Source organism: Pseudomonas gozinkensis (assembly GCF_014863585.1).
Taxonomy (GTDB): Bacteria; Pseudomonadota; Gammaproteobacteria; order Pseudomonadales; family Pseudomonadaceae; genus Aquipseudomonas; species Aquipseudomonas gozinkensis.
In genome coordinates, this window is record NZ_CP062253.1 from 1,344,326 (window position 1) to 1,400,770 (window position 56,445).

The window sequence follows — 56,445 nt, forward strand, 5'->3', positions numbered from 1 at the left end:
TCACCGCCAGCGTCGGTTTCGCCCAGAGCGCCGGTCTGATCCTCGGTGGTTCGATCACTCAGAACAACTTCCTCGGTACCGGTAACCGCGTCAGCGTCGGCCTGACCCGCAGCGAATACCAGAGCCGCTACAACTTCGGCTATGTTGACCCCTACTGGACCGCCGATGGCGTGAGCCTGGGTTACAACGCGTTCTATCGCACCACCGACTACAAAGACCTCGACGTTGACGTAGCGAGCTATGCGGTTGACAGCCTGGGCGCCGGCGTAAACGTGGGCTACCCGATCAGCGAGACTTCGCGTCTGACCTTCGGCCTGTCCGCTCAGCAGGACAAGATCAAGACCGGTCAGTACACCGTTGACGAGATTTTCGACTTCGTTAAGCGTGAAGGCGATAACTACCTGAACTTCAAGGCTTCGGCCGGTTGGTCCGAGTCGACCCTGAACAAGGGTGTGTTGCCAACCCGTGGTCGCTCCCAGAGCCTGACCCTGGAAACCACCATTCCAGGCAGCGACCTGTCGTTCTTCAAGCTCGATTATCGTGGCCAGTTGTTCCAGCCTCTGAGCGAGAACTACACCATGCGCCTGCACACCGAACTGGGTTATGGCGATGGTTATGGTTCGACCGACGGCTTGCCGTTCTATGAAAACTACTATGCTGGTGGTTTCAACTCGGTTCGTGGCTTCAAGGACAGTACCCTCGGTCCGCGCAGTACGCCTAGCCGTGGCGTGGGTGTAACCGGTAACGCCGGTACGCTTGCCGACCCGGATCAGGATCCGCTGCCGTTCGGTGGTAACGTGTTGATCCAGGGTGGTGTCGAGGTGTTGTTCCCGCTGCCATTCGTCAAGGATCAGCGTTCCCTGCGTACTTCGGTATTCTGGGACGTGGGTAACGTATTTGACTCCAAGTGCGAGAAGACTACCAACGCGACTGTCGGTTCGACTTCTGCCACTCAGTGCAACGACATCAGCCTCAGCAACATGGCCAGCTCCGTCGGTGTCGGCGTGACCTGGGTCACCGCACTGGGCCCGCTGAGTTTTGCACTGGCGATGCCGATCAAGAAACCGGATGACGCTGAAACTCAAGTGTTCCAATTCTCCCTCGGCCAGACGTTCTAAGCGTCTGACCCAAGATAACGACAATGGATTTTGTAGGAGTGCATCGTGCGTAAGTTGACTCAATTGGTTCTCCTGGCCTCCGTACTGGTGGCAGGCCCGGCATTTGCCGACATGAAAATCGCCGTTCTGAACTATCAGATGGCTCTGCTGGAATCCGACGCGGCCAAGAAGTACGCCGTGGATGCCGAGAAGAAGTTCGGTCCTCAACTGACCAAACTCAAGACCCTCGAAAGCAGCGCCAAGGGCATTCAGGATCGTCTGATGGCCGGTGGCGACAAGATGCAGCAAGGCGAACGCGAGCGTCTGGAGCTGGAGTTCAAGCAAAAGGCGCGTGACTTCCAGTTCCAGTCCAAGGAGCTGAACGAAGCCAAGGCTGTTGCCGACCGCGAAATGCTCAAGCAACTGAAGCCGAAACTGGATAGCGCAGTGGAAGAAGTCATCAAGAAAGGTGGTTTTGACCTGGTGTTCGAGCGTGGCGCAGTCATTGATGTCAAACCTCAGTACGACATCACGCGCCAGGTTATCGAGCGCATGAATCAGCTGAAGTAACCCATGACCGTGACCATCAAGCTCGGCCAGTTGGCCGAGTTCCTCGGCGCCACCCTGAGTGGCGACCCCGAGAAGCAAATCACTGGGCTAGCCACCTTGCAGGAGGCTGGCCCAGCTCAGTTGAGCTTTCTGGCAAACCCCCAATACCGTAAATACCTGGCAGGCTCGCAAGCCGCAGCCCTGTTGCTCAAGGCTGCCGACGCCGAAGGTTATGCCGGTAATGCGCTGGTGGTGCCGGATCCTTACCTGGCTTACGCACGCATTTCCCATCTGTTCGATCCGAAACCCAAGGCTGTTGCCGGCGTTCATCCGACTGCCGTGATCGCCGAGGATGCCGTGGTCGATCCGAGCGCCAGTATCGGTCCGTTCGTGGTGATCGAAGCCGGTGTGCGAATCGGTGCGGACGTGACGCTCGGTGCGCATTGCGTGGTCGGTGCCCGCAGCGAAATCGGTGAGGGCGGCTGGCTGGCCCCGCGAGTCACGCTGTATCACGATGTGCGGATCGGCAAGCGTGTAGTGATCCAGTCCGGTGCCGTGCTCGGCGGTGAAGGCTTCGGCTTTGCCAACGAGAAGGGCATCTGGCAGAAAATCGCCCAGATCGGTGGCGTGACCATCGGCGACGATGTGGAGATCGGCGTGAATACCGCCATCGACCGCGGTGCGTTGGCCGATACCGTGATCGGCAACGGCGTGAAGCTCGACAACCAGATTCAGATCGCCCACAACGTACAGGTCGGTGATCACACCGCCATGGCAGCGTGCGTGGGGATTTCCGGCAGCACCAAAATCGGCAAGCACTGCATGCTCGCCGGCGGTGTTGGTCTGGTTGGGCACATCGATATTTGCGACAACGTATTCCTGACCGGGATGACCATGGTGACCCACTCGATTACCGAGCCGGGTGCCTATTCTTCCGGCACAGCTATGCAGCCTGCGGCCGAGTGGCGCAAAAGCGCGGCCCGTATTCGTCAGCTCGATGACATCGCGCGACGTTTGAAACAGCTGGAAAAGCGGTCCGGGGAAGTGACCCCCGACGGTAATGCTTCATCTGAAGGCTGATACCATTTCCATATCAAGTGTGCACAGCCTCTGGACTGCCTCCTTGATTTGCTAGAGGAGTGCGCGTCAGTCGCGCTCCCAATCTTTACATAGGCTTCCCCCCGAAATGATGGACATCAACGAGATTCGCGAATACCTGCCTCACCGTTACCCGTTCCTGCTGGTGGACCGGGTAGTGGAGCTGGATACGGAAGGCAAGCGCATTCGCGCCTACAAGAATGTCAGCATCAACGAGCCGTTCTTCAACGGTCACTTCCCAGCGCACCCGATCATGCCGGGCGTACTGATCATCGAAGCCATGGCTCAGGCTGCCGGGATCCTCGGTTTCAAGATGCTTGACGTGAAACCGGCCGACGGCACCCTTTACTACTTCGTCGGTTCCGACAAGCTGCGCTTCCGCCAGCCGGTGCTGCCGGGTGATCAATTGATCCTCGAAGCCAAGTTCATCAGCTGCAAGCGTCAGATCTGGAAGTTCGAATGCCAGGCTTCGGTCGATGGCAAACCGGTCTGCTCGGCTGAAATCATCTGTGCGGAACGCAAGCTATGAGTTTGATTGACCCTCGCGCAATCATCGATCCGTCGGCCGTCCTGGCTGACGGCGTCGAGGTCGGCCCGTGGTCGATCATCGGTGCAGGTGTGGAAATCGGCGAGGGAACGGTCATCGGGCCACACGTGATCCTCAAAGGTCCGACCCGTATCGGCAAGCACAACCGCATCTACCAGTTTTCCTCGGTAGGCGAAGACACGCCGGACCTGAAATACAAGGGCGAAGAAACCCGCCTGGTGATCGGTGACCACAACGTCATCCGCGAAGGCGTGACGATTCACCGTGGCACCGTTCAGGATCGTTCCGAAACGACCCTGGGTGATCACAACCTGATCATGGCCTACGCCCACATCGGACATGACAGCGTCATCGGCAACCACTGCATTCTGGTCAACAACACCGCACTGGCCGGCCATGTGCATGTTGATGACTGGGCAATCCTGTCCGGTTTCACCCTGGTGCATCAGTATTGCCACATCGGCGCCCACAGCTTTTCCGGCATGGGTACGGCTATCGGCAAGGATGTTCCGGCGTTCGTCACGGTGTTCGGCAACCCGGCCGAAGCGCGCAGCATGAACTTCGAGGGCATGCGCCGTCGCGGTTTCAGCGAAGACGCCATTCACGCCCTGCGTCGTGCGTACAAAACGGTGTATCGCCAGGGACTCACCGTCGAGCAGGCGCTGGCCGAACTGGCCGATCCGTCCGCGCAGTTCCCGGAAGTCGCAATGTTCCGTGACTCCATCCAGTCGTCGACCCGCGGCATCACCCGCTGACCATGGCCAATCTGCGTATTGCGCTGGTGGCGGGGGAGGCTTCCGGTGACATTCTGGGCGCCGGTCTCATGCGCGCCCTCAAGGCACAGCATCCTGCGGTGGAGTTCATCGGTGTCGGCGGTCCGCTGATGCAGGCCGAAGGCCTGACGTCCTATTTTCCGATGGAGCGTCTGTCGGTCATGGGGCTGGTGGAAGTCCTGGGGCGGTTGCGTGAACTGCTCAAGCGCCGCAAGGACCTGATCGCCACGCTTATCGCTGAAAAACCGGATGTGTTCATCGGTATCGATGCCCCGGATTTCAACCTCAATATCGAACTCAAGCTGCGTCAGGCCGGAATCAAGACCGTGCACTACGTCAGCCCTTCGGTGTGGGCGTGGCGGCAGAAGCGGGTGCTGAAGATCCGCGAGGGCTGCGATCTGATGCTCACGCTGCTGCCGTTCGAAGCCAGATTCTACGAAGAGAAGGGCGTTCCTGTACGGTTTGTCGGCCATACGCTGGCCGATACCATTCCACTGGAGTCCGATCGCAGCGCTGCGCGTGCAGAGCTTGATCTTCCGGACGGTCCGCTCGTGGCTCTGATGCCCGGCAGCCGGGGCGGCGAAGTCAGTCGTCTGGGTGCGTTGTTCCTCGATACCGCCGAACGCCTGCGTGCCATGCGCCCGGGTGTGCGTTTCGTCATTCCGTGCGCCAACTCCGAGCGTCGCGCCCAGCTTGAAGAACTGCTGGCTGGGCGCGACCTGCCGGTGACCTTGCTTGATGGCAAATCCCACCTGGCCCTGGCGGCGTGCAATGCGGTCTTGATCGCGTCGGGCACGGCAACCCTGGAAGCGCTGTTGTACAAGCGTCCGATGGTTGTGGCTTATCGTCTTGCGCCGCTGACGTTCTGGATTCTCAAGCGCATGGTCAAGAGCCCGTACGTTTCCCTGCCGAACCTGCTGGCCCAGCGCTTGCTGGTGCCGGAATTGTTGCAGGATGATGCGACGGTTGAGGCGCTTGCCCAAACCTTGTCGCCGTTGATCGACGGTGGCGAAGAGCAGACCCGCGGCTTCGACGAGATCCATCGCACCCTGCGCCTGGACGCTTCCAATCAGGCGGCTGACGCCGTTCTGAACCTGATCGGGCAAACACGATGAGCAAGACAAGCATGCAGATGGGCCTGGATTTCACCCTGGTCGCCGAAGTCGAAGAACTGGTGGCCGGCGTCGATGAAGTCGGTCGCGGCCCTTTGTGCGGCGCGGTTGTCACGGCTGCGGTGATCCTCGATCCGAACCGGCCGATCCTCGGTCTCAACGATTCGAAAAAACTGACCGAAGCCAAGCGCGAAAAGCTCTACGACGAAATCTGCGAGAAAGCACTGAGCTGGTGCATCGCTCGTGCTGAAGTCGAAGAAATCGATGAGCTGAACATCCTTCACGCGACCATGCTGGCAATGCAGCGCGCGGTCGCTGGCCTGCACATCCAGCCGAAACTGGCGATGATCGACGGCAACCGCTGCCCTAAATTGCCGATGCGTTCCGAGGCGGTGGTCAAGGGCGACAGCAAGGTTCCAGCCATCGCCGCTGCATCGATTCTGGCCAAGGTCAGCCGCGACCGCGAAATGGCTGCATTCGAATTGATCTACCCGGGTTACGGCATCGGCGGGCACAAAGGCTACCCGACGCCCGTTCATCTGGAAGCGCTGGTGCGCCTCGGGCCGACGCCGATTCACCGGCGTTCATTTGCTCCGGTGCGGCAGGCTTACGAGGCGCTGGAAGGTTTCGCGCCGGTTTAGCGGCGAGGCTGATGTTTTGTTTGGGGCCCGGTACAATCCGGGCCTTGTTGTCTCTATGTAACTGGACAGGATCACTATGCCGGCTTCATTCGTTCATCTACGCCTGCACACTGAATACTCCCTGGTCGACGGGCTGGTGCGGATCAAGCCGCTGGTCAAGGCGCTGACCGGCATGGGCATGCCGGCCGTTGCGGTGACCGACCAGAACAACATGTGTTCGCTGGTCAAATTCTATAAAAACACCATGGGCGCAGGGATCAAGCCGATCTGCGGCGCCGACCTGTGGCTGTCGAACAAGGACCCGGATGGCCCGCTGAGCCGCATCAGCCTGCTGGTCATGAATGCTCAGGGCTATCGCAACCTGACCGAGCTGATTTCTCGTGGCTTCATTGAAGGTCAGCGCAACGGCATGATCATCATCGAGCGCGAATGGGTCGCCGAGGCCAACGAAGGCCTGATCATGTTGTCCGCCGCCAAAGAAGGCGAGATCGGCATGGCCATGATCGGCGGCAATCCCGCCGAAGCCGAAACCCTGACGCGTGAATGGATGGCGGTATTCCCGGATCGTTTCTATCTGGAAATCCAGCGCACCAACCGTCCGAATGACGAAGAACAGTTACACGGCGCCGTGGCCCTGGCCGACAAGCTCGGTGCGCCGCTGGTCGCGACCAACGATGTGCGCTTCATCAAGCAGGAAGACTTCGCCGCCCACGAAACCCGCGTCTGCATCGGTGAGGGCCGCGCCCTCGACGATCCGCGGCGTTCGAAGAACTACAGCGATCAGCAGTACCTCAAAAGCGCCGAGGAAATGGCCGAGCTGTTCAGCGACCTGCCCGATGCAATCGAAAACACGGTCGAGATCGCCAAGCGCTGCAACATCGACGTGAAGCTGGGCAAGCACTTCCTGCCCGACTACCCGATTCCCGATGGCATGACCATCGACGAGTATTTCCGCAAGGTATCGTTCGACGGTCTGGACGATCGCCTCAGCGTGCTGCTGCCCAAGGACACCACCGAGGACTACGAGGCCAAGCGTCAGGTCTACGTCGACCGGCTGAATTTCGAGCTGGATATCATTATCCAGATGGGGTTCCCCGGTTACTTCCTGATCGTGATGGACTTTATCCAGTGGGCCAAGAACAACGGCGTGCCGGTGGGTCCTGGCCGGGGGTCGGGTGCCGGATCGCTGGTGGCCTATGTGCAGAAGATCACCGACCTCGACCCGCTGGAATATGACCTGCTGTTCGAACGTTTCCTTAACCCGGAACGGGTATCGATGCCCGACTTCGACGTCGACTTCTGCATGGACGGTCGCGACCGGGTAATCGATTACGTGGCCGAAAAGTACGGCCGTAACGCGGTGAGCCAGATCATCACCTTCGGTTCCATGGCGGCGAAGGCTGTGGTCCGTGACGTGGCTCGGGCCCAGGGCAAGTCGTTCGGCCTGGCGGATCGCCTCTCGAAGATGATTCCGTTCGAAGTCGGCATGACCCTGGAAAAAGCCTACGAGCAGGAAGAAATCCTGCGCGACTTCATCAAGGTCGATGAAGAAGCGGCGGAAATCTGGGAGATGGCGCGCAAGCTCGAAGGCGTGGTGCGTAACGTCGGTAAACACGCCGGTGGTGTGGTCATCGCGCCGACCAAGCTGACCGACTTCTCGCCGATCTATTGCGACGAGGCCGGCGACGGTCTGGTGACCCAGTTCGACAAGGACGACGTCGAGGCGGCCGGTCTGGTGAAGTTCGACTTCCTCGGCCTGCGGACCCTGACGATCATCGACTGGGCGCTGAAAACGATCAACCGTGATCGCGCCAAAGTCAACGAGCCGCCGCTGGACATCGCGTTCATCCCGCTGGATGACAAACCGACTTATCAACTGCTGCAAAAAGCTGAAACCACCGCGGTGTTCCAGCTTGAATCCCGCGGCATGAAAGAGCTGATCAAAAAGCTCAAGCCCGACTGCCTCGAAGACTTGATCGCACTGGTGGCCCTGTTCCGTCCGGGCCCGTTGCAGTCCGGCATGGTGGATGACTTCATCAACCGCAAGCACGGTCGCGCCGAGCTTGCGTATCCGCATCCGGATTACCAGTACGAAGGTTTGCAGCCGGTGCTGGCGCCGACGTACGGCATCATCCTGTATCAGGAACAGGTGATGCAGATCGCCCAGGTCATGGCCGGTTACACCCTCGGTGGTGCGGACATGCTGCGTCGGGCGATGGGCAAGAAGAAACCCGAGGAAATGGCCAAGCAGCGCGGCGGTTTCATTGAGGGTTGTGCGTCGAACAATATCGACGCGGATCTGGCCGGTAACATTTTCGACCTGGTAGAGAAATTCGCCGGTTACGGCTTCAACAAATCCCACTCCGCCGCCTACGGCCTGGTGTCGTACCAGACTGCCTGGCTGAAAGCCCACTACCCGGCGCCGTTCATGGCCGCGGTACTCTCGGCGGACATGCACAACACCGACAAGGTCGTGACCTTGATCGAGGAAGTGCGCACGATGAAGCTGCGCCTCGACGCGCCGGACGTGAACACTTCGGAGTTCAAGTTCACGGTGAACGACGACGGCCGCATCGTGTACGGGCTGGGCGCGATCAAAGGCGTCGGCGAAGGCCCGGTGGAAGCGATCACCGAGGCGCGTCAGGCCGGCCCGTTCAAGGACCTGTTCGACTTCTGCGCCCGGGTCGACCTCAAGCGCATCAACAAACGCACGCTGGACGGTCTGATTCGCAGCGGCGCTCTGGATCGCCTCGGCCCGTACTTCCACGACGAACAAAAGGCTTATCAGGCCAACATTGACCGCAACCGCGCCGTGCTGCTGGCGGCGATGGAAGAGGCGATCAAGTCGGCCGAGCAGACCGCGCGCACCCGCGACAGCGGCCACGCCGACCTGTTTGGCGGGCTGTTCGTCGAGGAAGACGCGGACGTTTACGCGATCCACCGCAAGGCGAAAGAGCTGACCCTCAAGGAACGACTCAAAGGTGAAAAAGACACCTTGGGCCTGTACCTGACCGGTCACCCGATCGACGAATACGAAGGTGAAATCCGCCGTTTCGCCCGTCAGCGCATCATCGACCTGAAACCGGCCCGGGACACCCAGACGGTGGCGGGGATGATCATCGCTCTGCGGGTGATGAAGAACAAAAAGGGCGACAAGATGGGCTTCATCACCCTCGACGACCGCTCCGGGCGGATCGAGGCGTCGCTGTTCGCCGATGCGTTCCACTCCGCACAATCGCTGCTTCAGACCGATGCGATGGTGGTGGTCGAAGGCGAGGTCAGCAACGATGACTTCTCCGGCGGCCTGCGTCTTCGGGTCAAGCGGGTGATGAGCATGGAAGATGCGCGCACCAACCTGGCCGAGAGCCTGCGCCTGAAGTTGCAGACCCAGGATCTGAAAGGCGATCAGCTACGCTGGTTGGGTGATTTGCTCAAGCGTCATCGCGGGGCGTGCCCGATCACCATGGAATACACCAGTCCCGATGCCAAGACCTTGCTGCAGTTTGGCGAGACCTGGCGGATCGACCCGGCGGATGCCTTGATTCAAGCCCTGCGTGACCAGTTCGGGCGAGACAACGTCTTCCTCCAATACCGTTGACCGGCAGGTGCCAGCAAAGCGCCTGCCCACAACCTGAATTTTTAATCTCGACCTCAGCGCGCCTCTCCCTTAAGGTAGGGCGCGAATAGACAACCGGCCGGCCCAAGCTCATTTGGGACACGACCCAAGACGGACGCCTATGAACCCGAATTTTCTAGATTTCGAACAGCCGATCGCCGACCTGCAAGCCAAGATCGAAGAGTTGCGCTTGGTCGGTAATGACAATTCGCTGAATATCGGCGATGAGATCTCCCGCCTGCAGGACAAGAGCAAGACGCTGACCGAAGACATCTTCGGCAAGCTGACCAGCTGGCAGATCGCACGTCTGGCGCGTCACCCGAAACGTCCTTACACCCTGGACTACATCGACCACATCTTCACCGAGTTCGACGAACTGCACGGTGACCGTCACTTCTCCGACGACGCGGCCATTGTGGGCGGCGTGGCACGTCTGGAAGACCAGCCAGTGATGGTGATCGGTCACCAGAAGGGCCGTGAAGTGCGTGAAAAGGTACGCCGCAACTTCGGCATGCCGCGTCCGGAAGGCTACCGCAAGGCTTGCCGCCTGATGGAAATGGCCGAGCGTTTCAAGATGCCGATCCTGACCTTCATCGACACTCCGGGCGCCTACCCTGGCATCGATGCCGAAGAGCGTAACCAGAGCGAAGCGATTGCCTGGAACCTGCGCGTCATGGCTCGCCTGAAAACCCCGATCATCGCCACCGTGATCGGTGAAGGTGGTTCCGGCGGAGCACTGGCGATCGGCGTGTGCGACCAGTTGAACATGCTGCAGTACTCGACCTACGCGGTGATCTCGCCGGAAGGTTGCGCTTCGATTCTGTGGAAAACCGCAGAAAAAGCGCCGGATGCTGCTGAAGCGATGGGCATCACCGCCGAGCGCCTGAAAGGCTTGGGCATCGTCGACAAGGTGATCGGCGAGCCTCTGGGCGGCGCCCACCGTGATCCGGCCGCTGCCGCTGCCTCGATCCGTGCCGAGCTGAGCTCGCAACTGGCGATGCTGAAGAAGTTCGACAACGAAGCGCTGCTCAAGCGTCGTTACGACCGTCTGATGAGCTACGGTCTCTGATCGAACGCCGTTTTGGCTGACAATGCAAAACACTGTGGGAGCGAGCTTGCTCGCGATAGCGGTAGAACAGGCAACGAATGTGTTGAATGTTAATCCGCCTTCGCGAGCAAGCTCGCTCCCACATTTGGTTTATGCAAAGGTGTAGATATGGGTCAGCCGACGATTGATTTGCCTTCCAGGCTTCTGCGCAATCTCAAGCCCTGGCTCAGTGCTTCCCATTGGCGCATCGCCTTCTCCGGTGGACTCGATTCCACCGTCCTGCTGCACCTTCTGGCACATCTCGCCAAAACCCAATCTGTTCCGGCGCTAAGCGCCATCCATGTCCATCACGGCCTTCAGGCTGCGGCCGACGCATGGCCGGCGCATTGCCAGGCTGTCTGCGATGAACTGTCGGTGCCGTTGCAAGTGGTGCGTGTGCAGGTGCAGCCGGGGGCGAGTCTGGAGCGCGCGGCGCGGGATGCGCGCTATGCGGCGTTCAGTGCGGCGACTCTGGCCAGTGATGTGCTGCTGACCGGTCAGCATCGCGATGATCAGGCTGAAACGCTGTTGTTCCGCCTGCTGCGTGGCGCCGGTGTGCGTGGGCTGTCCGGTATGCCGGTCACGCGAGCGCTGGGGCAGGGCAGTCTGGTTCGGCCGTTGCTCGACGTAACGCGTGCCGAGCTGGAAGCCTATGCGCAGGACCATTGTTTGCATTGGGTCGAGGACCCATCGAATCAGGATCGGCAGTTCTCGCGCAACTATCTGCGCCATCAGGTCATGCCGCTGCTGACCGGCCGCTGGCCTCAGGCACACGCCAGCATGGCCCGCAGCGCGGCGCATCTGCGTGAGGCGCAGGGTTTGCTTGATGAGCTGGCGCAAATCGACCTGGCTCAAGCGAGCTTGCCTGGCGAGTTCGAATGGCCGGGATTGCCATCACTGGTGTTTGCAGCTATTGCGGGGTTATCCGATGCCCGTCAGCGAAACGCGCTCAGTCACTGGCTTGAACCTTTGACCCGACTACCGGATACCGACCATTGGTCGGGTTGGGCGGATCTGCGTGATGCCGGCAACGATGCCTCGCCTGTCTGGCGTCTGGCTGATGGCGAGCTGCATCGAAGCGCCGGTCGCTTGTGGTGGCTCAGCGGGCAATGGTTGCGCGCGCCGGTGGTCAGTGGCGACTGGCATGACCTGTCGTCAGCGCTACGCTTGCCCGATAACGGACGTGTCATGTTCAGCGGTCAGACTCCCGCCGGGCCGCTGCAGATTCGCTATCGGCAGGGCGGCGAGATGATGCATCTGGCGGATCGCGGTCATCGCGATCTCAAGCGTCTGCTCAATGAACGCGCGGTGCCGGGCTTCGTGCGTGGCAGATTGCCGCTGCTGTTTCGTGGTGACGAACTGCTCGCCGTGGCGAACCTGCCGGGGCTCGACGGCAATGCGCTGGAAGGCTGGCGATTGCATTGGCAGCCTTCGGACGAAGATCAAGGTTTGAGATGAAGGGGGCATTCCGGTAGACTACGCTCCCTTCTTGATACAACTTCTGTGGATTCGCCTGAATTGCAGGAGTTGCCGATTACCAAGCAGTCTTTGCTGGGCGATTCCAAAAAATGTGTAGCGAGCAACGTACCGGTGTTTTCACTTCCGGTCTGTCCCAACGCGGCGGTTTTTTTGAAAGGTGCACTGTGATTAATGCAGGTGATCGGGGGCTTCGGCCTTCCTTCGCTTTCCCCGGCGGCTCGGACCGCTTTAACGCAGACTTCTAGGGTTTTTCATGACGCGCTACATATTCGTCACGGGCGGTGTTGTTTCTTCTTTGGGGAAAGGCATTGCATCGGCTTCATTGGCGGCCATCCTGGAGGCGCGGGGGCTTAAGGTCACCATGCTGAAGCTGGATCCGTACATCAACGTCGACCCGGGCACCATGAGCCCGTTCCAGCACGGTGAAGTGTTCGTCACCCACGACGGCGCCGAGACCGACCTGGACCTGGGCCACTACGAGCGGTTCATCCGCACGACCATGACCCAGAACAACAACTTCACCACCGGCCGTGTCTACGAGCACGTGCTGCGCAAAGAGCGCCGTGGTGACTACCTGGGTGCAACCATCCAGGTGATTCCGCACATCACCGACGAAATCAAGCGTCGCATCATCAAAGGTGCCGGCGATGCCGACGTGGCCCTGGTGGAAATCGGCGGCACCGTTGGCGACATCGAGTCGCAACCGTTCCTCGAAGCCATCCGCCAGCTGCGTGTGGAAGTCGGTTCCAAGCGCGCGATGCTGATGCACCTGACCCTGGTTCCGTACATCGCCACCGCGGGCGAGACCAAGACCAAGCCGACCCAGCACTCCGTGAAGGAACTGCGTTCGATCGGCCTGCAGCCAGACGTGCTGATCTGCCGCTCCGACCATCCGGTGGATGTGTCGTCGCGTCGCAAGATCGCGCTGTTCACCAACGTTGAAGAACGTGCGGTGATCTCCCTGGAAGACGTCGACACCATCTACAAGATCCCGGCCGTGCTGCACGCTCAGGGTCTGGACGATTTCGTCGTCGAGCGTTTCGGCCTGCAATGCAATGGCGCCGACCTGTCCGAGTGGGAAAAGGTTGTCGATGCCAAGCTCAATCCAGAGCACGAAGTCACCATCGCGATGGTCGGCAAGTACATGGAACTGCTGGACGCCTACAAGTCGCTGATCGAAGCGATGAGTCACGCCGGCATCACCAACCGCACCAAGGTCAACCTGCGCTACATCGATTCCGAAGACATCGAAAACCAGGGCACCGCGCTGCTGGAAGGCGTCGACGCGATCCTCGTACCGGGCGGCTTCGGTCTGCGTGGCGTGGAAGGCAAGATCACTGCCGTTCAGTACGCTCGCGAAAACAAGGTTCCTTACCTGGGTATCTGCCTGGGCATGCAAGTGGCGGTCATCGAGTTCGCCCGTAACGTGCTGGGCTGGAAAGACGCCAACTCCACCGAGTTCGATCGTGCCAGCGGCCATCCGGTTGTCGGCCTGATCACCGAGTGGGAAGACGCCACCGGTGCAGTCGAAACCCGTACCGAAGCATCCGATCTGGGCGGCACCATGCGTCTCGGCGCTCAGGAATGCCTGCTCGAAGCCGGCTCCAAGGTGCACGACTGCTACGGCAAGGATGTGATTGTCGAGCGTCACCGTCACCGTTACGAAGTGAACAACAACCTGCTGCCGCAGATCATCGAAGCCGGCCTGAAGATTTCCGGTCGTTCTTCCGATGCAGCGCTGGTTGAAGTGGTCGAAGCGCCGGATCATCCATGGTTCGTCGCTTGCCAGTTCCACCCAGAGTTCACCTCGACGCCACGCGATGGCCATCCGCTGTTCAGCGGCTTCGTCAAAGCGGCATTGGCTCAACACCAGAAGAAGGCGTAACCCCGATGGCACAGAAGATCATCCGCGTCGGCGACATCGAGATTGCCAACGACAAACCCATGGTGCTGTTCGGCGGCATGAACGTGCTGGAAAGCCGTGACATGGCCATGCAGGTTTGCGAAGAGTACGTGAAGGTCACCGAAAAACTCGGCATCCCTTACGTGTTCAAGGCCAGCTTCGACAAGGCCAACCGTTCTTCTGTGACCTCCTATCGCGGTCCTGGCCTGGAAGAAGGCATGCGCATCTTCCAGGACATCAAACAAGCCTTCGGCGTGCCGATCATCACCGACGTCCACGAGCCTGACCAGGCCGCGGTCGTCGCCGAGGTCTGCGACATCATCCAGCTGCCGGCCTTCCTGTCGCGCCAGACCGATCTGGTCGTCGCGATGGCCAGGACCAATGCCGTCATCAACATCAAGAAAGCCCAGTTCCTCGCGCCTCAGGAAATGAAACACATCCTGAACAAGTGCGTGGAAGCGGGTAACGATCAATTGATCCTCTGCGAGCGCGGTTCGAGCTTCGGCTACAACAACCTCGTGGTCGACATGCTCGGCTTCGGCATCATGAAGCAGTTCGAGTACCCGGTATTCTTCGACGTGACCCATTCGCTGCAAATGCCTGGCGGTCGTTCCGACTCCGCCGGCGGTCGCCGCGCCCAGGTCACCGACCTGGCCAAGGCTGGCATGAGCCAGTCGCTGGCGGGCCTGTTCCTCGAAGCGCACCCGGATCCGGACAACGCCAAATGCGACGGCCCTTGCGCCTTGCGTCTGGACAAACTGGAGCCATTCCTGGCCCAGCTCAAAGCCCTGGACGAACTGGTGAAGAGTTTTCCGACGGTAGAAACCGCGTAAACCTCAATTCTCCGGTAAAGTACCGCACGATTTGTCGCTCATGCCCTCGGGTATGAGCGTTGTCGTCTGCAAGCTGCCCGCTGCACACCACTTGCCGACGGTCAAAAGATTTCCTCTAGCTGCGTCGTTTTCGTCAACTTTGGAGTGTTTACAACAATGGCAAAAATCGTCGACATCAAAGGTCGTGAAGTTCTCGACTCCCGTGGCAATCCCACCGTGGAAGCGGACGTGCTTCTCGACAACGGCATCATCGGCAGCGCTTGCGCGCCGTCCGGTGCATCCACTGGCTCGCGTGAAGCGCTCGAGCTGCGTGATGGCGACAAGAGCCGTTACCTGGGCAAGGGTGTGCTCAAGGCGGTAGCCAACATCAACGGTCCGATCCGCGATCTGCTGCTGGGCACCGACCCAAGCGACCAGAAAGCCCTGGATCACGCGATGATCAAGCTGGACGGTACCGAAAACAAAGCGACCCTGGGCGCCAACGCCATCCTCGCCGTGTCCCTGGCTGCGGCCAAGGCAGCTGCGCAGGATCAGGACCTGCCGCTGTACGCACACATCGCCAACCTGAACGGCACTCCGGGTGTGTACTCGATGCCGGTTCCGATGATGAACATCATCAACGGTGGCGAACACGCTGACAACAACGTCGACATCCAGGAATTCATGGTTCAGCCGGTTGGCGCCAAGTCTTTCTCGGAAGGTCTGCGCATGGGCACCGAGATTTTCCATCACCTGAAAGCCGTGCTGAAGGCCCGTGGCCTGAGCACTGCCGTTGGTGACGAAGGCGGTTTCGCGCCGAACCTGGCTTCGAACGAAGACGCACTGAAAGTGATCTCCGAAGCAGTCGCCAACGCCGGTTACAAGCTGGGCACCGACGTGACCCTGGCTCTGGACTGCGCAGCCAGCGAATTCTTCGAAGACGGCAAGTACAACCTGTCCGGCGAAGGCCAGGTGTTCACCGCTGAAGGTTTCGCCGACTACCTCAAAGGTCTGACCGAGCGTTACCCGATCATCTCGATCGAAGACGGTCTGGACGAGTCTGACTGGGCTGGCTGGAAGATCCTCACCGACAAGATCGGCGAGAAGACCCAACTGGTAGGCGACGACCTGTTCGTGACCAACACCAAGATCCTGAAAGAAGGCATCGATAAAAAGATCGCCAACTCGATCCTGATCAAGTTCAACCAGATCGGCACCCTGACCGAAACCCTGGAAGCCATCCAGATGGCCAAGGCTGCCGGTTACACCGCGGTGATCTCGCACCGTTCGGGCGAAACCGAAGATTCGACCATTGCCGACCTGGCTGTGGGGACTTCGGCTGGCCAGATCAAGACCGGTTCGCTGTGCCGTTCCGACCGCGTTTCCAAGTACAACCAACTGCTGCGTATCGAAGAGCAGTTGAATGGCAAAGCCAAGTACAACGGTCGCTCCGAGTTCCGCGGCTAAGTTGTAAATGGTAAAAAGACACCGGATTGTGTCGGAAAAGTCGTGACAGCGATGGATTTGCCACTAATCTGATGCCTTATATGCACAAGCCTGGATATTCCAGGCTTCGTGCTATCAGATGCTTCAAAGTTTTGGCGTGGCTGTCTTTTTTCACTGGATACCTGATATTCGATGCGCAGTCCTTACTGGTTGTTTCTCGTTTTGCTCTTGCTGCTGGCCGGTCTGCAGTACCGCCTGTGGGTGGGCAATGGCAGTCTGGCGCAAGTCGCCGAACTGAATCAGCAGATTGCTGATCAACACGCCGAGAACGAAGCCCTGCTGGAGCGCAACCGGGTGATGGACGCTGAAGTCAGCGAGTTGAAGAAAGGCATGGAGACCGTTGAAGAGCGGGCTCGTCACGAACTGGGCATGGTCAAGGACGGCGAAACCCTTTACCAGTTGGCCCAATGATCGATTCCCTGCCGGCCTTCTGGGCCGTGATTCCTGCCGCGGGCGTCGGTGCCCGTATGGCCGCGGACCGTCCCAAGCAATATCTGCAACTGGGCGGGCGCACAATTCTCGAACACAGCCTCGGCTGTTTCCTCGATCACCCGAGCCTCAAAGGCCTGGTGGTCAGTCTTGCCGTTGATGACCCTTATTGGCCGAACCTGGCCAGCGCCAGCGATCCGCGCATTCAACGGGTCGACGGTGGTGCCGAACGCTCCTGCTCGGTGCTCAACGCCTTGTTGCACCTGCATGCGCAAGGTGCCGACGATGAAGATTGGGTGCTGGTACACGATGCGGCACGGCCCAATCTGAGCCGTGACGATCTCGACAAATTGCTCGCTGAACTGGCAACCGATCCGGTCGGCGGCCTGTTGGCCGTGCCGGCGAAGGACACCCTGAAACGGGTCGACAAACACGGTCGGGTGGTGGAAACCGTCGATCGCAGCGTGATCTGGCAAGCCTATACGCCGCAGATGTTCCGCCTGGGTGCGCTGCACCGCGCACTGGCAGACAGTCTGGTGGCGGATGCGGTGATTACCGATGAAGCCTCGGCGATGGAGTGGGCCGGCATGGCGCCGCGTCTGATCGAAGGCCGCGCGGACAATCTGAAAGTCACCCGCCCCGAAGACCTCGAATGGTTGCGCCAGCGCTGGGCCAATCGTCGTTAAATCCGGTACTCCGGCCGTTCGGCCAAACCTTCCTTGAGAAAGTCCACCAGTTTGCGCACCTTCGGCGACAAGTGCCGTTGCTGCGGATACAACGCCCACACCGCCGTATTCGGCGGTTGATGTGCCTCCAAAAGTGAAATCAGCGCGCCGCTATGCAGATGCTCCAGCACGTAGTAGTCCGGCAACTGACACAACCCGACGCCTTGCAATGCGGCATCCAGTACCGCTTGCCCACTGTTGCAGCGCCAGTTTCCCTGCACCCGCTGGGAAAATTCTCGCCCGTTTTGTTCAAGCTGCCAGATGTCCGAACTGCCGATCAGGCAATTGTGCCGGCCCAGTTCCGACAAACTGTGTGGGCGCCCGTACCGTTCGAGGTAGGACGGTGATGCGCAGAGAAACATCCGCCGTGGTGCCAGCCTGGTCGCCACCAACCGCGAATCCTGAAGACGCCCAAGTCGGATCGCCAGGTCCAGGCCTTCATGCACCAGATCGAGTTGGCGGTTGGTCAGTTCGATATCGATGCGCAGTTGCGGGTAATGCCCCATGAATCGGGTCACCAGCGGCACGATGAAGCGTTCGCCATAGGCCACTGCGCAGGTCATGCGCAGCATGCCTTTTGGCTCGCTGGTCAGATCGCCGACCGCGCGCAACGCTTCTTCACGACCATCCTGCAGGCGCTGGCAATGTTGCAGAAAGGTCTGACCAGCCTCGGTCAGGGTGACGCGCCGGGTGCTGCGATACAGCAGTCGTGTCTGCAAACGCTCTTCCAGTCGTACGATTTGTCGACTGACGTGCGAGGAAGATACGCCCAGGCGTTCCGCAGCGGCAGTGAACTGGCTGCATTCGGCCACGGCGACGAACTCGTCAATACCTTCCCAGCGGTTTTCGGACATGGCGATTATCCCTGTATGGCAATAATGTTTTGCTTTTGTCCGGATTATTCATCAGTCAGCGCTGGACTACACTCCCTGTCTGGTTTTTTATTCAATGGATTCACTGGAGAGTCAGCATGATCAAGTCGCGCGCCGCCGTTGCCTTCGAGGCCAAGAAGCCGCTGGAAATCGTAGAAGTCGATGTCGCCATGCCCAAGGCCGGTGAAGTGTTGCTGCGCGTGGTGGCTTCCGGGGTTTGCCACACTGACGCCTATACCTTGTCTGGCGCCGACCCTGAGGGGATTTTTCCGTCGATCCTCGGCCACGAAGGCGGTGCCATCGTTGAAGCGATCGGCGAGGGCGTGACCTCGGTAGCCGTTGGCGATCACGTCATTCCGCTGTACACCCCGGAATGCGGCCAGTGCAAATTCTGCAAGTCGGGCAAGACCAACCTGTGTCAGGCAATTCGCGCCACCCAGGGCAAGGGCCTGATGCCGGACGGGACTTCGCGCTTTTCCTACAAGGGCCAAACGATTTTCCACTACATGGGTACCTCGACCTTCTCCGAGTACACCGTGCTGCCGGAAATTTCCGTGGCCAAGATCTCCAAGGATGCGCCGCTGGAAAAGGTCTGCCTGCTCGGTTGCGGCGTGACCACCGGTATTGGCGCAGTGATCAACACCGCCAAGGTCAAACCGGGTGACACCGTGGCCATCTTCGGTCTGGGCGGCATCGGTCTGTCGGCCGTGATTGGCGCGGTGAAGGCCAAGGCCTCGCGCATCATCGCCATCGACATCAACCCGGCCAAGTTCGAAATCGCCAAACAATTGGGCGCTACCGACTGCGTGAACCCGAAAGACTTCGATCGTCCGATCCAGGAAGTGATCGTCGACATGACCGATGGCGGCGTCGACTTCTCCTTTGAGTGCATCGGCAATGTGCAATTGATGCGCGCAGCCCTCGAGTGCTGCCACAAGGGTTGGGGCGAGTCGGTGATCATCGGCGTGGCCGGTGCCGGCCAGGAAATCGCTACCCGTCCGTTCCAGTTGGTGACCGGTCGCGTCTGGCGCGGTTCGGCGTTCGGTGGTGTGCGTGGCCGCACCGAATTGCCAAGCTATGTCGACATGGCGCAAAGCGGCGAAATCCCGCTGGATACTTTCATCACTCACACCATGGGTCTGGAAGACATCAACAAAGCCTTCGACCTGATGCACGAAGGCAAGAGCATCCGCACCGTCATTCATTTCTGATCAATCGCGATGCCACGGCTGCCAATGTGCAGGCGTGGCTGCGTAGGAGTCCTACATGAGTCTGGAAAACATCTCCTGTCAGAAGAGTTTCGGCGGCTGGCACAAGCGCTATCGCCATCGTTCCGAAGTGCTGGGCTGCGACATGGTGTTCGCCGTGTACCTGCCGCCGCAGGCAGAGCAGGGCGGCAAGTTGCCGGTGCTGTACTGGCTGTCGGGCCTGACCTGCACGGACGAGAACTTCATGCAGAAGGCCGGCGCGATGCGCATGGCGGCCGAACTCGGCCTGATCATCGTGGCGCCGGACTCCAGCCCCCGTGGCCCCGACGTACCGGGTGATCCCGATGGCGCGTGGGATTTCGGCCTCGGCGCCGGGTTCTATCTGAATGCCACGCAAGAACCCTGGTCGCGGCACTATCGGATGCATGATTACGTCGTGCAGGAATTGCCTTCACTGGTTGAGGCGCATTTCCCGGCATCGGACAAGCGCAGCATCAGCGGCCACTCCATGGGCGGTCACGGTGCGCTGGTCTGTGCGTTGCGCAATCCGGGGCGTTATCAGTCGGTGTCAGCGTTTTCGCCGATCAATAATCCGATGGATTGCCCGTGGGGCCAGAAGGCATTCACCCGCTATCTGGGCGAAGACCGGTCGAAGTGGCGCGAGTGGGATGCCTGTGCGCTGATTGCCGAGGCGGACGAAAAGCTGCCGCTGCTGGTCGATCAGGGTGATCGCGACGATTTCCTCGCCACCCAGCTCAAACCCGAAGCCCTGCAACAAGCGGCAAAACAAGCGGGCCACCCGCTGACGTTGCGCCTGCAACCGGGTTACGACCACAGCTATTTCTTCATCGCGAGCTTCATTGACGACCACTTGCAGCATCACGCGCGCGCTCTGAAGGGTTAATGCAGGTAGAATCACGCCCTGACAAAATTCGGGGCGTTTTTTTATGCGTATTGGCCACGGCTATGATGTGCACCGTTTCGCTGAAGGCGATTTCATTACTCTGGGCGGCGTGCGAATCGCACACGGCTTCGGGCTGCTCGCTCACTCCGACGGTGACGTCCTGCTGCATGCCTTGAGCGACGCCTTGCTCGGCGCGGCTGCGCTGGGTGATATCGGCAAGCATTTCCCGGACACCGACCCGCAATTCAAAGGTGCTGACAGCCGAGTGCTGCTGCGTCACGTGGTCAGTCTGATCCACGCCAAAGGCTGGAAGGTCGGCAACGTCGACAACACCATCGTTGCCCAGGCACCGAAGATGGCCCCTCACATCGAATCGATGCGCGCGCTGATTGCCGCGGATCTGCAAGTAGAACTGGATCAAGTGAACGTGAAAGCCACCACCACCGAGAAGCTTGGCTTCGTCGGTCGCGAAGAAGGCATTGCCGTGCATTCCGTTGCCTTGTTGCTGCGCGCATGAACGAACTGCAACTGCTCGGCCCGCGCGCCTATGGCGATGCCCTCGGCACCGCGGTACTGAAAGCCATCGCCGAAGATTTCCAGGTCGATGAAGTCCTCGACATTCCGTTCAGCGGTGACGGCGAGCACCTGTGGATCTGGGTGGAAAAGCGTGGCCTGAACACCGAAGAAGCCGCGCGCCGTATCGCCAAGGCTGCCGGTGTGCCGCTGCGCACGGTCAGTTACGCCGGTCTGAAGGATCGTCAGGCGCTGACTCGCCAGTGGTTCAGCGTGCAACTGCCGGGCAAGGCCGATCCGGATCTGTCGGCGGCGGAAAACGACACGCTGAAAATTCTCAAGACCACCCGCCACAAACGCAAGCTGCAACGCGGTGCGCATTCGGCCAACGGCTTCACGCTGCGCCTGACCCAGTTCAATGGCGACAAGGCCGCCATCGACGAGCGTCTGCAACTGATCGCCAAGCAAGGCATCCCCAATTACTTCGGCGCCCAGCGTTTCGGCCATGACGGCGGCAACGTGGTCGATGCCCGTTCGTGGGCGGCGCGCAAGGCACTGCCGGAGCAACGCAATGTGCGTTCGCGCCTGCTGTCGACCGCGCGCAGTTTTCTGTTCAATCAGGTGCTCGCGGCGCGGGTCTCCGATGGCACCTGGCAGCGCGCCCGGGTTGGCGATTTGCTGGCCTTTACCGACAGCCGCAGCTTTTTCCCGGCCGGTGAGGCCGAGTGCAGCGACCCGCGTCTGGCGATTCTCGACCTGCACCCGACCGGTCCGCAGTGGGGCGAAGGTGACTCGCCGGCGGCCGGGGCTGTCCATGATCTGGAGCAGGGGATTGCCGCACGCGAGGCGGATCTGCGCGATTGGTTGATTAATGCCGGTATGAGCCACGAACGTCGCATCCTGCGGCTGCCCATTGGCGGGTTGACGTGGCATTATCCCGAGCCTGACATTCTGCAACTGGAATTCGTCCTCCCGGCCGGATGCTTCGCCACCGTATTGGTGCGCGAACTCGTTGATCTGGTGCCGGTGGGGCAGACGGACAGCCCATGCGTATTCTGATTTCTAACGACGATGGGGTGACTGCGCCCGGTCTTGCCGCGCTTTATGCTGCGCTGGCGGATTACACCGAGTGCGTGGTTATCGCCCCGGAACAGGACAAGAGCGGTGCCAGCAGTTCGCTGACACTCGACCGTCCGTTGCATCCGCAATACCTGGCCAACGGCTTTATCAGCCTCAATGGCACACCGACCGATTGCGTCCATCTGGGGCTCAACGGTCTGCTCGAGCGCCAGCCGGACATGGTGGTTTCGGGCATCAACCTGGGCGCTAACCTGGGGGATGACGTGCTGTATTCCGGGACGGTGGCAGCCGCCCTCGAGGGCCGCTTTCTCGAGCGTCCGTCGTTTGCCTTCTCGCTGGTTTCGCGACAGGTCGACAACCTGCCCACGGCCGCCTACTTTGCGCGCAAACTGGTCGAAGCCCATGCCGGACTCGATCTGCCACCGCGCACGGTACTGAACGTGAACATTCCCAATCTGCCGATTGATCACATTCGCGGCATTCAACTCACCCGTCTCGGCCATCGTGCCCGTGCAGCGGCGCCGATGAAAGTCGTGGACCCGCGCGGCAAGGCCGGCTACTGGATCGCCGCGGCAGGTGATGCGGAAGATGGCGGGCCGGGCACCGATTTCCATGCGGTGATGCAGGGTTACGTATCCATCACTCCGTTGCAGCTCGATCGCACCTTCAATGATGCCTTCAGAAGTCTCGACGGCTGGCTGGAGGGGCTCAACTGATGGCTCGTGAACAAGACGACAGGCTGCGCAGCGGTATCGGGATGACGTCACAGCGAACCCGTGAGCGCCTGATCCAGCGTCTGTATGAAGAGGGTGTTTCCAACGCCAGCGTGCTGGAAGTGATCCGTCGTACCCCGCGACACCTGTTCGTCGATGAAGCGCTGGCGCACCGTGCCTATGAGGACACCGCGCTGCCGATCGGCAACAACCAGACCATTTCCCAGCCTTATATGGTGGCACGCATGAGCGAGCTGCTGCTGGAGGCCGGTCCGCTGGACAAGGTGCTGGAGATCGGCACGGGTTCCGGTTACCAGACGGCGGTGCTTTCGCAACTGGTCGAGCGCGTGTTCTCGGTGGAGCGTATCAAGGTGCTGCAGGACCGGGCCAAGGAACGTCTGGTCGAGCTCAACCTGCGCAACGTGGTGTTTCGTTGGGGCGATGGCTGGGAGGGCTGGCCGGCGCTTGCGCCGTACAACGGCATTATCGTCACGGCGGTGGCCACCGATGTGCCTCAGGCTTTGCTTGATCAACTCGCACCAGGCGGGCGGATGGTAATCCCGGTCGGCTCGGGTGAAGTGCAGCAATTGATGCTGATCGTGCGCGAAGAAAACGGCTTCTCCCGACACGTTCTGGGGGCGGTGCGTTTCGTGCCATTGCTCAACGGTCCGCTGGCCTGAGCATTTGTTCGAGGTCGCTGAATTCCTGTCGAACGCGCCTGTCTTACAGCGGCAGCGAGTGTTTAAACAGGATGGATCGTCTACAAGCAAACGTGTGCGCCAGGCGATAGCGCTTCTATAAAGGTAAAGCCGGTTGCGCCCGTTATACTTGCGAAGTTTCATGCCGGAATCGGCATTCCACATTTTTCAGCCACCACAAAGGGAGCGGCGGGTGAGTCTCACAGTCATTGCGCAGCGTATGGGTAACACGAGCTTTCAGCGCCTGGTGACTGGCCTTGTCTTGAGCACCTTGCTGGTCGGTTGCTCCAGCACAAAATCGAGCAACGTTCGGGTCGTCGATCGCAACAATGCGGTGGCCCAGCGTCCGGTCGTGACGACCGGGCAGTATGTAGTCCGTCCGGGCGATACTTTGTTTTCCATCGCTTTTCGCTACGGCTGGGACTACAAAGCCCTCGCTGCCCGGAACAATATTCCTACGCCATACACGATACATCCGGGTCAGACGATTCGCTTCGACGGACGTAGCGGTTCAACGTCGACTGCGGTTGTCACCAGCGCCGGTTCTTCGGCGTCTTCGTCCAGTAAAACCACGGTTATCCGGCGCCAGGCGAATGGCACGACGACCACCACAACCACGGGGACCGGCGCAGCTTCCACGGCGGTTGTACCGTCCGTCGCCAACAAGCAACCCCCCGCTCCATTGCCTCCACCGGGCCCGGCCCCGACCGGCTGGGGATGGCCATCTAATGGCATTCTGATTGGAAAATTCTCTTCAAACGGTAGTTTGAATAAAGGAATTGATATCGCCGGAGATTTGGGACAGCCTGTTTTAGCTGCGTCTGATGGGACGGTGGTTTACGCCGGGAGTGGCTTAAGGGGCTACGGCGAATTAGTCATCATCAAACACAGCGAAACCTACGTCAGTGCTTACGGACACAACCGTCGGCTGTTGGTACGGGAGGGGCAGCAGGTCAAGGTCGGACAGACAATTGCCGAAATGGGGTCAACGGGTACAGACCGGGTGAAACTGCATTTTGAGATTCGCCGACAAGGTAAACCTGTAGATCCGCTGCAGTTCCTGCCAAGACGTTGATTTGCAGACCAGCCTGTTCCTTCACGTAGAGGGGACAGGCTCCAGCGTTGCCAAGGATAAAGGCGCCGCTTGAGCTTGGGGTCGAACTCACCAAAGGACTATAACAATGGCTCTCAGTAAAGAAGTGCCGGAGTTTGACATCGACGATGAGGTTCTCCTGATGGAGACCGGCATCGATTCGGATTCGATGTCGAATGATGAAGGGGCTGCTCCACCTTCCGTTCGTGCCAAATCCAAACACTCCGCTTCACTTAAACAACACAAGTACATCGATTACACTCGGGCACTCGACGCCACGCAGCTGTACCTCAACGAAATCGGCTTTTCCCCACTGCTCTCCCCGGAAGAAGAAGTTCATTTTGCGCGCTTGTCGCAAAGTGGCGATCCTGCCGGGCGCAAGCGCATGATTGAAAGTAACCTGCGGCTGGTGGTCAAAATCGCCCGGCGTTACGTCAATCGGGGGCTGTCGCTGCTGGATCTGATCGAAGAGGGCAACCTCGGGCTGATCCGCGCAGTGGAAAAGTTCGATCCCGAGCGCGGCTTCCGCTTCTCGACCTACGCGACCTGGTGGATCCGTCAGACCATCGAGCGCGCGATCATGAATCAGACCCGGACCATCCGGCTGCCGATCCATGTGGTCAAGGAGCTCAACGTGTACCTGCGGGCTGCACGGGAGCTGACGCAAAAGCTCGATCACGAACCTTCACCCGAAGAAATCGCCAACCTGCTGGAAAAACCGGTGGGCGAGGTCAAGCGCATGCTGGGCCTGAACGAGCGGGTTTCTTCGGTCGACGTCTCGCTGGGTCCGGATTCGGATAAAACCCTGCTGGACACCCTGACGGATGACCGTCCGACCGATCCTTGCGAACTGTTGCAGGATGACGATCTGTCGCAGAGCATCGATCAATGGCTCTCGGAACTGACCGACAAGCAACGCGAAGTGGTGGTACGCCGCTTCGGCCTGCGCGGCCACGAGAGCAGCACGCTGGAAGATGTAGGCCTGGAGATCGGCCTGACCCGGGAACGGGTGAGACAGATCCAGGTGGAAGGCCTTAAACGCCTTCGGGAAATTCTCGAGAAGAACGGCCTGTCGAGCGAGTCGCTGTTCCAGTAAGCGTTCTGCATGACCGCCAACAAAAAGCCCCGACTGGTTCGGGGCTTTTTGTTGTCCGGCTCTGGCGAGGGGCCTGGAACCTGACGACCGGTCGTCATTTCCCGGGTTTGTAGTCTCGCGGTGTAAGCCCTGGCTTACTCTTTCGTAAGTGTTCGTTATTTTTACACTGCGGAAGACATCCATTGAGCTATTGAGTAATGTCTAACGTTTTGATTTGTATGAATATTTTTAAATATTAAACGCTTATGACACGAGGTTTTAACGGAACGGACCGGTTGCCCAAATCGGGGAACTCTCTAGTATCTGGGTTGTGTCGACGGATAGACACGCCCTTCAAGGAAGAGGGGGATGGACATCGCAGGACGCGATTCATCAGGACGATGAAAAGGAATACAGGGAATAGGGAAAAAATGTGGGCGGGTCAAACCGCCCCTTTTTTTGCCCGAAGAAAAGCAAAACCCGGAAAAGCAAAAAGGCCCGCGAGGGGCCTTTTCTTCAAACGCGGGACAGATCAGCGTTCGAGGTCTTTGATCTTGCCTTTGACACCATCCCACTCTTCGGCATCCGGCAGCGATTCTTTCTTCTCGGTGATGTTCGGCCAGATTTCGGCCAATTCAACGTTCAGCTGAATGAATTCCTGCATCTCTTCCGGAACTTCGTCCTCGGAGAAAATGGCTACGGCCGGGCATTCCGGTTCGCACAGGGCGCAGTCGATGCACTCATCCGGGTGAATCACCAGGAAGTTCGGGCCTTCGTAAAAGCAGTCCACCGGACAGACTTCTACGCAGTCGGTGTACTTGCACTTGATGCAGTTGTCGGTGACGACGAAGGTCATTTCTAATTTTCTCCTCAGGCGGCGGCAGCGTTGCCCCTTCACGGTTGGGGTCGCCAGGTTCGGGAGCGATGTCTGCCAGCCAGGCTATTAGCCAGCAGCATCCCAAACCGCGCGAGATTCTAACAGCTTGAAGCCGTTTGCGTTATATCCGGTTCTTCAGTGCTTATATCCGGTTCTTCAGCGCATATAGCATTTCGAGTGCCCGGCGCGGGGTCACGTCATCCAGGTCCAGTTTTGCCAGTTCATCGAGCACCGGGTGCGGCAGGCTTGCAAACATGTCGCTCTGTTGCGGGGCCGCCGGTTTGCCTTTGATGGCAGGCTTTGGCGCTTCGTGCGGCAGTGCGGTGTCTTCCAGGCGGCTCAGGTGCTCACGAGCACGGACGATCACCTCACTTGGCACCCCGGCCAGTTGCGCGACCGCAAGGCCATAGCTCTGGCTTGCCGGCCCCGGCAGCACATGGTGCAGGAACACGATGCGTTCGTTGTGCTCGGTTGCGTTGAGATGCACGTTGGCAACCAACGGCTCGGCTTCAGGTAGCACGGTCAGTTCGAAATAGTGCGTCGCAAATAGAGTATAGGCACGCAAATGCGCCAGTCGCTCGGCCGCCGCCCATGCCAGCGACAACCCGTCGAAGGTACTGGTGCCGCGACCGACTTCGTCCATCAGGACCAGGCTGCGTTCAGTGGCGTTGTGCAGGATGTTCGCGGTCTCGCTCATTTCCACCATGAAGGTCGAGCGCCCGCCGGCCAGGTCGTCGCTGGAGCCGATCCGGGTGAAGATCCGGTCCACCAGCGACAGTTCGCAACTGGCCGCCGGCACGAAGCTGCCGATATGCGCCAGCAGCACGATCAGGGCAGTCTGGCGCATATAGGTGGATTTACCGCCCATGTTCGGGCCGGTAATGACCAGCATGCGGGTGTTGTCATCAAGGCTCAGGTCGTTGGCCACGAACGGCGTGGTCAGCACTTGCTCGACCACCGGGTGACGGCCCTGGGTGATACGCATGCACGGTTCGCTGACGAAGGTCGGGCAATTCAGGTCGAGATTCAGTGCACGTTCGGCGAGGTTGCTCAGCACGTCCAGTTCGGCCAGCGCTCCAGCAGTATCCTGCAACGGCGGCAACTGGCTGATCAGATCTTCCAGCAGCGCCTCATAAAGCATCTTCTCGCGAGCCAGAGCGCGGCTCTTGGCCGACAGTGCCTTGTCTTCGAACTCTTTCAGTTCTGGTGTGATGAAGCGCTCTGCACCCTTGAGGGTCTGGCGGCGAATGTAATCTGCCGGCGCCGATTCAGCCTGTTTGCTCGGCAACTCGATGAAGTAGCCATGGATGCGGTTGTAACCGACCTTCAGGTTGGCGAGGCCGGTACGGGCCTTTTCCCGGGCTTCCAGATCGATCAGGAACTGACCGGCGTTCTCGCTCAGTGATTGCAGCTCGTCGAGCTCGCTGTCGTAACCGGTTTTCAGTACGCCGCCGTCGCGGATCACCGCCGGCGGGTTGTCGATGATGGCTTTTTCCAGCAGCGCCGCCAGTTCCGGGTAGGTGCTGGTGGTGGTCGCCAGACGTTGCAGGTGCGGCGCTTCCAGATCGGTCATCGCCACTTGCAGTTCAGGCAGGGCACCGAGCGCATCACGCAGGCGAGCGAGGTCGCGAGGGCGGGCATTGCGCAGGCCGATCCGCGCCAGGATTCGCTCGATGTCGCCGATTTCCTTGAGCTGCGGTTGCAGGTTTTCAAAGCGATAGCGGTCGAGCAGGCAAGTGATCGAGGTCTGGCGAGCCAGCAGCACGGTCAGATCGCGCAGCGGACGGTTGAGCCAGCGGGTCAGCAAGCGGCTGCCCATGGCGGTCTGGCAACGGTCGACAACCGATTGCAGGGTGTTGTCGCGGCCGCCGGCCAGGTTGGTGTCGAGTTCGAGGTTGCGCCGGCTGGCACCGTCCAGCACCACGGTGTCGTCCAGCCGCTCATGACGCAGGCTGCGCAAATGGGGCAGGGCGGTGCGCTGGGTTTCCTTGGCGTACGCCAACAGGCAACCGGCGGCGCCGATGGCCAGGGTCAGGGTTTCGCAGCCGAAGCCTTTCAGGTCTTGGGTGGAGAATTGCTGGCAGAGACTTTTCAGCGCCGAATCACGCTCGAAATCCCACGGTGCACGGCGACGTACCCCACGGCGTTTTTCTGCCGGCAAGTCTTTTGGCCAGTCATCCGGGATCAACAGCTCGACCGGGTTGACCCGCTCCAGCTCCGCCAGCAGGTTTTCCCAGCCCTTGATCTCCAGCACGGTGAAGTTGCCGCTGGTGATGTCCAGCACGGCCAGACCGAACAGACGCTCGTCGCCCAGCACCGCCGCGATCAGGTTGTCGCGACGCTCATCCAGCAACGCCTCATCGCTGACCGTACCCGGAGTGATGATCCGCACCACCTGACGCTCCACCGGGCCCTTGCTGGTGGCCGGGTCGCCGACCTGTTCACAGATCACCACCGACTCGCCGAGCTTGACCAGTTTCGCCAGGTAGCCTTCCGCCGCGTGATACGGAATCCCGCACATCGGAATCGCCTGCCCGGCCGACTGCCCGCGCGCGGTGAGGGTGATGTCCAGCAACTTGGCCGCCTTCTTCGCGTCTTCGTAGAAGATCTCGTAGAAGTCGCCCATGCGGTAGAACATCAGCTGGTCCGGGTGCTGATTCTTCAGGCGCCAGTACTGCTGCATCATCGGAGTGTGGGAGGACAGGTCGGAGACGGCTTTATTCATCGGATTGTCAGGCAACTCGTTCAAAGGTGTGGGGCAAAAGCGTGGCCGTGGCCGGGCTTTTCCGCGATGGGCGCAAGGTTACCATGGGCGGTCTGTGGTACGCAGGCATCGCGGTCGGGTGACATGCATCGGGTATAAAAAGGTCGACTATGCACGATTTATGCAAATCAGCATTTGTCTTCGCGAAAAACTTCAAGCACTATGCGCGTTATGCAAAAACGCAACGTATCTACCGTCTTAAGAGCACTGCTCGATCAGCACGGGATCTCCCCCACGGAGCTCCACCGTCGCACCGGCGTGCCTCAATCCACGCTCTCGCGGATTCTCAGCGGGAAGATCGTCGATCCTTCGGATAAACACATCTCGAAGATCGCCGAGTACTTTGCCGTGAGCACCGATCAGTTGCGCGGGCGCGCGGATGTTGCGCCCACCGCCAACGCCGGACGCGACGAGTTGCATTCCGAACTCAAGGACATAAGCCTGTGGGACGACGACACGCCAGTCGATGACGACGAGGTGTCGGTGCCCTTTCTTCGCGAGGTTGAATTGGCTGCTGGATCGGGAAGATTCGTCATCGAAGAGAGCGAGCGCTCCAGCCTGCGCTTCGGCAAGCGCAGCCTGCGCCATAACGGTGTGCAGTTCGATCAGGCCAAATGCGTGACGGTGCGCGGCAACAGCATGCTGCCGGTGCTGCGCGACGGTGCCACGGTCGGGGTCAATGCCGGCAAGTGCGGTATCGGCGACATCATTGATGGCGACCTTTATGCGATCAACCACAACGGTCAATTGCGAGTGAAGCAGCTCTATCGCCTGCCTACCGGTATCCGTCTGCGCAGCTTCAATCGCGATGAGCATCCGGACGAGGACTACAGCTTCCAGGATATGCAGGAAGAGCAGATCGTCATCCTCGGTCACGTCTTCTGGTGGGGCATGTACGCCCGATAACCCGATCCCTTTCAGATAAAACCCGCTTCGGCGGGTTTTTTTTCGCCTGCACAAAACCCTCGGACCCTTGAATGACGGGGCTTTCATGCATCTGCGCATTTCTTGTGCATAAATAAATGCATTTACGCATTGACTGTATATGCATCCATGCATATTCTTGCCACCAAGCCGCTCGACAAAGCGGCTGGCAACAACAGCTCTTTAGTTCCACAAGAACAGGCAGCGATGAACCGGCCTCAACGGTTCAGAGGGTTGGCAACTGACCCGGGTGTGCAGCGTAAAGCACCAGAAGCAGTTATCCGGCGGGCAGGGACCGCGGTCGGAAAAACAATCTGAATGGACTCGTACCGCGCCAGTAGCGCCGAAAAGTCAGCTTCCTTCACGTACACAGGATTGAAGGAAGGCAAAGGAGTGCATTACTGAAAAGCCCGGCGAGCTGCCGGGCTTTTTGGAATGCCTACCTGACGCAGGCCGCTTCAACGAAGCTTCACGGCATAAACGCAGTCAGGCGGAGAATCAAAAGGATTTGCAGATGTTGAAAGAATGCCGCTGCGGCCATTGCAAACGACTGCTCGCCCGGGTGGGTGAGTACACAGAACTCCAGATCAAATGTTCCCGCTGCGGAACATTGAATCATGTGAGGGCCACGAGCCCCGAGCGATCGCCTTTGAGCGACATGCGTGCTGCACCGTCAGCACAACCGGATCATTTAACTCATAGGTAAAGACAATGAACATTCTGAAAAAATACGTTGCTCCACTGCTCGCTCTTGCACTGCTGGGCAATGGGGGCAGCGCAATCGCCGCAAACCTCCTGGTGAACGGCAGCTTTGAACAATCGACATGCGGTGGTGGCTGCATTCTGGGCACCCCTGCAAAAACCAATGCCATTACGGGCTGGACGACGTTTCTGTCCGGTGCCGAATACTTCAACATGCCCAATGCCATCGGCGGTTCCGTGGCAGCAGATGGCGTGATGATCGTTGACCTGGCCAACTATGTTTACGGCAACGGTGGCGGGATTCAGCAGAACTTCGCGACCACTCCGGGCGCCAGGTACCGTCTGACTTTCAGTGCTGGCAACTCCCGATTCGCCAGCCGCTCCGGTGACGGTGTCATTCAGGTGAAAGTGGCCGGGCAAACCGCGACGTTCAACACACCGACAGCCAAAGGCGTCGCGGTCGAGTGGAACACTGTCACTTACGAGTTCACCGCGATTACCGCGCAGACAACGCTGGCATTTTCCAACGAGCAGAACCCGTACGCCAACTATGCCTTTATCGACAACGTCATTGTTGAGCGCCTGTAACGCTTTGCGCGGAGTCGCTGCGGTTACTACCCGTGTGAAAAGACAGCACCTCTTCGGTGCTGTTTGCTCACGACCCTTTATTTCATCAACGCTCCCGGGAGGCGTGACATGACAAACGAGCAACAAGCGTTGGCGGACATGCCGATCTGGCTGGTCATCCTGCTGGCCGTGGCCGGTGGCGTTTCCGGCGAAATGTGGCGCGCCGACAAGGATGGCGCCCGCGGCTGGCCATTGCTGCGACGCCTGGCCCTGCGCTCCGGTGCCTGCATGATCTGCGGCGTGTCGGCGATCATGCTGCTGTACGCCGCCGGCATGTCGATCTGGGCCGCCGGGGCATTTGGTTGCCTGACGGCCATGGCCGGTGCCGACGTGGCCATCGGTCTTTATGAACGCTGGGCTGCCAAGCGCATCGGCGTCTGCGAAGTTCCCCCGCGCGATCCGCAATAACCCTCACTTTATTGTCTCGCTGCACGTCGTGCGGCGGGACTTCGCGTGGACATCAGAAAAGGAGGTCAAGCATGCCCACACCGATCCAGCAGCCTTCGCAGCTGTTCACCGCGATGGCGACGGCCTTGCGCAACAGCGCCGACCTGAACGTGCAAGTCGGCAATCACGATGACTTCACGGCCCCCGGCGACAAGGCATGGGTGCTGATCGACATCGAACGAAATGCACCGGGAGAGCGCGCCGCCAACGGACGGATCGCTCATGTGCTCACGTTGTCGCTGCAAGTGATTCCGGCGGTTTCCGCTACAGCATTTGCCGCGTGCGATCTCATTGCGGCACTTAAGAATCTAGTCACGGATAACCGCTGGGGCCTGTCCGGTGATCAATGCGATCTGCCGATGAACATCGATGGATTGCCGTCATTGCTCATCCGCGCCGATCAACCGAACAAAGCCTGGACACTGTCGTTCAACCAGACCCTCTATCTGGGCCCGACCCTGCTGGACGATCCGCTCGGCACGCCGAAATTCGCCCGGACCTGGGAGGTCAGCGACATCGACGATCCCGACCAATACACCTCGCTGGAGGCCTGAGCGATGTTCGACGCATTACTGCGTATGCAACTGGGCCCGATCATCGAGCGCCTGGCGGAAATGGAAGCCGAGATCGAAGACTTGCACCGGCGCGCCGAGAGTTATTGCCGCATCGGCATCTGTCAGGAAGTCGATGCCGCCAGTAACACCTGCAGAGTCAGCCACGGTGGATTGCTGACACCCGCCATCAAGTTCTTCAACCCCAGCGCCGGCGCGCAGAGCGAGTCGCGGATCCCGACGGTGGGCGAACAGTGTCTGCTGTTCAACTACGGCAGCGGTGAAAGCGGCGCGCAAAGCGTGGCGTTGTTCGGCCTCAACAGTGACCGGTTTCCGCCGGCCTCCACCGTACCGACGCTGACGCGACGGGTACATCAGGACGGCAGTGAAAGCGGCTACGACGACGCCACACACACCCTGCACTGGCAAAACGGTCCGGCCGCCTTCAGCGGTTCTCGCGAATCGCTCGAACTGAGCATCGGACCGGCGCGACTGGCGATGACCCCGCAGGCGATCAGCCTGCAACTGGGCGCCGTCGGACTGACCATCGACGCCTCGGGCGTGCACTTCAGCGGACCGCTGGTGGATCACCAGGGCCGCGTCATCAGCCCCTGAATCAAGAGCTTCCCATGATCGGAATCGATAGAGACAGCGGGGCCACGGTCGACGACTGGCTGCAATTCGTGCAGCGCGCGACCCGGGCCCTGACCACGCCGCTGGGCACCCGGCAAAAACGGCCCTTGTACGGTTCGCTGATCCCGACGCTGCTGGGGCAGAACCTGGGCGACGACATCCTGTTGCTCGCCCAGAGCCACGCAGCCCAGGCGTTCTACAACCCGCAAAACGGCATCGGCGATTTCCAGCCTGGCGTGATCGTCGCCACTCGACAGGGCGCGGGGTTGTTGCTGCGATTTGCCGGCACCTGGAAAAACCGCCAACAGACTTTCGAGGTCGTGACATGAGCATGTTGATCCCCGGCCAGAACCAGTTGGCCGAACCCTCCTTGATCAAGGTCGATGCGTTCGAGGATCTGCTCGCCGAGTTCAAGACCTTCGTCATCGAGTACGTCGGCGCACGCTCGCCGCAGAGCGCGGAAAAACTCAAGACCAGCCTGGAAAACGAAAGCGAACTGCTGACCCTGGCCCTGGAAGCTTTCTGCGTTCGTCTGCAAACCCACGAACGCAAATACAACGCCCGGATCAAGCAGATGCTGGCGTGGTGGGCCACCGGCAGCAACCTGGATGCGCGGCTGGCGGACATGGGCCTGGAGCGGCAGTTGCTCGATCCGGGCGATCCGGCGGCATTCCCGCCGGTACCGGCGATTTACGAGAGCGACGATGACGCTCGGCTGCGCTATTACCTGGCGCCCCATGCGCCGGCGGCAGGTTCGCGGATGCAGTATCGCCGCGAGGTGTTCACCCTTGGCGAGCGGCCGGCGGTGAAAGTCGAATCCACCGATGCGGGTGTGGTGAACGTCACTTACACCTTCGACCCGGACGGTCTCGCCGCGCAGGTCAAGGACGGTAACGGTCGCCGCACGGCGCCCGGTGAAGTGCAGGTGACTGTGCTTGCCCGCGACGCTGACGGCACACCGTCCGCCGCGCTGCTCGACGGCGTGCGCAAACATTTTGCCCGGCCGGATGTTTGTCCGGAAACCGACAAAGTAACGGTCAAAGGCGCCGAGATTCAGCGCTACAAAATCCGCGTCGTGGCCAGGATCAATTCCGGCCCGGATTCGGGCCTGACCAAGGTCGCCGCCCAGCAACACTTGCAGGCCTACGCCGACAGCTGCCATCGCCTGGAAGGCCGGGTCGATCCGAGCTGGATCGACTACACGCTGCACAGCGCCGGCGCCGTGCAGTTGCAGATTGTTGAACCGCTGACGCCGATCGTGTGCACGGCGTTTCAAGCGCCGTACTGCACGGCGGTTGAAGTCGAGGTACAGACGCTATGACCGATCAGACAGCGCGTCCGACCCTGCTGCCGGCCAACAGTTCGGCGCTGGAACGGGCACTCGACATCGGCTTCGGCGCATTGCTTGATCGCGTCGCGCCGCCGTTTCCCGAACTGATGAACCCGGCTTCGACACCCGTTGCGTTCCTGCCATATCTGGCGGCGGATCGTGGTGTTGCCGAGTGGAGCACCGACGCACCGGAAGCGGAAAAGCGCCTGACCGTCGAACTGGCTTGGCCCACCGCGCGCCAGGCCGGCACTCGCAAGGCGCTGGAGAACGCCGCCAAGGGCTTGCAGCTCAGGCCGGAAATTCGCTCTTGGTACGAACAGACACCGCCCGGCGAGCCTTACAGCTTTTCCGTTCGGGCCTTCAGCGAGCAACCCTACAGCGAAGAAATCGACGCCCGTCTCGACCGACGCCTGGCTGATGCCAAGAGCGAACGGGACGTGCTGTCGGTGTCGGTCGGCCTCAGCGCCTTCGGCAATCACGTCATCGGCGCCGCGACTTTCTGCGGTGAGCTGACCACGGTTTATCCGGTTTTCCTCGAAGGGCTCGAGACATCCGGCGAGGCCTTCATGGCGGCTGCGCTGTACACCGTCGAAACATCCACTATTTATCCTCAGGGGGCCTGAATGGCTGACTATTACACCCTGCTCACCAACGCAGGGATTGCCTACGAAACCGCCTGCAAGGCAGCGGGCACGCCGATCAAGTTGACGCAGATTTCCGTCGGCGATGGTGGTGAGGGCGGGGTCTACAACCCGGCCGCAACCGCTACCGCACTGAAACGCGAAGTCTGGCGCGGTCCGCTCAATGCGCTGTTCCAGGACGAGAAGAATCCGAGCTGGCTGCTCGCCGAAGTCACCATTCCGCCGGACGTCGGCGGCTGGTATGTGCGTGAAGCCGGGCTGTGGACAGACACCGGCATTCTCTACGCCATCGTCAAATACCCGGAGTCGTTCAAGCCGGTACTGGCTAACTCCGGCTCGGGCAAGGAGTTCTACATCCGCTCGATTTTCGAGACCAGCAATGCCTCGCTGGTGACGCTGTTGATCGATGACACGGTGGTCAAGGCCACTCGCGCCTGGGTCATGAGTTACCTCGCCGAAGAACTCGGCAAACTTGATGGCAAGCAATCGGTACGTGTCGCCGCCACCGCCAACGTGGTGTTGAACGGTGCGCAGCAGATCGACGGCGTGGCGGTGATCGCCGGTGACCGCGTGCTGCTGCCGAACCAGACCCTGGCCAAGGACAACGGTCTGTGGATCGTCGCCAACGGTAACTGGATTCGGGCGAACGATGCCAACGTCAGCGCCAAGGTCACACCGGGCCTGACGGTGATGGTGGAAGAGGGCACGCTCAACGGCGATTCGCTGTGGCACCTGACCACCAACGCGCCGATTACCCTCGGCACCACTGCGCTGACATTCAAGATGCTGGCAGGGCGCACCGGGATTGCTGCCGGCACTTACAAGAGTCTGAGCGTCGACGAATACGGCCGCGCGACGGCCGGGTCGAACCCCGACACGTTGTCCGGGTTTGGCATCAAGGATTCGTACACCAAGGCTGAAGTCGAGGCGCTGATTGCCAAGGCCTCGGCATTGCCGGTGGGGTCGATTGTTGCGTTCCCGGTTGACTCGCCACCTCCGGGTTTTCTGGAGCTGGACAACAGCGTCAGGAGCAGCGCGACTTACCCGGACTTGAGCGCCTATCTGGGTGGCAAGTTCAACAAGGGGGATGAGGGCGTCGGGAATTTCCGCTTGCCTGAGGCGCGTGGGGAGTTTTTGCGGGGTTGGGATCATGGGCGCGGCATCGATGGCGGTCGGGTAATCGGCAGTTCTCAGAGTGACACGCTGCAGAACATCTACGGCACCTTCGATGGCTATCTCGATATCACCACCGTAAGTGGCGCATTCACAATGGGCAACATGAGCCGGTCCTCATCGTCGCTCAATCAGAAAGACGCTTACCACAGTGTGATCCTTGATGCTTCAAAGGTGGCTCGAACTTCTGCGGAAACCCGTCCCCGCAACATCGCCGTCATGTGGTGCATCAAGGCCTGGAATGCGCCGATCAATCAGGGAAACATCGACGTAGCCGCACTGGCCAAGGAAGTCGAAAAGCTCAAATCCTCCGTTCCGGTCGGTGCTGTCCTGTCGTTCCCAATGGGCGTCGTGCCTGCCGGTTATCTGGAACTGGATGGCAGCGTACAGAGCATTGCGACCTATCCGGATCTGGCGGCGTATCTCGGCACTACGTTCAACAAGGGAGATGAAGGTGCCGGGAATTTCCGCTTGCCAGAGTCTCGTGGTGAGTTTCTACGCGGCTGGGATCATGGGCGGGGCATCGATATCGGCCGTAGTGTCGGCAGCTATCAGGCAGGTACAAAGACTCAGGGCGATGACGGCACGGCCCCAGCTGTTCAAGGTATCGGCAACTCCAGTTTGATCGATGCCGATCCGGCTCCTGGTTTCAGTGGCGATATTTACTACACCGCTACCGATGTCACCGTGAAGAACTTTACCAACGCGTTCTGGAAAACGGTTCGCCCACGCAACCTCGCCGTGATGTGGTGCATCAAGGCCTGGAATGCACCGGTCAATCAGGGAAGCATTGATGTTGCCGCGTTGGCAGCTGAAACCAGACTGGCTCGACTCAACGGCGCAGAAGTAGGCGCCGCGCGTAATCTGAGAATGTCGCTGCCTGTCGCCGCATCGGTTGCAACGCTGACCGCTGACCAACTGATTGTCGAGCAGCCGGGTGTTGGCCAGTACAAGTTGTCTAACGTCAACTTGTCCATCGACCTGACAACGGTCGGCGCTGGCGGAATGGACATTGGTGCTGCTCCTGCCAGTGGCAGCGTCGGCATCTATGTTATCTACAACCCTGACTCCAAAGTGGCGAAGATGTTGGCCGTCAACGCCACTTCGATTTCAATCCCTGAAGTCTACGGCGGTTCCAATATGCCAGCCGGTTACACAGCAAGTGCGCTGGTCAGTATCTGGCAGACCTATGCGAGTCGACTGATGTTATCTGGTACCCAATATCAGCGGTTGGTATCCATCGGCAAAACGTCGATTCTGTCCAACGGCGTGTCACAGACATGGACACCCCTTTCTCTGGCAGCTGTGGTTCCGAAGAACGCCAAGACAGTTGGCGGATATGTTCACTACATTGCGAATGCTGAAACGGGTGGAGGCGGTTACCTGGGAATCGCGTCCGATGCAACGGGTAGTGGAATGAAGACTATCGGAATTGGTGGAGTAGCCAGGCTGGGGGTTCTGAGCGCATTTTCCGACATGGCAATGACGACGTCCCAGACGATTTACTACACCGTGGATACATCCGTACCGAGTGCAAACAGCATCTTTATCTCGCAATACAGTTTTTAAGGAGTTACCTATGTTGAGAGCTTACTCAAATGTGGGGACGGCCTTTCGTTGTGTCGCCCCGGACTGGCCGCTGGCTGACGGCGAGGTTCTTTTTGACCATGAACCTACCGAAAGCGAACTGGAAGAGGCGTTTGGTCATGCCTACGGCACGTTGATAAAAAGCCGTCGGTTGGCCTCTATTGCCGAAGAGCGATTCCATCGTGAAGGCTCGGGCATCGTGGTCGATGGCGTCGCTGTCGATACTTCCCGAGACAGCCAGTCGCTGATCGCCGGCATGGCTGTCTCAGCGATGCTGGACCCTACCTATCACTGCAGTTACAAGGCTGTAGCCGGTTTTGTCGAGCTGACCTCCGCGCAGATCCTCGGCATTGCAAAGGCTGTTCGTTTTCATGTTCAGGCCTGTTTTGACCGGGAGAGGGCGCTGACTGAAACGGTGAATGCCCAAACCTACACCGATGAAATGCTCAAGGATGGCTGGCCGGATTCCTCGCCAGGCACATCAGACCCAACCCTTCAATAACGCCCCGTACAACGGGGCGTTTTCATATCAACCCACCCAAGAGGGGGGGTTGAAAGTCGTTGTTCATCAAACAAGGAAGAACCTAATGTTTTATTCGAAATCCACTGGCGGTTTTTACGATTCTGCCATTCATACCGAAATGCCCGCCGATGTCGTTGAAATCTCGCGCGAGTACTGGCAGGAACTTCTGAACGGGCAGTCCATCGGCAAAATGATTGTCGCGAATGAAGAAGGCTATCCGATCCTGGTTGACCAGCCGGGGCCGACACCTGAAGAGCTTGAGTACTATGAACTTGTCTGGCGCAACCAGCAGCTTGTAGCCACTGACCGCGTCGTTACCCAGTACCGTGACGAGGTGGAGCGCTGGCCTACTCTGCTGACTCCGGCGCAGTACATCGAGCTGCAAACCTATCGCCGCACGCTGCGTATCTGGCCGGTTGGCGGTGAGTTGCCCCTGAGCGAACACCGGCCGGCAGCGCCGGCGTGGCTCGCCAGCCTGCCTCAATAAAAACGCCCCGCACCGTCGGGGCGTTTTCTTGTCCGCCGATCAGTAATTGAGCCCCTCTCTCAAACCGAGGGGCTTTCCCGTTTATGGAGAAACGAAAAATGGCAACCCGCCAAACCTACACCGTGCTCGTTCCATTCCCCACCGGCGGTGGGCACTGGTCGAGTGTCGGCCAGGAACTCGACCTGCTCGATGTCGAGGCCAGTGCCCTGCACAGCGCCGGTCGACTGGAGCTGAAAACACCTACCACCCAGGCCGTGAAGGCCGCTGCCAAGAAGGCTGACTGACTATGGCTGAGGTTCTGAACTTCGAGCACAACGGCATTACCGTCAATGCCACCGAATCCCCCGAGGCCATGGGTGGCCTGGGCGACAACGTCATCGGTCTGGTCGGCACCGCGCCGAAGGCCGATCCGCTGATTCCGCGCAACGCACCGTTTCGCATCAACAGCTTCACCACCCACGCACTGCTCGATCCGACCGGCTCGGAAGAGGGCACCCTTTACCACGCCGTTTACCAGATCCTCAAAGTGGTCAAGGTGCCGGTGTACGTGGTGATCGTCGAAGCGGGCGCGACCCCGGCCGATACCGTCAACGCGGTAATCGGCGGTGTTGAACCGGCGACCGGCCGCAAACTCGGTCTGGCGGCACTGGGCAGCGTTCCGGAAGACCTGACCATCATCGGCGCGCCGGGCTTCACCGGCACCAAGGCTGTGGCCAGCGAGTTCGCCTCGTTCGGCAAGCGCATCAAGGCCCGTGTGGTGCTGGACGGCAAGGACGCCTCGGTCGCCGACCAGGTGCTGTACAGCCAGGAACTGGGCGGTGCGGATCTCGGTTTCGACCGTTGCCTGGTGGTGCACAACATGCCTGCCGTGTACTCGAAAGCCGCGAAGAAAAACGTGTTCCTCGCGCCATCCAGTCTGGCGATTGCCGCGCTGGCCAAGGTCAAGCAGTGGGAAAGCCCGGGCAACCAGGTGACCTACGCCGAAGACGTGTCGCGGGTCGTCGAGTACAACATCCTCGACACCTCCACCGAAGGCGATCTGCTGAACCGCTACGGCGTCAGCTACTACGCCCGCACCATCCTTGGCGGCTTCTCGCTGCTGGGCAACCGCTCGATCACCGGCAAGTTCATCAGCTACGTCGGTCTGGAAGACGCCATCAGCCGCAAGCTGGTGAAAGCCGGCCAGAAAGCCATGGCGAAGAACCTGACCAAGTCGTTCATGGATCAGGAAGTCAAACGCATCAACGACTGGCTGCAGACCCTGGTCGCCGACGAAACCATTCCCGGCGGCAGCGTGTACCTGCACCCGGAACTCAACAGCGTCGAGAAGTACAAGAACGGCACCTGGTACGTGGTCATCGACTACGGCCGATACGCGCCGAACGAACACATGGTTTATCAACTCAACGCCCGCGATGAAATCATCGAGCAGTTCCTGGAGGACGTTCTCTAATGTTTACCAACCGCGTAAGACAGGCCATCGCGGCCACCCTGCAAGGCCTGCCGTTGTCGGCAACCGTGGAAGAGTTCACCCCGCCGAAGATCGAATTCGATGTGGAAGAGATGCGTGGCGGCCGTTTCATCGTCGAAGAAATGGCCAAGGGCGGCAAAGCGCTCAATGCCAAGTTGACCCTGCAAGGCATGGGCACCGAAGTCATGCTCGCACTGGGTGTGAAGCTGGGCGACGACATCCTGCTGAACGTGCGTGAAGCCGGTCAGGATCAGGATGGCAACACCTGGTTCACCTACCACACCGTAGGCGGCAAGCTGAAATCCCTGGAGGAAACCGCGGTGAAGATGGGTGAAAAACCCAAGACCAACCTGGAACTCTCCTGCCGCACCTACAACCGCCTGGAAAACGGCGTGCCGGTGATCGACATCGACGTGCGCACCCAGAAGTTCGTGCTCAACGGCGTCGACATCCTCGGTGATGCCCGTCGTGCGGTGCTGATGCCGTAAGCCTCGGCCAAAGGCAATCACAAAACCCTGTGGGAGCGAGCTTGCTCGCGAAAGCGATCTGATGTTCAACATTGATGTTGACGGACCCGACGCCTTCGCGAGCAAGCTCGCTCCCACAGAGGATCTAAACGAATCACCAAGGAATTCCTTTCATGTCGTGGATGCCACCCAAGCATGACCTGCTGTCGCCGATCACCGGTGATGACGGCACGCAGATCGAATCGATCCAGCTCAAGCCGCTGTTCTACGCCGCCCAGAAAGAAGCGCTGGAACGCGCCGGCGACGATGAAGACGACCAGTTCTTTGAACTGGCGCTGCTGGCCACCGGCTTGTCGGTCAAGGAACTCGACCAGCTCAAGCGCCCGGACTACGTGACCATCGCGCAGTACGTGCACGAATTCTCGACCCGTCCGGCGTCGTTCTTTCTCGACCAGGTCGAAGACGCGGAACAGTCCGATGATCCCGATCAGGTGCAACTGCTGTTGCCGCTCGCCGTCACCGGCCGCACCGTGACTTCGCTGAGCCTGGAAATGCCGGCGCTGCGGGCCACCAAAGTGATGAAGAAACTGAAAACGGCCAAGGAACGCGCCGAGTTCATCACCGCCCATTGCACCGGCCTGATGATCCCCGATCTGGCCCTGATGAGCGTGCCGGACTGGACGCAATTGCAGGTGCGCATCGACGATTTTTTAAACCAGCCGGCGGCCTTCTTTCAGAACGCGACATCGAAGTAATCCTCGATATCGTGCCGCTCATTTACCCGGTAAGTGAGGCGGAAATTCTGGAGTGGGACGCCGAAAAGGCGTTGCGCCGCTACGACATAGCGATCACTCGCCTTGGCGTGAAACAGGAGTAGAGCGGCATGGCAGAGAGCAAATTTGCGCTCACATACGCCAATGAGAGTGGCAACGCAGCAGCCGGGTTAAAGCTGCCCGATGGCCTTGGCAAACCACTGCAGGACTTGAACCTGACAATGGCGCTGGCGAGCGCGGATATCCGCTTGCTGACCCAGGAGCAGATCAAGCTGCGGGAGCTGCTGGTCAGCCAGCAGTCGTTGTTCAAGGTCGTCACGGCGCCGCCCGCCGCCAATAGTGAGACGAAGTCGAAACTCAAGGCGGAAATCGAGCAGCGTCCGCCACCGAAAAGACTGCAATCAGCCATGGCCAACGAGACGGCGCTGGTTGAATTGAATCAGGTGCTGCACCTGAGCACGAAATCGCTTCAGGCTCTTTCGGAAAAGAACCTGGAAATCGCCAGTGATAAACGGGTTGCCCCCAGCGGGGCTACCGGCGCGGATCTGTTGCAAGTGCAACTCGCCGGGCTGCGGTCCGGCATAAGTGATGGTCTGAAGGGCGAGCAGAAAACCGAGGCGTTACGGGATTTCTCTCGTGATGCTGCCATCAATGCCTCGGCCTTCAAGATCGATGTCAAGGCTGCTGGCGAAATGTTGTCGGGCTGGCGCACCGCTCTGAAGCTTGATCGGGTGCAGAGCCAGGATCTGGCAGACGCGACCAATTACCTTGGCAACAGCGGCTTGAACGTCAAAGCTGCTGACATCGGCTCCGTCGTTCAAAGCGCCGGTGAGGGCGCCAAAGCTGCAGGGATGACACCCGAGCAAGTGGCTGGACTGGCGGCGGCGTTCCTCAACAGCGGCGCTAACAAGACAGATGCCGCAGCGGCGCTGAAGGGATTCACGACGGTTCTGGGCAAGGGAGAGTCGGCGTCACCGGCGCAGCGCTCGGCCTGGGCCGAAATGGGTCTGAACCCCGAGTCGCTGGCGCGTGGGATGAGTGACGATGCACCCCAAACGATCAAGCTGGTTCTGGAGCAGCTCAAGAAACAACCGGAAGAGAAACAGGCTTCGCTGACCAAAACGCTGTTTGGCAACAATGATGCAATCCTTGAGTTGTTGAAGAAGCCTGAGGATGTTCAAACGGCGTTCAAGCTGGTTTCTGACAAGTCCGTGTATGCAACATCCAGACGCGGTGAGGATGCAGGCTCGGCGGCAGAAACCGCTGCGACTTATGGCAATACATCCCAAGGGCGCTGGAATGCGCTGGATGCGAGTCTCAACCGGCTGTCCACGGCAGTCGGCAATGCATTGGCCCCGGTGACAGACGGCATTGCCATCGGGCTTACTGCGGTGGTCAATGGACTGGGCGCAGCGGCCGAAACCTTCCCCTTCGTCACCGCTGCACTGACACTGCTTGGGGTGGCTGCCACGCCGTTCGTGGCGGGCGCGCTGAAAACCGGTGTGTCTGCAGTACTTGATGCGGTCTCCACGAGACTTCTGCGCCTGGCCGCAGCTCGGTTACCGTCCGACATCGGCGATATGATCACCGGTGACGATGACAACGGTGGCGGTCGTAAAAAGAAACGATCGTCTCGCAAGTCGGGTCGGGGCAAACAGGCCAAAGCCTCTGCGAAAAGTGCTCAGCCTAGCAAGCCCGCGGTTCGTCAAAGCCTGGGCAATCGCCTGCGCGGTGCAGCGATGAAGGTCATGCCTTCGATCAAGCGTGCGGCTGCCAGGGTCTTGCCTGCGGTGCGGAGTGCCGGAGCCAAGGTCATGCCTGCGGTGCGGAGCTTCGGAGCCAAGGTCATGCCGATGCTGTCCCGGATGGCACCTTTGGCGGGTAAGGTCGCTGTCCCGTTGATGGTGGCGCACGCCGCTTACACAGGTCTCAAAGGCGTGCGAGAAGGTGATGAGAAAGCGGTGGGAAGCGCAAAGGGTGAGCTGGCGGGGACAGCCATTGGCGCTCTGGTCGGCTCGTTTATTCTTCCGGGTTTCGGTACTGCCATCGGGAGTATCGCGGGTGGATATTTCGGCTCATTGGTGGGAGAAGCACTCGCAGACCCGCCCGCCGACAAACTCGCTGCGCCGGGAGATGTCGCTAAAAACCTGGTCAACGCGCCCACCCAAAGTCAAAACCAGCAAGTCACCTTCTCCCCACTGATCCAGGTCACCTGTCCGGCACCGGATACTGCCGAGCAGATTCGCTCGATCATCGGGCAACAACTGAGCGGACAATTCCACGGCCAGTTCCTGCCGCTGTTGACCAACAACCCGCTCGCCACCCGCCGTGATGCAGCCCTGACCGATGGAGTCGCCCGATGAAACAACAAATGGCACTGGGCAGTTTCATCTTCGGTCTGTCCCGGGATTTTGCGTACAGCACGCTGTCGCGAAAATCCGAGGGTGGCTGGACCGAGTTGCAGATCCTCAACAGCAAACCCAGATCCCATCAGACGGGGCAGAAGCCTGAAACCCTGACCATCTCCGGCACCTCGATGTACGCCGTGGCGATGGATCGGCTCGATGAGCTGCGTGCGCTGCAAGCGTTGAGAGCGCCGCTGCCGTTGATTGACGGTATTGGCCGCAACTGGGGTTTGTGGCGGATCAACAGCATCGACGAAAACCAGAGCGAGGTCATCGATGACGGCACCGCGATGGTGATCAAGTGGGTCATCGGATTGTCGGAGTTCAACAATGCGTAAGGTACGAAGCGTGGCCGGTGATTCGGTGAATCTTTTGCTGTACCGCGAAACCGGTCGCAGCGATGACAGCGCCGAAGAAGCCCTCTGGACACTCAACCCGACCCTGGCCGAGCACGGCCCGATCCTGCCGGCAGGTGTCTGGGTGACACTGCCGGAACTCGATAGCAAACCGGCCGCGATCAGACCGGTTATGGCCTGGGATTAAGGAGGCTGCATGGCACAGGGATTTACGCCGGCGATCGAAATCTACGGCGCCAACAAGGACCTGCTGAACCAGCGGCTGATCAGTTGGGAACACATCGATGCCGCCGGTATGGAGTCCGATCAACTGACGCTGGTGCTCGACCTGGAAGGCCTTGAAGGCTTGCCGACCCTGGGCGGCATCATCGGCCTGCGGGTGGGGTATCTGGAGACCGGGCTGGTCGAAAAGGGCCAGTTCAAGGTCACTCGACTGACACCGACGCTGTTCCCGCTGCGCCTGACGCTGGTCGCGACCGCCGCGCCTTTCAGCGGCAAGGACGAAACCGGATTCAAGGAACGGCGCACGGCCAGTCATGGCCCCACGACGCTGGGCGGGCTGTTTCGCAAACTGGTCGAGTCGCACGGTTTCTCGCCGCGGGTCGATCCCGAACTGGCGCTGATCAGGATCGCTCATGTCGACCAGTCGAACGAAACCGACATGGGTTTCATCACACGACTGGCGAAAAAGTACGACGCGGTGGCCAAACCGTTCAACGACCTCTACGTACTGGCGAAACCGGCGCAGCTCAAAACCCTGTCGGGTCAGGTGATACCGAACGTCAGGCTGTCGGTGACCCACACCAATCGGCCGGGCGATCACGCCTTCATCAGCGCCACGCTGGAAGAGACCGCCCGCACCCAGAATCAGGGTTGCAAAGTCTGCTGTTGGGACGCCAATGCCGGCAAGCAGGTGGAGGTGAAAACCGGCTCGGCACCCTTCAAGGTCATTCGTCAGAAACAGGCCAGTGTGGAAGAAGCCAAAGCCATCGGCGAAGCCGAAGTGCGCAAGATGCTGCGCGAGAAATACACGCTGAAAGTCACCTGTCCGGGTGATCCGCTATTGGTTGCCGAAGGCCTGCTGGTGCTCGATGACACCTGGCCGGACTTCATGCGCGGTCGCTGGTCGATCGAGAAGGTGACTGCCAGCGGCAAGCCCGAAGAAAGCTATCGCTGCCTGATCGAAGCAAACGGCCGGGATCCCGAGGCAAAAGCCAAGGACTGATCCCCCGGTCTCACCGCCACACGCATCACTGTGGCCACTCCCACATCCTGGAACGCTCCCCATGAAGATCTCCCCGATCCTCACGCAGCTGCGTGCGCAATGCCCAAGCCTTGGCGGCCATATCGCGACAGGTGTCGACCTGGCGCTGCTGCAAGGTGACCCGAATCTGCCGATGCCCTCGGCCCATGTTTCACCGCTGGCCGATCTGGCCAGCGCCAGCACCGCCCAGAACTCCGCCAGCCAACCGATCCGCGACCGCTTTGAAATCATCCTGGCACTGGATGCCACGGACGCCACAAAAGCGCTGGATCTGTTGCACGACCTGCGCGCCGAACTGTGGCGTGCGCTGGTGGGATTCAAACCCGCAACCGACTACAGCGCCATCGTTTATGACGGCGGCGAAACGGTCTCGATCAACAGCAGCCGCGCCTTCTACCGGCTGCGCTTTTTTGCCGAGTTCCAGCTGGGCCGCAATCTGCCAAGTCAGCCTGCGGAGAGTTGGCACGAACGCGAACTGGACGGTTTGTCGTCCTTTACCGGGGCCACCGTGCGGGTCGATGCGATCGACCCGGCCGACCCCAATCTCAAACGCCCGGGCCCTGACGGGCGCGTGGAAATGACTTTCTCTGGAGACGTAACCCCATGAGCAACCGCATCACCGTAGTGCCGGCCGCCGGCCGTGCCGTGCCGGACCCGGAAGCAGGCGATCTGCTGCCACTGGAAGGCCGTGAAGTGCTGGACAGCGCCTGGTGGCGCCGGCGTCTGGCCGACGGCGATATCACCCTCAAAACCGCAACAGCTAAACAAAAGGGAGCCAAATAATGGCGATCGGATTCAGCAACATTCCTGCGGACATTCGTGTACCGCTGTTCTATGCCGAAATGGACAACTCGGCCGCCAATAGCGCGTCCTCGTCCATGCGCCGCCTGATCGTGGCGCAGGTCAACGACAACATCGCGCCGAGCGAAGTCGGCAAACTGGTGCTGGTTTCCAGCGTGGCACTGGCCAAGAGCATTGGCGGCCAGGGCTCGATGCTGGCGTCGATGTACGAGACCTTCCGCAAGGCCGACCCGATCGGCGAGATCTGGTGCCTGCCGCTGCACAACGCCACCGGCGCCATCGCCAAAGGCGTGCTGACCCTGACCGGCACCGCGACTCAGGCTGGCATTCTCAACCTGTATGTCGGCGGCGTCCGCGTGCAGGCCACCGTGGTCAACGGTGCCACCGCTGCCCAGGCGGCCACCGCCCTGGCACAGAAAATCAACGCCACCGCCGATCTGCCGGTAAGCGCTGCGGCGGCCGAAGGCGTCGTCACTCTGAACGCCAAATGGACCGGCGAGAGCGGCAACGACATCAGCCTGCAATTCAATCGCCTGGGCAAGAGCAACGGCGAAGAAACCCCGGCCGGCCTGACCACCGCGATCACCGCCATGACCGGCGGCGTCGGTGTACCTGACCAGGTTGAAGCAGTTGCCGCACTGGGCGATGAGCCATTCGAATTCATCGCGCTGCCATGGTCCGACCTGGCCACCCTCAACACCTGGCAAGCGGTGATGGACGACAGCACCGGTCGCTGGTCGTGGGCCAAGCAACTGTTCGGTCACGTCTACAGCGCCAAGCGCGGCACCGTCGGCACGCTGGTGGCGGCCGGTCAGGCGCGCAACGACCAGCACATGACCATTCAGGCGCTGGAGCCGGGCGTTCCGCAACCGGTATGGGTACAAGCTGCAGCACTGGCTGCGCGCACGTCGGTGTTCATCTCGGCTGACGCCAGCCGTCCGACCCAGAGCGGCAGCCTGCCAGGCGTCGATCCGGCACCGGCCAGCGAGCGCTTCACCCTGACCGAGCGTCAGTCGCTGCTCAACTACGGCATCGCCACCGCGTACTACGAAGGCGGTTACGTGCGCATCCAGCGCTCGATCACCACCTATCAGAAAAACGCTTACGGCCAGGCCGACAACTCGTACCTGGACAGCGAAACCATGCACCAGTCGGCGTTCATCGTGCGTCGTCTGCAAAGCGTGATCACCAGCAAGTACGGTCGCCACAAACTGGCTTCCGACGGCACCCGTTTCGGCGCCGGCCAGCCGATCGTCACCCCGGCGACCATTCGCGGTGAGCTGATCGCCCAGTACGCCAAGCTCGAACTCGAAGGCCACGTGGAAAACGCCGAGCTGTTCGCCGAGCACCTGATCGTCGAACGCGACGTGCAGGACCCGAGCCGCGTGAACGTGCTGTTCCCGCCGGATTACATCAACGGTCTGCGCGTGTTCGCACTGCTCAACCAGTTCCGTCTGCAGTACGACGACGTCGCCTGATCGGCTCGTTTGACACTGTGATTTCAGCCCACCTTGCGTGGGCTTTTTATTTGAAGGGAGTAACACCATGGGTCAACTGATTGCAGGCACCTGCTACGTCAAGGTCGACGGTGCACAACTGACCATCAACGGCGGCTGCGAAGCCCCGCTGATGGCCGTCAAACGCGAAACCGTCGTGCCGGGTTTCTACAAGGAAACCGACATCGCGCCATCGTTCAAGGTGACGGCGCTGCACACCGCCGACTTCCCGCTGAAGAAGCTGATCGAAGGCACCGACATTACCGTCACCTGCGAATTCAGCAACGGCAAAGTCTACGTACTGGCCGGTGCCTACCTGGTCGAAGAGCCAGTCTCCAAAGGCGATGACGCCACCATCGAACTGAAATTCGAAGGCATCAAGGGGACCTGGCAATGAGCGGCGCCGTGAAGCTTCAGGTTGCGATCGAAGCTCACGGCGAGCCCCTGACCGAACTCGTCCTGCGCCGTCCGACGGTGCAGGAGGTGCGAGCGATCAAGGCGCTGCCGTACAAGATCGACAAAAGCGAAGAGGTCAGCCTCGACATGGACGTGGCGGCCAAATACATCGCCGTGTGCGCCGGCATTCCGCCGTCGTCGGTCAACCAGCTGGACCTGGCTGACCTCAACGCGCTGAGCTGGGCCGTTGCGAGTTTTTTCATGAGTGCGGCGTCGGAGCCATCACCGACCTGATTTCGGTCGCCTATGACCTGGCCTGGTTCTGGAAGGTTGACCCCGAACAGATGATGGCCAGGCCACTGGATGTGCTTCGCGAATCGCTGGAGCACGCGCAACGGATCAATGCGATGCAGCAGGTGCAGTGATGGCCAATACACAAATAAACGCGATCCAGCAAAACATTCAGACCACGGTCAACATGCTCGTGGTGATGCAGGGTTTGCAGAAAATGGAAACCGAGATGAAAGGCGTTCGCGCCAAGGTCGCGGGTTTCAAGAAAAGCCTGGAAAGCAGTGGACTCAAACCGCTGGATCTGTCCGGTTTTGTTTCCGGTGGTGGCTTGCTCAAGCCGTTTCAGGACGGTTTGAAAAAGGCGATCAAGGCCGAGGATGAACTGGCGAACAAGAGCAAGACGCTCAAGGCTCCGGCGCTGGCCAAGGACGCAGTAATACCCGCGCCGCTGGCCAAACCGGCGACCGCGCAGTTGCCTGCGCCGGTGAAGGGCGAGACCTCGACCAACCTGGCGAAATTCAACGTTTCGCTCGACAACATCTCGTTGAAGATCGGCCAGGCGCTGTTGCCGGCAGTCAACAGTCTGGTGACGGCGCTGGTGCCGGTCATGACCACGGTCGGTGAGTTTGTTGCCGAGCATCCGCAACTGGTTGAAGGACTGGCAGCGGCAGCAGTGGCGTTCACCGTAGTGACCACGGCCGCTGCCGGACTCAGTGCGGTGCTGACATTGTTGGCCTCGCCGATCGGCTTGTTTGCCGCCGGGGTCGCGCTGGCGGCCGGCCTGATTGTCGCCAACTGGAAACCGCTTTCGGCGTTCTTCTCCCGACTGTGGCAACAGATCGCCCCGGTGGTGCTACCGATGGCGGGTTTTTTCAGAACGCTGTTCGACTTCACTCCGCTGGGCATGCTGATCAACAACTGGGGACCGGTCAGTACGTTCTTCGCAGCTTTGTGGAACGTGCTCAAGGCACTGGCTGCGCCGGTCATCGACTTCTATGCAACGCTGTTCGCCTACTCACCGCAGGCGCTGATCCTGAAAAACTGGATGCCATTGGTTGGCCTGTTTGCTTCGCTTTGGGATTTGCTGCGAGCAGTGTCGGTGCCGGTCGCAGCTTTTATTCAGGATCTGGTGGATTACATCAAGCTGCCGGTGCTGGCGCTGTATGCGGTGATTCGCGAACAGTTTGGCTGGTCGCCGCTGGAAATGATCATCCAGGCCTGGGGCTCGGTGACGGAGTGGATTCAAAAGTGGAGTGACAAGTTCTACGACGCGCTGGCGCCAGTCCGGGAATTTTTCAATGGTGGTCTTGGCACGCTCGCGGCCGAGGCGTCGGCCAAGGTCGATGTCCTGACCCGTGCTCAGCTGAAAACCAATGCCGAAGGCAAGGGGGAATGGGCGCCGGGCTTTTTTGGCTCCGACGCCGATTCCACGTCCGACGGCTCGGTGCCGGGCGGCTCATTGACACAGAACTCCAGCTCGTTGACGCAGAACTCCAGTTCGCTGACGCAATCTTCCAGCAACCTGGTCCAGCAAAGCGCTGCCAACAACCGTACGCAACTCGAAGGCGGCCTGACGGTTCGCTTCGAAAACGCGCCGGCGGGACTGCGCACCGATCAACCGCAAACCAATCAACCGGGGCTGGCGCTCAGTTCGCGTATCGGCTATCGCTCGCTCTCCATGGGAGGTTCCAATGAACTGGCGTGACCGTTTGTTGCCGGCATCCTTTCGCGGTGTCGGCTTCTGGATCGACCAGGCGAAAACCCCGGTCGGCCGCAAGGGGCAGTTGCACGAGTATCCGCAACGCGACCTGCCGTTTTTCGAGGACCTCGGCCAGCAGGCCAAGACCCACGACCTGACGGCGTTCATCATCGGTGCCGATTGCCTGGAGCAGCGCGACAAGCTGCTCCAGGCCCTGGAGCAGGGCAGCGGCGAACTGGTGCATCCGTGGCTGGGGCGCTTGCAGGTCAAGGTCGGCGAGTGCGACATGACTCATACCCGCCAGGACGGCGGGATGGTGACGTTCAGCCTGAAGTTCTACCCGGACCGACCGCTGCCGTTTCCGACGGCGACAGTCAGCACGCAAAAAGTACTGCTGATCAAGGCCGAAGGTTTGCTCGGTTCGGCAGTGGCGCGCTTCGAACAGGCGATGACCCTGATCAAGGCCGCGCGGATCGGCATCGCCAATCTGCGCAACAGCCTCACCGGCGTGTACGACGTGATCAAGGAGCAGCTCAAGCCGCTGATCGCGCAGTACAAGCAGATCACCGAGCTGGTCAGGGCCGTCAAGGAACTGCCCAAGGAAGTGGCGGCGGAATTCAAGGGTTTGCTCGGCGATATCAAGGAGCTGAAGGCGTTCGCGAAGGAGGGCTACCGTGGCGTGATTGCCGACGTGTCCCAACAACTCGAGGCCATCCGCAAGGCCGATGCGCCGAAAATCACCACCGGCAAGGACACCAACGCCGCCGCGCAAGCCATGGCCAACCTGGTGCAGGACACGCTGATCGTCAAAGTGGCGCAATGGGTGGCGTCGATGCCGGTGGCGTCGACGCCGGTGAAACTCAACTCGACGCCTTCGCTGGATCAGCAATCGAAGCAGCCGGTCACCCGCCAGGAAGTGCCGGTCACGGATGATCTGCAAACGCTGCAAAAAGCGTTGAACGAAGTGCTGCAAATGGCTCAGGACAAGGCCGATCCCGCGCACTATCAGGCCATCGGCGATCTTAAGGAGGCGCTCAATGGGCACTTCAAGGCTGTGGCGTCGTCCGGTGTGCGACTGGTCAGCAAAACGTTCCAGGAAACCTTTCCGGCACTGGTCGTGGCCTACAAACAGTTTGGCGACGCCACCCGTGTGACCGAGGTCATTCAGCGCAACGGTCTGTCTCATCCGAGCTTCCCACCCAACGAAGTCAAAGTTTCCCGGGAGTGAGCCATGAACGAGACTGACAACCGCGTCACGCTGACCGTCGACAACATGGAATACGGCGGCTGGAAAAGCGTGCAGATCACCGCGGACCTGGAGCGCCAGTTCCGCACCTTCAAACTCGACATCACCTGGCAATGGCCGGGGCAGACCGTGGATCAGCGGATCAAGGCCGGCGACCCGTGCGAGGTGCGGATCGGCAAGGATCTGGTGCTCACCGGTTATGTGTTCAAGGCCCCGATCAGCTATGACGGACGGCAGATCAGCCTGAGCATCGAAGGCAGTTCCAAGACCCAGGATCTGGTCGATTGTGCGGCGCGAAACATCCCCGGCCAATGGCAGGACCAGTCGCTGTTGAGCATCGTCCAGGCCCTGGCCGGGGAATACACGCAGTTTGTGGTCAACGAGATTCCCGAGACCGCGCGCCTGAGCAAACACACCATCGTCCCGGGTGAAACGGTGTTTCAGTCGATCGACCGTCTGCTCTCGCTGTACCGGGTGTTTTCCACCGATGACGCCGAAGGCCGGCTGGTGCTGGCCAAACCGGGCAGCGGCGGCCGCGCCAGCGATGCCCTGGAGCTGGGCAAGAACATTCTCTCGGCCGACGCACCGATGGATCACAGCCAGGTGTTCTCCGAGTACCGGGTGATCGGCCAGCAAAAGGGCAACGACAAGAAGAGCGGGGCGGCAGTCAGCGAGGTTGAATCCAGCGCGACCGACCTGAGCTTCAAGCGTCGGCGTACCACGATCATCAACGAAGGCTCGCAACTGACGTTCGAACTGGCCCAGCAACGGGCCCAGTGGGAAAGCGCCACGCGCATGGGCCGGGCGCTGACCACCACTTATCAGGTGCAGGGCTGGCGCCAGTCCAACGGCGATCTGTGGCGCCACAACACGCTGGTGAAGGTCAAGGATCCGGTACTCGGCTTCGATGGCGACATGCTGATTTCCAAGGTGACGTATTCACTGTCGGCGCAAGGCTCGGTCACCACGCTGCAAGTGGCGCCGCCACATACCTTCGATCCTGACCCGACGCCCCCGAAAACAACCTGAGCCTGACGCCGAACCTGACTGGCATCACCTGACCCTGTGGGAGCGGGCTTGCCCGCGATAGCGGTGGTTACCGCAAACACTACTTTGCCTGACACACCGCCATCGCGGGCAAGCCCGCTCCCACAGGTTTTGTGTTGGCAAAGTCCTGAGGACAATTCATGAGCCTACTGACACGCCTGCTGGCGCGCGGCACTGTCGTGCTCGCCAATTCGGCATCCAAGCTGCAATCGCTGCAAATGCGCCTCACCGCCGGTGAAGTGAACGACGACATGGAGCACTTCGAACCCTACGGTTTCACCAGCCACCCGCTGGCCGGTGCCGAAGGTGTCGTCACGTTTCTCGGCGGCGACCGTTCCCACGCCATCGCCCTGGTGGTTGCCGACCGCCGTTACCGCCTGCAATCGCTGGCGGCCGGCGAGGTGGCGATCTACACCGACGAGGGCGACAAAATTCACTTCAAGCGCGGGCGGATCATCGACATCGAAACCGCCACGCTGAACATCCGCGCCAGCACCGCCGTGAATTTCGAGACGCCGGTGATCAACCAGACCGGCAAGATCGTTTCCAAAGGCGATCAGGTGGCCGGCGGCATCAGCCAGATCAAGCACGTGCATGTCGGCGTGCAGGCAGGCAGTGGCCAGACCGGCGCGCCGGCGGGAGGTCAGTGATGCTTTTCAGTCAAAACCTCCACGCCGCGCTCACCCGTGCGGTGCTGATCAGCCTGTTCACCTGGCGCCGTGCCGCCGACGACGATGCCCTCGACGACGAGGAGCGTTTCGGTTGGTGGGGCGACACCTTTCCCACCGTCGCCGACGATCGCATCGGCTCGCGACTGTGGCTGTTGCGCCGGGTCAAGCTGACCCGACAGACCCAGATGGACGCCGAGTTCTATGCCCGCGAAGCCTTGCAATGGCTGATCGACGACGGCCACTGCAGCGCCATCGACATCATCAGCGAACGCCTCGACGCCCAGCGCCTGAACCTGCGCACGGTCCTGACCCTGGCCGACGGCGAACGCCTGGACATCAACCCCGATAACAGTTGGCAGGTGATCTATGCCGTTTGAAACCCCTTCGCTGCCGGTGCTGATCAAGCGCACCCAAAGCGACCTGGCCGGCGATTCGCTGCGCCAGTCCGATGCGCAAGTCCTGGCCCGCACAGTCGGCGGCGCCGCTTATGGTCTGTACGGCTACCTCGACTGGATTGCCGAGCAGATCCTGCCCGACACCGCCGATGAATCGACTCTGGAGCGCATCGCCGCACTGCGCCTGAACCAGCCGCGCAAACCGGCGCAGGTCGCCACCGGCAACGTCAGCTTCAACGCCACGGCGGGCGCGGTGCTGGACGCCGATACGTTGCTGCAGGCGAGTGACGGCCGCACGTTCAAAGTCACCGCCGCGCGCACCACCGTCAATGGCGTCAACAGCACCTCCATCGCAGCGCTGGATGCCGGCAGCCTGGGCAACGCCGAGGCCGGCCTGGCGCTGACGCCGGTGCAGCCGATCACCGGCGTGGTCGGCAACAGTTTTGTGGTGCTGGCGCCGGGACTGAACGGTGGCGTGGCGCGGGAAAGTCTGGAATCGCTGCGCTCGCGGGTGATCCGCTCCTATCGCGTCATCCCCCACGGCGGTTCGGCCAGCGACTACGAGACCTGGGCGCTGGAAGTGCCGGGCGTGACCCGCGCGTGGTGCCGTGGCGGCTTCCTCGGGCCGGGCACCGTCGGCGTGTACATCATGCGCGACGACGATCCGCAACCGGTGCCGAATGCCGATCAACTGGCCGAAGTGCAGGCTTACATCGAGCCGTTGCGCCCGGTGACCGCCGAAGTCCATGTGCGTCCGCCGGTGCAGAAACCGGTGACCTATCAACTGAAGCTGACCCCTGACACCACCGCCGTGCGCGCCGCCGTCGAAACCCAGTTGCGTGATCTGCACAACCGTGAAGCCGACCTGGGCGAGGATCTTTTGATCAGTCACATCCGCGAAGCGATCAGCAGCGCGGCGGGGGAAACCGATCACGTGCTGTCGGCCCCGGTGGCGAACGTGGCCGCGGGTGACAGCGAACTGCTCACCTTCGGGGGTTGCGTATGGCTGCCATAAGAACCGCCGCGCAATACCAGGCGCAATTGCGCGCCTTGCTGCCGAGCGGCCCGGCATGGGATCCGGAACGCGTGCCGGAACTCGAAGAAGTGCTGCAAGGCGTCGCCGTCGAACTGGCGCGCCTTGACGCCCGCGCCGCCGACCTGCTCAACGAAATGGACCCGGCCGGTGTCAGCGAACTGGTGCCGGACTGGGAGCAGGTGATGAACCTGCCCGACCCGTGCCTCGGCGCCACGCCGCTGTTCGACGACCGCCGCCTCGCCGTGCGCCGGCGCTTGCTGGCAGTCGGCAGCCAGGCTGTCGGCTACTACCTGGACATCGCCAAAAGCCAGGGTTACCCCAACGCCACCATCACCGAACTCGAAGCCCCGCGCATGGGCCGCTCGCGTTTCGGTGCGGCGCACTGGGGCACCTGGGAAGCGCAGTTCATGTGGACGCTCAACACTGGCGGGCGGCTGTTGCTCGGCCGGCGCTATGGCGCGAGCTATTGGGGCGAGCGCTTCGGCGTCAATCCGGGCTCGGCGCTGGAATGCCTGATCCACAGGGCGGCACCGGCGCATACCAAAGTGCACATCAACTATGACTAGGAAGGAGTGACGGGATGGATTACCCGAGAAGTGTGCCCGGCTCCGGGCTGGTGGATGGACGATTTGCCGATGAAAACCCGCTGACCGGAACTCCGGGTTCGTTGATCCCCGCGACATGGGGCAACGGCATAACGGAAGAGCTGCTGAACGTGATCCGTGCGGCGGGGATGGTGCCCTCCGAAAGCGAGTCGGATCAGTTGCTCAAGGCGCTGAAGAATGTCTTGTCCCAGGACGCGATGCCGTTCGCCGCTTTGGCATTTCCAACGGTGGCCACGGCTGACGGGCGTATTTCAGTCAGCGCCGCAAGCGCGTCTGCTGGCGGCACCGTGTCGGTGCCGGGCGGTGTGCTGGTCTGCCTCGGTGAAGAAGTTGCCGCCGGCATGACGGCCCGCCCGCGCACGTTGCTGACCTCTGCCTGGAGCTCGTCCGGACTGGATATCAACAGCACCTATTTTCTGCGGATGCAGGTGCGCAACGGGGCACTGGTCTGCTACACGCAAAAAGGCCTCGATACCGATGTGATCCCTGCGGGGATGAAAGCGGGAACCGGCAGCAGTGGCGGTGGTTTCGACTCGACCTGCATCGACATGCTGGTGGCCAGAGTGGTGACCGCAGGTGCCGGGACTTTACCCAAGCTCACACTGCTGGCGAACAAGGCCCGCATGGAAGCGGTCGGTGTCTGGTCCGGTGCCAATGGCAATTACTCGGTCCCGTTGAACTGGGCGCGCAAACCTCGTGCGTACATTGCAGGGATTTATGATTTTGATGACAACGTCAAAACCGACTATGGCGTGATCAGTGAGGAGATCGGGGTCAACTTTGTCGGTACTCAGTTCATGCCGGAGGGTGGTTTTACCGACCGTTACACGGCGCGTGTCGCGATCGCTGCGTGGTCACAGAACCTGAGCACGTCAGGTCGGATAAACGCTCGCGTCAGATGGGAGGTTTGAGTATGAAAGCCATTATCGAAAATGGAGTGGTGACGGCGCTGATGACGGGTGACGTCGATTGCGGCGTTCCGGTGCCGGTCGGCCTCGCGGTTGCCACAGGCTGGCTGTTCGACGACGAGCGCTTCAGCGCGCCGCCGCAGGTCGATGTTTCGCCGGATGTGCAAGCCGAGGCAGAGCGCCAATGGCGCACGACAGCGCTCACGGCCACTGACTGGCTGGTGATTCGTCATCGCGACGAACTGGATGTCGGGGCGCCACCGACCTTGAGCAACAAACAGTTTTCCAAATTGCAGGCCTGGCGCCAGGCGCTGCGCAATTG

60 protein-coding genes (2 of these 60 only partly in view) are annotated in these 56,445 nt (G+C 60.4%); 57 read left to right on the plus strand and 3 right to left on the minus strand.

Annotated elements, in window-relative coordinates; genetic code table 11:
• The 15 genes from bamA to ispD form a co-directional block, all read left to right on the plus strand.
• Positions 1-1,118, plus strand: partial view of an outer membrane protein assembly factor BamA gene (gene bamA / locus IHQ43_RS05885; protein ID WP_179692501.1) — the 3' end only. Its footprint begins 1,273 nt before the window's first position; only the last 1,118 of its 2,391 coding nucleotides appear in the window; the start codon falls outside the window, past its left edge; the stop codon is at positions 1,116-1,118.
• A 45-nt stretch (positions 1,119-1,163) separates the two neighbouring features.
• Positions 1,164-1,667, plus strand: coding sequence for an OmpH/Skp family outer membrane protein (locus IHQ43_RS05890; RefSeq protein WP_003222140.1), 504 nt, complete (start codon positions 1,164-1,166; stop codon positions 1,665-1,667).
• A 3-nt stretch (positions 1,668-1,670) separates the two neighbouring features.
• Positions 1,671-2,726, plus strand: coding sequence for a UDP-3-O-(3-hydroxymyristoyl)glucosamine N-acyltransferase (gene lpxD / locus IHQ43_RS05895; RefSeq protein WP_192563704.1), 1,056 nt, complete (start codon positions 1,671-1,673; stop codon positions 2,724-2,726).
• Positions 2,727-2,832: 106 nt separating this feature from the next.
• Positions 2,833-3,273, plus strand: coding sequence for a 3-hydroxyacyl-ACP dehydratase FabZ (gene fabZ / locus IHQ43_RS05900; protein WP_003222142.1), 441 nt, complete (start codon positions 2,833-2,835; stop codon positions 3,271-3,273).
• Positions 3,270-4,046 carry an acyl-ACP--UDP-N-acetylglucosamine O-acyltransferase gene (gene lpxA / locus IHQ43_RS05905; RefSeq protein ID WP_192563705.1) on the plus strand — a complete coding sequence of 259 codons (777 nt, stop codon included), beginning with the start codon at positions 3,270-3,272 and terminating at the stop codon, positions 4,044-4,046. Before fabZ ends, lpxA begins: the two co-directional genes overlap by 4 nt.
• Positions 4,047-4,048: 2 nt before the next feature.
• Complete coding sequence (lpxB, locus tag IHQ43_RS05910) at positions 4,049-5,179, plus strand: lipid-A-disaccharide synthase (RefSeq protein WP_192563706.1); 1,131 nt, start codon at positions 4,049-4,051, stop codon at positions 5,177-5,179.
• Between the two features lie 11 nt (positions 5,180-5,190).
• The gene (rnhB, locus tag IHQ43_RS05915; RefSeq protein WP_192564956.1) at positions 5,191-5,817 is read left to right on the plus strand and encodes a ribonuclease HII; all 627 of its coding nucleotides are present in this window, start codon (positions 5,191-5,193) and stop codon (positions 5,815-5,817) included.
• Between the two features lie 76 nt (positions 5,818-5,893).
• Positions 5,894-9,415: a DNA polymerase III subunit alpha gene (gene dnaE / locus IHQ43_RS05920; RefSeq protein ID WP_192563707.1), complete on the plus strand. Its 3,522-nt coding sequence runs from the start codon at positions 5,894-5,896 to the stop codon at positions 9,413-9,415.
• A gap of 139 nt (positions 9,416-9,554) precedes the next feature.
• Positions 9,555-10,502, plus strand: a complete 948-nt coding sequence (locus IHQ43_RS05925; RefSeq protein WP_007954801.1) for an acetyl-CoA carboxylase carboxyltransferase subunit alpha — start codon at positions 9,555-9,557, stop codon at positions 10,500-10,502.
• Between the two features lie 147 nt (positions 10,503-10,649).
• Positions 10,650-11,978, plus strand: a complete 1,329-nt coding sequence (tilS, locus tag IHQ43_RS05930) for a tRNA lysidine(34) synthetase TilS (protein WP_192563708.1) — start codon at positions 10,650-10,652, stop codon at positions 11,976-11,978.
• Positions 11,979-12,252: 274 nt separating this feature from the next.
• Positions 12,253-13,884 (plus strand): CTP synthase, encoded by a 1,632-nt coding sequence (locus IHQ43_RS05935; protein ID WP_007954805.1) that lies wholly within the window; start codon positions 12,253-12,255, stop codon positions 13,882-13,884.
• 5 nt (positions 13,885-13,889) lie between these two features.
• Positions 13,890-14,735, plus strand: a complete 846-nt coding sequence (gene kdsA / locus IHQ43_RS05940) for a 3-deoxy-8-phosphooctulonate synthase (RefSeq protein ID WP_192563709.1) — start codon at positions 13,890-13,892, stop codon at positions 14,733-14,735.
• 156 nt (positions 14,736-14,891) lie between these two features.
• Positions 14,892-16,181: a phosphopyruvate hydratase gene (gene eno, locus IHQ43_RS05945; protein WP_007954808.1), complete on the plus strand. Its 1,290-nt coding sequence runs from the start codon at positions 14,892-14,894 to the stop codon at positions 16,179-16,181.
• A gap of 171 nt (positions 16,182-16,352) precedes the next feature.
• Positions 16,353-16,631, plus strand: a complete 279-nt coding sequence (gene ftsB, locus IHQ43_RS05950) for a cell division protein FtsB (RefSeq protein WP_003222158.1) — start codon at positions 16,353-16,355, stop codon at positions 16,629-16,631.
• Positions 16,628-17,335, plus strand: coding sequence for a 2-C-methyl-D-erythritol 4-phosphate cytidylyltransferase (ispD, locus tag IHQ43_RS05955; protein WP_192563710.1), 708 nt, complete (start codon positions 16,628-16,630; stop codon positions 17,333-17,335). Before ftsB ends, ispD begins: the two co-directional genes overlap by 4 nt.
• On the opposite strand, the gene IHQ43_RS05960 is transcribed toward ispD, so the two are convergent.
• Complete coding sequence (locus IHQ43_RS05960; protein ID WP_192563711.1) at positions 17,332-18,228, minus strand: LysR substrate-binding domain-containing protein; 897 nt, start codon at positions 18,226-18,228, stop codon at positions 17,332-17,334. The two genes, ispD and IHQ43_RS05960, sit on opposite strands and share 4 nt — an antisense overlap.
• 116 nt (positions 18,229-18,344) lie before the next feature.
• On the opposite strand from IHQ43_RS05960, the gene IHQ43_RS05965 reads away from it, so the two are divergent.
• The 8 genes from IHQ43_RS05965 (at position 18,345) to rpoS (ending at position 25,551) form a co-directional block, all read left to right on the plus strand.
• Positions 18,345-19,457 carry an S-(hydroxymethyl)glutathione dehydrogenase/class III alcohol dehydrogenase gene (locus tag IHQ43_RS05965; protein WP_007954819.1) on the plus strand — a complete coding sequence of 371 codons (1,113 nt, stop codon included), beginning with the start codon at positions 18,345-18,347 and terminating at the stop codon, positions 19,455-19,457.
• A gap of 55 nt (positions 19,458-19,512) precedes the next feature.
• Entirely contained in the window at positions 19,513-20,358 is an 846-nt protein-coding gene (fghA, locus tag IHQ43_RS05970) for an S-formylglutathione hydrolase (protein ID WP_192563712.1), read from the plus strand.
• A gap of 43 nt (positions 20,359-20,401) precedes the next feature.
• Entirely contained in the window at positions 20,402-20,875 is a 474-nt protein-coding gene (gene ispF, locus IHQ43_RS05975; RefSeq protein WP_007954821.1) for a 2-C-methyl-D-erythritol 2,4-cyclodiphosphate synthase, read from the plus strand.
• The gene (gene truD, locus IHQ43_RS05980) at positions 20,872-21,930 is read left to right on the plus strand and encodes a tRNA pseudouridine(13) synthase TruD (protein ID WP_192563713.1); all 1,059 of its coding nucleotides are present in this window, start codon (positions 20,872-20,874) and stop codon (positions 21,928-21,930) included. Before ispF ends, truD begins: the two co-directional genes overlap by 4 nt.
• On the plus strand, positions 21,918-22,667 hold the full coding sequence (surE, locus tag IHQ43_RS05985) for a 5'/3'-nucleotidase SurE (RefSeq protein WP_085748122.1): 750 nt from the start codon (positions 21,918-21,920) through the stop codon (positions 22,665-22,667). Before truD ends, surE begins: the two co-directional genes overlap by 13 nt.
• 41 nt (positions 22,668-22,708) lie before the next feature.
• Positions 22,709-23,344: a protein-L-isoaspartate(D-aspartate) O-methyltransferase gene (locus IHQ43_RS05990; RefSeq protein WP_170844894.1), complete on the plus strand. Its 636-nt coding sequence runs from the start codon at positions 22,709-22,711 to the stop codon at positions 23,342-23,344.
• A gap of 211 nt (positions 23,345-23,555) precedes the next feature.
• Complete coding sequence (locus IHQ43_RS05995; protein WP_192563714.1) at positions 23,556-24,437, plus strand: peptidoglycan DD-metalloendopeptidase family protein; 882 nt, start codon at positions 23,556-23,558, stop codon at positions 24,435-24,437.
• Between the two features lie 106 nt (positions 24,438-24,543).
• Entirely contained in the window at positions 24,544-25,551 is a 1,008-nt protein-coding gene (rpoS, locus tag IHQ43_RS06000; RefSeq protein WP_007954831.1) for an RNA polymerase sigma factor RpoS, read from the plus strand.
• Positions 25,552-26,062: 511 nt separating this feature from the next.
• On the opposite strand, the gene fdxA is transcribed toward rpoS, so the two are convergent.
• Both fdxA and mutS read right to left on the minus strand, forming a co-directional pair.
• Positions 26,063-26,386, minus strand: a complete 324-nt coding sequence (gene fdxA / locus IHQ43_RS06005) for a ferredoxin FdxA (protein WP_007908827.1) — start codon at positions 26,384-26,386, stop codon at positions 26,063-26,065.
• 163 nt (positions 26,387-26,549) lie between these two features.
• The gene (mutS, locus tag IHQ43_RS06010) at positions 26,550-29,132 is read right to left on the minus strand and encodes a DNA mismatch repair protein MutS (protein WP_192563715.1); all 2,583 of its coding nucleotides are present in this window, start codon (positions 29,130-29,132) and stop codon (positions 26,550-26,552) included.
• A gap of 210 nt (positions 29,133-29,342) precedes the next feature.
• Here mutS and IHQ43_RS06015 point away from each other — a divergent pair, with 210 nt between their 5' ends.
• From IHQ43_RS06015 to IHQ43_RS06180, 34 genes are all read left to right on the plus strand, one after another.
• Positions 29,343-30,077, plus strand: coding sequence for an XRE family transcriptional regulator (locus IHQ43_RS06015; protein WP_192563716.1), 735 nt, complete (start codon positions 29,343-29,345; stop codon positions 30,075-30,077).
• Between the two features lie 532 nt (positions 30,078-30,609).
• A complete protein-coding gene (locus tag IHQ43_RS06020) occupies positions 30,610-30,801 on the plus strand; it encodes a Com family DNA-binding transcriptional regulator (protein ID WP_425220293.1) in 192 nt (63 codons plus the stop codon).
• Positions 30,802-30,806: 5 nt separating this feature from the next.
• Positions 30,807-31,385 carry a DUF642 domain-containing protein gene (locus IHQ43_RS06025; RefSeq protein ID WP_192563717.1) on the plus strand — a complete coding sequence of 193 codons (579 nt, stop codon included), beginning with the start codon at positions 30,807-30,809 and terminating at the stop codon, positions 31,383-31,385.
• A gap of 108 nt (positions 31,386-31,493) precedes the next feature.
• Complete coding sequence (locus tag IHQ43_RS06030; protein WP_096819604.1) at positions 31,494-31,832, plus strand: phage holin family protein; 339 nt, start codon at positions 31,494-31,496, stop codon at positions 31,830-31,832.
• Positions 31,833-31,903: 71 nt separating this feature from the next.
• The gene (locus tag IHQ43_RS06035; RefSeq protein WP_192563718.1) at positions 31,904-32,425 is read left to right on the plus strand and encodes a hypothetical protein; all 522 of its coding nucleotides are present in this window, start codon (positions 31,904-31,906) and stop codon (positions 32,423-32,425) included.
• Between the two features lie 3 nt (positions 32,426-32,428).
• On the plus strand, positions 32,429-33,037 hold the full coding sequence (locus tag IHQ43_RS06040) for a phage baseplate assembly protein V (RefSeq protein ID WP_192563719.1): 609 nt from the start codon (positions 32,429-32,431) through the stop codon (positions 33,035-33,037).
• A gap of 14 nt (positions 33,038-33,051) precedes the next feature.
• Positions 33,052-33,384, plus strand: a complete 333-nt coding sequence (locus IHQ43_RS06045; RefSeq protein WP_007954853.1) for a hypothetical protein — start codon at positions 33,052-33,054, stop codon at positions 33,382-33,384.
• Positions 33,381-34,376, plus strand: coding sequence for a baseplate J/gp47 family protein (locus tag IHQ43_RS06050; RefSeq protein ID WP_192563720.1), 996 nt, complete (start codon positions 33,381-33,383; stop codon positions 34,374-34,376). Before IHQ43_RS06045 ends, IHQ43_RS06050 begins: the two co-directional genes overlap by 4 nt.
• Positions 34,373-35,008, plus strand: coding sequence for a phage tail protein I (locus IHQ43_RS06055; RefSeq protein WP_192563721.1), 636 nt, complete (start codon positions 34,373-34,375; stop codon positions 35,006-35,008). The genes IHQ43_RS06050 and IHQ43_RS06055 overlap by 4 nt, the downstream gene beginning before the upstream one ends.
• Entirely contained in the window at positions 35,009-37,768 is a 2,760-nt protein-coding gene (locus tag IHQ43_RS06060) for a phage tail-collar fiber domain-containing protein (protein ID WP_192563722.1), read from the plus strand. It abuts the gene before it with no gap.
• A 10-nt stretch (positions 37,769-37,778) separates the two neighbouring features.
• On the plus strand, positions 37,779-38,288 hold the full coding sequence (locus tag IHQ43_RS06065; protein WP_192563723.1) for a DUF4376 domain-containing protein: 510 nt from the start codon (positions 37,779-37,781) through the stop codon (positions 38,286-38,288).
• 85 nt (positions 38,289-38,373) lie between these two features.
• Entirely contained in the window at positions 38,374-38,796 is a 423-nt protein-coding gene (locus IHQ43_RS06070) for a tail fiber assembly protein (protein WP_192563724.1), read from the plus strand.
• 98 nt (positions 38,797-38,894) lie between these two features.
• Positions 38,895-39,080, plus strand: coding sequence for a hypothetical protein (locus IHQ43_RS06075; protein ID WP_192563725.1), 186 nt, complete (start codon positions 38,895-38,897; stop codon positions 39,078-39,080).
• Between the two features lie 2 nt (positions 39,081-39,082).
• Entirely contained in the window at positions 39,083-40,249 is a 1,167-nt protein-coding gene (locus tag IHQ43_RS06080; protein WP_074691321.1) for a phage tail sheath protein, read from the plus strand.
• Entirely contained in the window at positions 40,249-40,755 is a 507-nt protein-coding gene (locus IHQ43_RS06085; RefSeq protein WP_085697357.1) for a phage major tail tube protein, read from the plus strand. Before IHQ43_RS06080 ends, IHQ43_RS06085 begins: the two co-directional genes overlap by 1 nt.
• A 152-nt stretch (positions 40,756-40,907) precedes the next feature.
• A complete protein-coding gene (locus IHQ43_RS06090; protein ID WP_192563726.1) occupies positions 40,908-41,489 on the plus strand; it encodes a phage tail assembly protein in 582 nt (193 codons plus the stop codon).
• 128 nt (positions 41,490-41,617) lie between these two features.
• On the plus strand, positions 41,618-43,870 hold the full coding sequence (locus IHQ43_RS06095; protein WP_192563727.1) for a phage tail tape measure protein: 2,253 nt from the start codon (positions 41,618-41,620) through the stop codon (positions 43,868-43,870).
• Positions 43,867-44,250, plus strand: coding sequence for a phage tail protein (locus IHQ43_RS06100; protein WP_192563728.1), 384 nt, complete (start codon positions 43,867-43,869; stop codon positions 44,248-44,250). Before IHQ43_RS06095 ends, IHQ43_RS06100 begins: the two co-directional genes overlap by 4 nt.
• On the plus strand, positions 44,243-44,455 hold the full coding sequence (locus IHQ43_RS06105) for a tail protein X (protein ID WP_192563729.1): 213 nt from the start codon (positions 44,243-44,245) through the stop codon (positions 44,453-44,455). Before IHQ43_RS06100 ends, IHQ43_RS06105 begins: the two co-directional genes overlap by 8 nt.
• A gap of 9 nt (positions 44,456-44,464) precedes the next feature.
• The gene (locus tag IHQ43_RS06110) at positions 44,465-45,493 is read left to right on the plus strand and encodes a phage late control D family protein (protein ID WP_192563730.1); all 1,029 of its coding nucleotides are present in this window, start codon (positions 44,465-44,467) and stop codon (positions 45,491-45,493) included.
• 61 nt (positions 45,494-45,554) lie between these two features.
• The gene (locus IHQ43_RS06115) at positions 45,555-46,139 is read left to right on the plus strand and encodes a phage tail terminator protein (RefSeq protein WP_192563731.1); all 585 of its coding nucleotides are present in this window, start codon (positions 45,555-45,557) and stop codon (positions 46,137-46,139) included.
• On the plus strand, positions 46,136-46,315 hold the full coding sequence (locus tag IHQ43_RS06120) for a DUF2635 domain-containing protein (protein ID WP_007954893.1): 180 nt from the start codon (positions 46,136-46,138) through the stop codon (positions 46,313-46,315). Before IHQ43_RS06115 ends, IHQ43_RS06120 begins: the two co-directional genes overlap by 4 nt.
• Positions 46,315-47,811, plus strand: coding sequence for a phage tail sheath subtilisin-like domain-containing protein (locus tag IHQ43_RS06125; RefSeq protein ID WP_115076752.1), 1,497 nt, complete (start codon positions 46,315-46,317; stop codon positions 47,809-47,811). Before IHQ43_RS06120 ends, IHQ43_RS06125 begins: the two co-directional genes overlap by 1 nt.
• 67 nt (positions 47,812-47,878) lie before the next feature.
• Positions 47,879-48,226, plus strand: a complete 348-nt coding sequence (locus tag IHQ43_RS06130) for a phage tail tube protein (RefSeq protein ID WP_007908779.1) — start codon at positions 47,879-47,881, stop codon at positions 48,224-48,226.
• Positions 48,223-48,519, plus strand: a complete 297-nt coding sequence (locus IHQ43_RS06135) for a phage tail assembly protein (protein WP_003222226.1) — start codon at positions 48,223-48,225, stop codon at positions 48,517-48,519. The genes IHQ43_RS06130 and IHQ43_RS06135 overlap by 4 nt, the downstream gene beginning before the upstream one ends.
• Before the next feature lie 130 nt (positions 48,520-48,649).
• Positions 48,650-50,221 carry a phage tail protein gene (locus IHQ43_RS06140; protein ID WP_192563732.1) on the plus strand — a complete coding sequence of 524 codons (1,572 nt, stop codon included), beginning with the start codon at positions 48,650-48,652 and terminating at the stop codon, positions 50,219-50,221.
• A complete protein-coding gene (locus IHQ43_RS06145) occupies positions 50,208-51,443 on the plus strand; it encodes a DNA circularization protein (protein WP_192563733.1) in 1,236 nt (411 codons plus the stop codon). The genes IHQ43_RS06140 and IHQ43_RS06145 overlap by 14 nt, the downstream gene beginning before the upstream one ends.
• A 3-nt stretch (positions 51,444-51,446) precedes the next feature.
• Positions 51,447-52,490, plus strand: a complete 1,044-nt coding sequence (locus IHQ43_RS06150) for a phage baseplate assembly protein (RefSeq protein WP_192563734.1) — start codon at positions 51,447-51,449, stop codon at positions 52,488-52,490.
• 158 nt (positions 52,491-52,648) lie between these two features.
• Positions 52,649-53,158: a phage baseplate assembly protein V gene (locus tag IHQ43_RS06155; protein WP_011332728.1), complete on the plus strand. Its 510-nt coding sequence runs from the start codon at positions 52,649-52,651 to the stop codon at positions 53,156-53,158.
• Positions 53,158-53,556 carry a phage GP46 family protein gene (locus IHQ43_RS06160; protein WP_007954906.1) on the plus strand — a complete coding sequence of 133 codons (399 nt, stop codon included), beginning with the start codon at positions 53,158-53,160 and terminating at the stop codon, positions 53,554-53,556. The genes IHQ43_RS06155 and IHQ43_RS06160 overlap by 1 nt, the downstream gene beginning before the upstream one ends.
• A complete protein-coding gene (locus IHQ43_RS06165; protein WP_192563735.1) occupies positions 53,546-54,589 on the plus strand; it encodes a baseplate J/gp47 family protein in 1,044 nt (347 codons plus the stop codon). Before IHQ43_RS06160 ends, IHQ43_RS06165 begins: the two co-directional genes overlap by 11 nt.
• On the plus strand, positions 54,577-55,176 hold the full coding sequence (locus IHQ43_RS06170) for a YmfQ family protein (RefSeq protein WP_192563736.1): 600 nt from the start codon (positions 54,577-54,579) through the stop codon (positions 55,174-55,176). The genes IHQ43_RS06165 and IHQ43_RS06170 overlap by 13 nt, the downstream gene beginning before the upstream one ends.
• Before the next feature lie 14 nt (positions 55,177-55,190).
• Positions 55,191-56,126 carry a P1/P2 acidic ribosomal protein gene (locus tag IHQ43_RS06175; RefSeq protein ID WP_192563737.1) on the plus strand — a complete coding sequence of 312 codons (936 nt, stop codon included), beginning with the start codon at positions 55,191-55,193 and terminating at the stop codon, positions 56,124-56,126.
• A 2-nt stretch (positions 56,127-56,128) separates the two neighbouring features.
• Positions 56,129-56,445: the 5' portion of a hypothetical protein gene (locus IHQ43_RS06180; protein WP_192563738.1), read on the plus strand. 85 nt of this gene lie beyond the right edge of the window; only the first 317 of its 402 coding nucleotides appear in the window; it begins with the start codon at positions 56,129-56,131; its stop codon lies beyond the right edge, outside the window.

Coding starts and splice junctions, on each gene's coding strand:
- lpxD (WP_192563704.1), top strand. CDS start 1,671: ATGACCGTGACCATCAAGCTCGGCCAGTTGGCCGAGTTCCTCGGCGCC.
- fabZ (WP_003222142.1), top strand. CDS start 2,833: ATGATGGACATCAACGAGATTCGCGAATACCTGCCTCACCGTTACCCG.
- lpxA (WP_192563705.1), top strand. CDS start 3,270: ATGAGTTTGATTGACCCTCGCGCAATCATCGATCCGTCGGCCGTCCTG.
- lpxB (WP_192563706.1), top strand. CDS start 4,049: ATGGCCAATCTGCGTATTGCGCTGGTGGCGGGGGAGGCTTCCGGTGAC.
- rnhB (WP_192564956.1), top strand. CDS start 5,191: ATGCAGATGGGCCTGGATTTCACCCTGGTCGCCGAAGTCGAAGAACTG.
- dnaE (WP_192563707.1), top strand. CDS start 5,894: ATGCCGGCTTCATTCGTTCATCTACGCCTGCACACTGAATACTCCCTG.
- IHQ43_RS05925 (WP_007954801.1), top strand. CDS start 9,555: ATGAACCCGAATTTTCTAGATTTCGAACAGCCGATCGCCGACCTGCAA.
- tilS (WP_192563708.1), top strand. CDS start 10,650: ATGGGTCAGCCGACGATTGATTTGCCTTCCAGGCTTCTGCGCAATCTC.
- IHQ43_RS05935 (WP_007954805.1), top strand. CDS start 12,253: ATGACGCGCTACATATTCGTCACGGGCGGTGTTGTTTCTTCTTTGGGG.
- kdsA (WP_192563709.1), top strand. CDS start 13,890: ATGGCACAGAAGATCATCCGCGTCGGCGACATCGAGATTGCCAACGAC.
- eno (WP_007954808.1), top strand. CDS start 14,892: ATGGCAAAAATCGTCGACATCAAAGGTCGTGAAGTTCTCGACTCCCGT.
- ftsB (WP_003222158.1), top strand. CDS start 16,353: ATGCGCAGTCCTTACTGGTTGTTTCTCGTTTTGCTCTTGCTGCTGGCC.
- ispD (WP_192563710.1), top strand. CDS start 16,628: ATGATCGATTCCCTGCCGGCCTTCTGGGCCGTGATTCCTGCCGCGGGC.
- IHQ43_RS05960 (WP_192563711.1), bottom strand. CDS start 18,228: ATGTCCGAAAACCGCTGGGAAGGTATTGACGAGTTCGTCGCCGTGGCC.
- IHQ43_RS05965 (WP_007954819.1), top strand. CDS start 18,345: ATGATCAAGTCGCGCGCCGCCGTTGCCTTCGAGGCCAAGAAGCCGCTG.
- fghA (WP_192563712.1), top strand. CDS start 19,513: ATGAGTCTGGAAAACATCTCCTGTCAGAAGAGTTTCGGCGGCTGGCAC.
- ispF (WP_007954821.1), top strand. CDS start 20,402: ATGCGTATTGGCCACGGCTATGATGTGCACCGTTTCGCTGAAGGCGAT.
- truD (WP_192563713.1), top strand. CDS start 20,872: ATGAACGAACTGCAACTGCTCGGCCCGCGCGCCTATGGCGATGCCCTC.
- surE (WP_085748122.1), top strand. CDS start 21,918: ATGCGTATTCTGATTTCTAACGACGATGGGGTGACTGCGCCCGGTCTT.
- IHQ43_RS05990 (WP_170844894.1), top strand. CDS start 22,709: ATGACGTCACAGCGAACCCGTGAGCGCCTGATCCAGCGTCTGTATGAA.
- rpoS (WP_007954831.1), top strand. CDS start 24,544: ATGGCTCTCAGTAAAGAAGTGCCGGAGTTTGACATCGACGATGAGGTT.
- fdxA (WP_007908827.1), bottom strand. CDS start 26,386: ATGACCTTCGTCGTCACCGACAACTGCATCAAGTGCAAGTACACCGAC.
- mutS (WP_192563715.1), bottom strand. CDS start 29,132: ATGAATAAAGCCGTCTCCGACCTGTCCTCCCACACTCCGATGATGCAG.
- IHQ43_RS06015 (WP_192563716.1), top strand. CDS start 29,343: ATGCAAAAACGCAACGTATCTACCGTCTTAAGAGCACTGCTCGATCAG.
- IHQ43_RS06020 (WP_425220293.1), top strand. CDS start 30,610: ATGTTGAAAGAATGCCGCTGCGGCCATTGCAAACGACTGCTCGCCCGG.
- IHQ43_RS06025 (WP_192563717.1), top strand. CDS start 30,807: ATGAACATTCTGAAAAAATACGTTGCTCCACTGCTCGCTCTTGCACTG.
- IHQ43_RS06030 (WP_096819604.1), top strand. CDS start 31,494: ATGACAAACGAGCAACAAGCGTTGGCGGACATGCCGATCTGGCTGGTC.
- IHQ43_RS06035 (WP_192563718.1), top strand. CDS start 31,904: ATGCCCACACCGATCCAGCAGCCTTCGCAGCTGTTCACCGCGATGGCG.
- IHQ43_RS06040 (WP_192563719.1), top strand. CDS start 32,429: ATGTTCGACGCATTACTGCGTATGCAACTGGGCCCGATCATCGAGCGC.
- IHQ43_RS06045 (WP_007954853.1), top strand. CDS start 33,052: ATGATCGGAATCGATAGAGACAGCGGGGCCACGGTCGACGACTGGCTG.
- IHQ43_RS06050 (WP_192563720.1), top strand. CDS start 33,381: ATGAGCATGTTGATCCCCGGCCAGAACCAGTTGGCCGAACCCTCCTTG.
- IHQ43_RS06055 (WP_192563721.1), top strand. CDS start 34,373: ATGACCGATCAGACAGCGCGTCCGACCCTGCTGCCGGCCAACAGTTCG.
- IHQ43_RS06060 (WP_192563722.1), top strand. CDS start 35,009: ATGGCTGACTATTACACCCTGCTCACCAACGCAGGGATTGCCTACGAA.
- IHQ43_RS06065 (WP_192563723.1), top strand. CDS start 37,779: ATGTTGAGAGCTTACTCAAATGTGGGGACGGCCTTTCGTTGTGTCGCC.
- IHQ43_RS06070 (WP_192563724.1), top strand. CDS start 38,374: ATGTTTTATTCGAAATCCACTGGCGGTTTTTACGATTCTGCCATTCAT.
- IHQ43_RS06075 (WP_192563725.1), top strand. CDS start 38,895: ATGGCAACCCGCCAAACCTACACCGTGCTCGTTCCATTCCCCACCGGC.
- IHQ43_RS06080 (WP_074691321.1), top strand. CDS start 39,083: ATGGCTGAGGTTCTGAACTTCGAGCACAACGGCATTACCGTCAATGCC.
- IHQ43_RS06085 (WP_085697357.1), top strand. CDS start 40,249: ATGTTTACCAACCGCGTAAGACAGGCCATCGCGGCCACCCTGCAAGGC.
- IHQ43_RS06090 (WP_192563726.1), top strand. CDS start 40,908: ATGTCGTGGATGCCACCCAAGCATGACCTGCTGTCGCCGATCACCGGT.
- IHQ43_RS06095 (WP_192563727.1), top strand. CDS start 41,618: ATGGCAGAGAGCAAATTTGCGCTCACATACGCCAATGAGAGTGGCAAC.
- IHQ43_RS06100 (WP_192563728.1), top strand. CDS start 43,867: ATGAAACAACAAATGGCACTGGGCAGTTTCATCTTCGGTCTGTCCCGG.
- IHQ43_RS06105 (WP_192563729.1), top strand. CDS start 44,243: ATGCGTAAGGTACGAAGCGTGGCCGGTGATTCGGTGAATCTTTTGCTG.
- IHQ43_RS06110 (WP_192563730.1), top strand. CDS start 44,465: ATGGCACAGGGATTTACGCCGGCGATCGAAATCTACGGCGCCAACAAG.
- IHQ43_RS06115 (WP_192563731.1), top strand. CDS start 45,555: ATGAAGATCTCCCCGATCCTCACGCAGCTGCGTGCGCAATGCCCAAGC.
- IHQ43_RS06120 (WP_007954893.1), top strand. CDS start 46,136: ATGAGCAACCGCATCACCGTAGTGCCGGCCGCCGGCCGTGCCGTGCCG.
- IHQ43_RS06125 (WP_115076752.1), top strand. CDS start 46,315: ATGGCGATCGGATTCAGCAACATTCCTGCGGACATTCGTGTACCGCTG.
- IHQ43_RS06130 (WP_007908779.1), top strand. CDS start 47,879: ATGGGTCAACTGATTGCAGGCACCTGCTACGTCAAGGTCGACGGTGCA.
- IHQ43_RS06135 (WP_003222226.1), top strand. CDS start 48,223: ATGAGCGGCGCCGTGAAGCTTCAGGTTGCGATCGAAGCTCACGGCGAG.
- IHQ43_RS06140 (WP_192563732.1), top strand. CDS start 48,650: ATGGCCAATACACAAATAAACGCGATCCAGCAAAACATTCAGACCACG.
- IHQ43_RS06145 (WP_192563733.1), top strand. CDS start 50,208: ATGAACTGGCGTGACCGTTTGTTGCCGGCATCCTTTCGCGGTGTCGGC.
- IHQ43_RS06150 (WP_192563734.1), top strand. CDS start 51,447: ATGAACGAGACTGACAACCGCGTCACGCTGACCGTCGACAACATGGAA.
- IHQ43_RS06155 (WP_011332728.1), top strand. CDS start 52,649: ATGAGCCTACTGACACGCCTGCTGGCGCGCGGCACTGTCGTGCTCGCC.
- IHQ43_RS06160 (WP_007954906.1), top strand. CDS start 53,158: ATGCTTTTCAGTCAAAACCTCCACGCCGCGCTCACCCGTGCGGTGCTG.
- IHQ43_RS06165 (WP_192563735.1), top strand. CDS start 53,546: ATGCCGTTTGAAACCCCTTCGCTGCCGGTGCTGATCAAGCGCACCCAA.
- IHQ43_RS06170 (WP_192563736.1), top strand. CDS start 54,577: ATGGCTGCCATAAGAACCGCCGCGCAATACCAGGCGCAATTGCGCGCC.
- IHQ43_RS06175 (WP_192563737.1), top strand. CDS start 55,191: ATGGATTACCCGAGAAGTGTGCCCGGCTCCGGGCTGGTGGATGGACGA.